This window comes from Bacillus cereus group sp. MYBK30-2 (assembly GCF_051915945.1).
GTDB classification, from domain to species: domain Bacteria; phylum Bacillota; class Bacilli; order Bacillales; family Bacillaceae_G; genus Bacillus_A; species Bacillus_A paramycoides.
In genome coordinates, this window is sequence record NZ_JBQAFR010000005.1 from 57,672 (window position 1) to 115,342 (window position 57,671).

Below are 57,671 nucleotides of genomic sequence, written 5' to 3' on the forward strand. Positions count from 1 at the left end.
AGTTAAAGGGTGCTTTTGTTGAAGAACTTTTTTGAAGTAGATTCCCAAACTTGGAAATCTACTTTTTAGGTATTTGTATAATTGTAAATATTATATATCTTTATGAAAAACTGGTTTACTACGGAGGGTGTTATATGAGTTACAAGAACACACTTATTACCATTTCAGAGGATTCAAAAGCTACTTTTGCCATAGTACCTGTCACCAGAAACGGAAAACCTACTATTGCTTCTATTGAATATGATTTAATTAAGAATAATCCTTATAAATTTACACAAGAAGATGTGCAATTTAAAACTTATTTAATCAAAAATCAAATAGAAGAAGAAAATACAGATGAACTGCGAAAACAATTTTTTTCAAAATCTATGGCTTGCTTCAGAGCTTCTCCTTTAGTGAAAAATTATGGTTGGGGAATACACTATAACGATCAAGGAAAAATTGCCATTTATGATGTTAAGAGTGAAATATATAACCAATTGCTTAATCAAGATAAGATTACTAAATTAAAAGGTATGCGTTTGAAAAGAAAATAAAACAGTATCTTATTATAAATATCCTTTATTAAAGTAAATGGTGCGTTAGTTGAATAAGAATTAAGTGATTTTAGGATTGTGATCATATTTTAGTTATTCCATAAAAGGGCGTTTTAATAGAGGGATAATCACAAAAATTATTAAACTTTTTTATAAAAGGATGATTCAATTGAATATAGAAAAAGCGTGTTTTGAACAATCTTTTTTCGAACCACGCTTTTTTTATTTGTTCTTTTATCAAGGTTTATTAAGTTAATTTGATCAAATTTTATTCCAAGGCTACATCTTTTTCTGCGATTCCTAATGTCCTTCTAAGATCCATGGGAATAACGATACGCCCCAATTCATCTACTTTTCTAGTAATCCCTGTGGATTTCATAAAATCCCACCTTTTATTAGTCTAAACCTTCATATTTATTGTAATAGAATTTTACCACGCGGAATAGTGTGATATACTCATTGGAATATGATTGTAACACATAAGAAAAAGCCTTGCTGTATAAACAAGACCTTGTCACACAATGGTATATCTGGTATCCTCTGAAACACATAAATTTAATTTGTAAGTTCTTTTAGGATTTTCGGCATCCGTTCCTTTTTAAAGACAAACTTGAAAGATTGATTGTCTTTTAAAGTAACTTGAATTGCTCCATTAAGTACACTAGTTAGTTCTTTACATTCCGTTATATCGAAGCGATGAATTCCGATGGCGAGTTGAATGTCCAAATTCATTTGTTGTTTATATACAAGTAATCTTTGGTTTGTTATCACTAAAACAATTGGCATATTCTCTTTAGTGAGCCAAGAAATTTCAGGAAGAAGTTTCATCACCCAATTAGTAGGAGCAGTTCTTCCAGTAAAGACATCGATAATTTGTTCTTTAGGTTCTAAATCATGTTTAACTTTTTCTTGATATTTAACAGAAAGATTCATTTTTATTTCCCTCTCATATTGGAATTTTTAGTTTATTACATAAAGTCTGCCGAATTTAATTTTTTAATCTCTTTTATTAATTCTCTTAACTTCATTTCAAACCCTTCAGATAATCTTTAGGTGAACATCTCCCTTGTACGACAATGATTTATGTATGATTGAACTTTTTTATAAAACTGTATATGTATTCATATGAAAAGAATCAATTTTAATCAATCCTTTTTCAAAATGGATTCCTTTTGTCTTTTATCAAATAAGGAGTTGTAAAGCATTTCTGATTAAACTTTATTCTAAATCTACATGATGACCTCAGGAGAGGGAATCCATACAAGTATCGCTGCTCAAGTTGTAAGTGGAATTGGTTCTGGTGCAAAAAATTCAAGGTAATTACAAATCATCTCTAAAACTTGGACATACTGATACTATTACTCTAAATAGGTGTGTGATCGGTATGGAAAAGAAAAATTGGTTCAAATGGAAGCACTATCGGCCTGATATTATCTTATTAACGGTACAACCTAAGTTTTCATGATTTGGTGGAAATGATGGAGGAACGAGGTTTATCCATTTCTCATACAACGATTATGCGTTGGATTCATCAGTATGGTCCTGAATTGGACAAACGGACGTTACCTCAAATAAATAAATGATTCTTGGAGAGTCGATGAAACATATATCAAAGTAAAAGGTCAATGGATGTACCTGTATCGTGCTGTTGATTCGAACGGAAGCACAATCGATTTTTGTCTAAGCAAAACAAGAGAGCATAAGGCTGCAAGGCGCTTTTTCAAGAAAGCTTTGGGGTAATTAATTAGTATTCATAATAAAGAGCAGCTAGCAAAAGCTAACTGCTCTGCTCCAGAGGAATTGGAGAATGGGTTGTCTACAGTATTGACGGAATATTGAGTTTTATCCCATTTAAATCCAAAAAATGAATTTAATAATTACGATTCGATTAAAGATACTTAAAACACACTATTAATATTAAGTACAAAAGTAAGAACAATGTAAGTGTGATTGTAATTATACTTCTAATCGTTGTTTTCGCAGTAGTTGGCGTATTCATTCCTATAAGGCCACCAATGAAGGTCCAACCTGTTAATATCAGTAAAAAAATTATTGGGTCGGCAGAACTCCAATTCATCGCTGTATTAATAGATTCATTTTCAAAGTATAGGATAAGTAAACCAACACAAATAAACGAAAAAATAAAAGACCATAAGTTTATAGTGTGCTTCATGATTGCTCCTTTATTAACATGATGTTTTTTTACTAAATTTTAGCAAATAGTAAATGGATTTAAAACAAAATAATCCTTTGAATAGAAAGGGAGGAATAACAATGGGACAAGGAAATCGTGGAATGGCTTTTGAAATGTTTATCAATCTAGCGAATGAAATGTATCAAAGAGGGGAGTGGCGCTTATAAACAAGCGTCCGAATCCTGTGAAGGTGTTAAAGAGTAAAGGTGGGCGTGTGCTAAATGGATTCTATGAAGCTAAAAGTACAGTAGAATATGATGTTGTGTATAAGGGATGAGCTATAACATTTGAAGCGAAGTCTACAGAGAATCCTACACGATTTGATTTAAAGAATATTGCACAGCACCAATTGGATTACCTGGAGAAAGCAGAGAAGATGGGAGCGATTTGTTTCTTCCTTATTGAGTTCAGTAAGGATAAGTCAGTATTCGTTATACCGCTATCAGTCATTCAATCTTATGTAAGGATGTCTCGTCAACCGAAGGGTAAGAAGTCGATACCGATAGCAGACTTTGATATTTATGGGTACTTAGTAGATCAGACAGAACGAGCACCAGTTGATTACTTACAATACATTGATGAGCAAGGATTAATTCCAGTAATAGATGGCATGATTCAATTTGATCAAGACCGTAAAAGGGTAGCGAATAATATTGAAGCAGCGAAAGAGAAGATGAAGAGTAAAAAACGTAAAATCTTAATGGCTTAATAGATAGCGGAACAATACACAATAGTGTGGTGGAGGCTATCTTAATGCGCGATGTTCCCTTATTCAACAATGAGATAGTAAAATTTCACGTACCTCATATGAATGTAATTCGTAAATATGCAAGGGTAAGTAGTGATTTATTTTAAAAAAACTGTAAGAGGGTGATTGGTTACCAAATAATTGTAGTTCATCTTGAATCTAAAGATTCATAAAAAAACGTCATCCTGTCTAATATAGCTTGTTTAGAAAATAACGTTTTTTTACACTTGGGGGTATTTCAAGATTTTAAGTTGATGGGCATGTGACGGTGCCCCATGCTCACCAAGCTAGTTAGTGTATGTTAAGTAAACCTTATGGATTTGTATATCTCATCCATCCACTTTCAGATCGTTTCGCTTTATACTTCCCATAAGACAGAAGCTTCATTGCCGAGCGATTGGCCGCATGAAAAACCAAGTTCAGCTTCCATTCTTCCTCCATTTCACTGGGATAGGTGGTGGATTCATAAACATAATAACCCGCCATGATACAGGGGACTACTTGCTCCGGTTCAAATCCATAAGCAGTTGCATCATCGACAACCAAATCAATGAGGCATCGGTTTCCATCTTTAACTTTTTTCTGGAGTAACTTTTTTACCGATCCTGGTACTAATTCTAATATTTTATCCTTCATGTCAGTCACCTCATTTTTTATCATGTCCAGACAGCCTGGGGATATGTGTCAAACAAAATGAAATTTCAACCGTAATTGCACAGGTTTAACAAAATCTTAAGGACTATATCACCCTAAAAGGGAAAATGGCTTTAAATCCAAGAAATCTGGTGATACAGGGAGAAACGTATTCGTTCATTTTGCAGTCGATTGGAACGAAACAATTCAAATGTAGGAAAACGTGTCGTGTCTAAAGTGGACAACCTATGTTTCTATGATTCTCCATATTGGCAGGATAATAATGTTGCAGGTTCTGTAGATGCAGGATAAGGATTTACTATAGATGCAAAAGTAAATGTCAATGGATCTACAATATAAAATACACAACAGCAAAGGCAAAACTAAAAGGCATGAGCCCGGTACAATACCGGACCCATGCCTAAGAAGCTGCCTAATGAAATAGCGTGTCTAACTTTTAGAGGTCACTTTGTGGCCATAAAACAAAGTTTGATAATTTATAAAAAATTATTCACTAGCAACACAATTTAGTAACGATAATGAAAGCTCAAATTCCAATATTATCCTCTTTACGTTTACAAATAACTGAGTTTGAACGGGATATCCCTCAGGTGAAAAACGTAGGGTCATTTGGACTAATTTACCGTGGTCGTATAGCAAGAATGAATGGATTTGATGATGTTCTTTTTTTAGATTCATTAGGACGCATTTCGGAAGGATCAATATGGAATATTGGCTTCTTCGATGGAAATCGAATTATTTGGCCAAAGGCTGAAATTCTCCCTGGTATAGCCATGCAACTTATTCAAGCAGGTTTAGAGAAAAATATCATTAAGACCGTTACATGTGAAATTTATTTTATGGATACAATCTTTTAGCTTGATGGGCGGGCATGGGGCAAGACGCCTATTACATCTAAAGCAATATGTTCATATTGTTTTAGGTACTTTTTTTACAATACAATCATATTATAAAAAGGAGGGGGATATGAATGCCTAAAATAGTTGATCAAATACAAAGGAAGAATCAGATAGCCACCGCTACTTGGCGTGTAATATTAGAAAAAGGTATCGATAAAGCTTCCATACAGCAAATCGCTGATGAAGCAAACATTTCGGTTGGACTTGTTCAGCATCATTTTTCGTCTAAAAATGAATTAATTCATTATGCAATGAATTTAGTATTGAATCGAATGGAAGAACGGGCAAAAACTCGTACAAGTGATTTTAAGGGAACAAAAGAAGAAGCACTTAGAAGATTAATGAAATTTATTATTCCTACTAATAAAGAAGAAATGTTGGAAGGGAAGGTTTGGATTACATTCCTGGGTATATCCTTTAGTTCCCCAGAGCTTCTAGAACTTCGGAAGAAAATGGATGACCATACGAGATATCTTATGGGAATAATTCTAGATTTAATGAAGGATCTAGGATACGTCACACCAGGCTACAATAGAGATTTTGAATTAGAGATACTGTACGGATTTATCGACGGACTAGTAATTCATGTCCTTCAAACACCAGAATCATATTCAGAAGAAAAAGTAAATCAACTTATTGAGTATTATTTAAAAGAAAAAAAGAGGGATTAATCACATGAATAAAGTTTTCATTATTATTCTTGTCGTTGTTATTGTATTGATTATTAGGCAGCTTATTCCTAAGAAAGTAGATAGCTTTGATCTTCTTGGTATACCAATCATGGCTATAATCAGAACTTATATTGGTCTTCCAAATAGACTGGACTTTATAATTACAATTGAATTAATTAGCTTGCTTATCTTAGGAACGATAGTTGGTTATTGGCAAGCTAAGAGGGTGAAAGTCTTTCATCATAACAATCAATTATGTAGTGTTGGAGGCTATACCTATATTATCGGATGGATTATTATGTTTTTGGGGAGAATTGTTATTTTATTGTTATTCGACCTTAACTCTCTCATATCGACATTTCATGCGGGACATGAACAGTTTACGACTGAAATAATTAAAGTTCTTTCTCATGCTGGAGATTGGTTAATATGGTCTACTATCCTTGCGTCTTCCATAATGTATACCGTTACCTTATATAAGGATCACCCTGATATCAAGAAATTTATACATGCTCGTTTTAAAGAAATTAAACAACGGATAAAACATTAATTTAACTAACATGAATGGTGAAAGCATGTATTTGGTGTTATAGGGATGCCACCTATACCCAGCAACTTAAGAAATTAATGGTTCCCCAAAACGAAAAAAATGAGCCGAATTCTATAAACAACTGTAAAAAGGCGAAATTTTCATTTTTTGGTGGTTCCAAATCCTTAGCTTGATGGGCATGTGGCTGTACCCCACATCCATCAACTTAAGGTATATTTTTATACAAAATGCGGTCTTTCCATATAGTTTTTTATTATCTTTTATAGATTTTATAAAAGTAGGCATATCAAATAAACCCTGACGGGCTTCAATTTTTTTACTATGCTACCTGATGAGTAGAAGTGGTATACTCATAAACAACACCCAAAATATCAAAGACTGTCTTTTTCTCATATCGATGAGATTTTCGTCCGTTGTGCTGTAGGAGGTTAAACAGACGAAGGAGAACCTTTGATAATTCTTGGGTGTTTTTGTGTAATGCTTGGTAAAAAAGTAAAAAATAATCCTTAATTATGTACATCGCTTTATATGCACTTAGCTCTTTCTGTTTCTTACGTAACAGGAGTTCTCGCATTTTAAACATAGTAGAAGAACATAATAGAATACTAATGAGTTGCCCATAAAGGTGACATTCTAATCGTTCTTGTTTAATAGATTTACAACGATGAATTTGAAACCAAGATTTCCATATTTTAAATAACAGCTCAATTTGCCAACGCAGTGAATATAGATCATAAATTTTCTCTTTTGGTACCCATTCCGTAGGAATGTTTGTCATATATACCGTAACACCTTGTAAAAGTTTTGTACGCTCTGTATATGTAATTCCTTTTTTCTTTTCGCGAATAGCTCGATCACGTAGACGTTTCTGTTTTTGCTCCTCGGTACATCTATAAACTACAATTCGAGTAGGCAGTTTGTCTTTACTCCCTACATATACATCATGTAATTCATACACTTGGCCAGGCTGCAATTGTTTCATGATGTCTTCCAAATGAATTTGTATATATACCGGTTTTAATTGAGCGGGTTTTGTTTTAAATACCACTGTTTCAAATTCTTTTCTATATATTTTGGTTGGTAACTTTAGACGTGATAAATAATATCCTTGTTTATCTTGAATAGACTTAAAGTCTTGTAGGCGAAAATATCCTAAGTCACGAATATATAGTTCATTCTTTTGTGCCATGCCTGTTCGAGTCGCACTATATGCCTGATCACTTCGTTTTCCTGGTTCAATTTCCACATCAGAAAATTTTCCACTCAACAAGTCATACTCTAGTTGGATTTTCACACCAGCTGTATGACTACACCCTCCGGCACCAGGATAAGTAGTTGCGAATCGATCTGGAACTTGGAAGGTTGTAGAATCAAGGACGAGAATCCGCTCAAAATAAGAAGAAAGAGAATGAGAAATCTTAGATACTCCTCCAATTTTAGCTTGTAGAAGTGTAGTAAATACAGTGCGAAAGAAGGCTACAGAATCCGAATTAAATCGTCGATTAAGTCCCTCCGGACTTAATAAAATTTCTGTTGAAGTTTCTAATTGACTACAAAGTTGAGTAAGAGAGGTAGTAGCGATTTGTTGATTTAACCATACACACAAAGATAAGAAATGGTGCCCGTGGCACTTGCGTTTTCGTTTCATTCCGCCTGCTTCTATAGCTAATTGATTAAGTGTAGCGGGAGACATATATCGATATAGCTCTTCGGCAAATAAAGATAACTCTTGTTTTTGGTGCATATTCATAAAAAGCACGTCACCCTTTCTCATTAACATAAGAAAATAGTAACGTGCTTTTAACTTCAAAAATAGTCTAAATCCTTAAGTTGATGGATGTGTGGCAATACCCCTTTATTGATTTCAAACTTTTTTAGTTGATAGACGTGAGACTATTATTTTAGTAAGGTGGCAAAAAATGTCGAAAAATAGCTGGAATTGTCAAATTTTATTGCAGTACGGCCTGTTCGATGTTAAGTTCGTAGTAGTAAGAAAAAAGGAAATGGGCTCGTTCCATTCCCATATCCTACCTTTCGTAATTATTTAGTATGAATAAGGATGGAGATCTCTTTCTTCGGTTATGTTTTATATTTATCAAACTATAGGAAGATTTACGAGCACTTATTTCTTAATTTTAAAAAAAATGAAACCAACAGGAAATCGAAATTAATTACATTCATTCAGCGAAAGGACTTTAATGGAACTAATTGAAAAGGAAAGGATTATTTATATGCAGAAAAGGAATCATTATATGTTTCAAAAACCGATGAAAGTACTTGCGACATCTGCTATTTTGGCCACTACATTATTTTCACCTGTCATGACAAATGGTTTGATTGTTCATGCTGAAACGATTGCTGCACAGACTACAAACCAATATGAACAGAGGGAGTTTGATCTTCCAGCTACAGGGAGTTATGGGGATGAAGCAAAAAGAGAAAGAAGAAGTAATCAAAAAACCTATATGCCAACAGGAATTTATGTAAAACCGAATGAACAAGTTACAATTGAAGTATCGGGAACACAAAAGATTAGAGCGATTATTGGGACGCATCAATATGATAAAGAATGGGGAAAAGAAGTTAATCTTTCTCCTGGTTCTAATACCATCTCCTCTCCAAACGGTGGTTTAATAGGATTTGATAATCCTCAAGATACAGGAACAGTTAAGGTGAAAGTAACACAAGGCGGAAGCCCTGTTCCATTCTTTGAACTAGGGAAGCATACGAAAGAAGACTGGATTGCGATGATGAACAAGTATCCAGATGCACATGCGGTACAATTGAAATCAGAAAAAGCAGTACTTACTGTTACGCAGGATAGTGCCAAGAAATATATTGTGGATCAAGATCCTGTTCCTCTATTAAAAAAATATGATGAAATGATTCGAGCACAAGATAAGATATCAGGGTTATCTGAAAAAGACCCTAATCCTTTACATCGACCAACCCGCCGCCTTTGGGCTTTTGTAGAAAATCCTCATAACAACACATCGGGCGGGTACATGTATGCAAGTCTGGATGGAGCCGTATTTCCTACTGATAATGGCGCAATTGTAAGTGCTTTAGATGTAAATAAGTTTGGATGGGGACAACTGCATGAAGCAGGACACGCAAGACAACAATACCCATGGACGTGGAATCATGATTTGAGAGGAATGACTGAAGTTACAGTTAACTTATACTCTTTAGCTGCACAAAAGCAATTATTCCCGAATCAACCGACGCGTTTAGAAAAAGAGAAATATTACGATAAAGCTTTTGCATACTTAAAACAAACAGATAAAGATTATAAAAATATTGACGACTTGTTCGTGAAGCTTGTTATGATTTGGCAACTTCAATTAGCATATGGTGATGATTTTTATCCAAATCTTCACAAACTATACCGTGAATTACCAGAAGATCAACTTCCAAAAACGGATGAAGAGAAAATACAAGCATTTATTTATAATACATCAAAAGTAGCAAAACAAAATTTACTACCATTTTTTGATCAATGGGGACTGAAAGCATCGCAAGAAACGCGGCAAAAAATAGAAGCTTTGAACTATCCGATATTAACCGTACCTATTTGGGAAGCCACTGATTCTAAGCCTGTTAAAGCGAATGTGCTCAAATTAGGTGGCCGAGTATGGGAAGATAGTAACCAAAATGGTATTCAAGATCAAAGTGAAAAAGGAATGGAAGGCGTTCGTGTTCAACTGTTAAATAAAGAGGGGAATGGATTAAAAGAAGTAAAAACAGATAAAGAAGGCCACTATTTGTTTGATGGATTAATAGAAAATACATATCGTGTACAAGTAGAGAAGCTTACCGGGTATATATTCATGCCAAAACAAAGTGGGCAAGATGTAACAGTTGACTCTCATGTAAGTGAGACTGGGGTAACAGATGCTATTACTCTTTTACATGATGATTTAACAATTGATGCGGGAGTAAATAGAAATACATTTAAGGATGTCCCACAAGGACACTGGGCATTTAATGCGATTCATGATTTAGCGAATAAAGGAATTATTGCAGGCTATGGGAATGGAATATTTGGTATGGGTGATAATGTAACACGTGAACAAGTGGCTGCATTAATTTATCGTACTTTGCATATAGAAAAACAAGATAAATATGAAAATCCATACGGAGATATCGATGAAAGTTCAACAATGTTTCCTGAGGAAATACTAGCTTTAACTAAGCTAGGGATTTTTCAAGGCGATGATCAAGGAAACTTTAGACCGAAAGCTACATTAACACGTGCAGAAATGGCTCAAGTTATTACGAAAGCTTTTAGATTAAATGTTCAGGCTCCACATAATTTCAACGATGTTCCAGCGAATTCATGGGCAAAAGATGCAATTAGTGCCGTACAATCGAACCATATTGCAGCAGGTATTGGTGAAGGGGAATTTGCTCCGGATATGAAAGTTACACGGGAACAGTATGCACAGTTTTTATATAATGCAATTTTAAATGAGCGATCTCATCAATAATAAGAAAATAAAGTTAAGTGTCATAGTACAAGGTTATATTTTGACAAATAGCTCAAAAAAAGAACCCAATTAATAGGTTCTTTTTTTGATGCTGATTATTTTTGTTCTAAAATACGTTCAACCTCATCTATGCCTAATTTACTGGCTTTAGCAATCGTTTCAAGTGGTACACCAAGTTCATGCATACCTTTAATCATCTGTATTTTCCCTTGCTGAACCCCTTCTTGAATTCCTTCTTTTTTCCCCTCATTACGAGCATGAGCAAACTTTGCAGCCTCATCCATTAAGGCCTTTTCTCTTGCTTCATATGCTTGACGGAAAGAAGAATCTTGACTCATACGTTCCCACTTATTCATTGCTTTTTGTAAAATCGGATCTTGGTTCATGGCAATGTCCTCCAATGTTTGTGTGAGATGTTCATCTTCATTCGCTGGTAATAATAATAACCAACGAACAAACGAATCTTCCCACGGATTGACTTTCTCTTCGCGCCATTGCTGTAGTAACTTTGGAATCTCTACAATATGAACTTCTATATCGTCACTTAATAACTTTTGTTGTTGCTGATTCCAAAGGATTCCTGTTGTATGAAACGCTTCATATTCTGGAAACATCACAAAATTTAACAAATTAATGGTAATCGTTTTATGAAGTGAGCTATAAGGCATTCCTTTTTGCAATTGAGAGGTGTATAACCTTCCCCAATAATACAAGCTTCGTTTGATCATATCGTGATTGTTATTCAATTGTATTTCTACATTTACCTTTGTTCCTGTATTTAATGTAGCCGAAATATCTAAAATCGATAATTTATCTTCTTCATATTCTCGATGCAAATGTGGATCTTCTAATTGCAGGGAAACAATAGGTGATTCTAAAGAATCTTTTAATATGGCATTTAAAAAGGCAACTAAAATATCTTCATTCCCATTTGTGCCAAATAACTGCTTAAATGCAAAATCGATACGTAAATTTACTAATGAATTGGACATGGTTTTCCTCTTCCTGTTTCAGACTATATCTTTATCTTTATTGTACATAAAAACAAAGTCAACATGCAAACAATCCCCTAGGATTTATATAGGGATGCATACAAATATACACAATAGATTATCGAAGACTATTTGGGGTCACCATATCATTTTGAGAAAATTGTACGCTAAGGAATTTATAAACGTAACAAACCTTGATTTCATAGGGATATAATAGAAAAGCCTTCTTTAATTATCTATTCAACACATTGTTTTTTCATCAGAAACAACTCTAATTGATATCTATAAAAGGAGAAATTAGATAAGATATTATTTATATGAAATATTAAAATGTAGATAGGGGAAGTGAATATGGACAAGAAGCTAACGTATTGGCTAGGATCTATTATTGGAGTAATAGTACTTGCGACTGGTATGACTTATGGAATGTTACAGTTTGCTGAAGTACCAATGGGTAGTGAGAAGCATGCTTTTGCAGAGTCTGATTATAAAGAAGCACCACCATCGAATGAAGCAGAAATTGAAGGTTCAAATGCACAACTTCACATCACTAAAAGTTCTACTGAAGAAGAAGTTATTTCAGCAATGCATAGCATGACTCATCAAAAAGTAAAAGTGAATGACGGACGGGGAGCAACTCCTATGTCTAAAAAGAATGCAGAAAAAGTAAGAAGCATTCTAAAGCAAAATGATTTTAAGAACAAAGAAGAACTATTAGCAATCACTGAAAGATGGGTAAATAGAGATTTTAGTAAAATCGTAGAAGAACATAACTATTTCTGGGAGCTTCAAGACGGCAAGATAGGTGAAACTACAGAAATGGATCCGATAGAAGAGCAAACATTCTCTTTAAATAATTTCGGTGATGAAGTAACAGCCGCTTTACATAAATCAGGAGATCTTCAGTTCGTTGGAGAATAATAAATATCTATAAATTATAGTTAGAAGCTGCTCTTTTTGTATTTATCTTTTCTAAATTTCTTCAATACATAGATGTGATTCTCAAGTCGGAGGAAGGCACCTTAGGGTGTCTTTTTTTAACGAATTTACCGAAAGAATTCTCCTTCCTCAAGCGTGTGAAGGGCGATAGCCCAACGGTAGGTGGGAGATGAATTTCGGTTTGGCATAGCCAAAAACTTTTGATAACTTGATATATGAGGTTGCAGGAAGAAAATAGAGTGCGAAAACCAAGCCATTCGGTTCCTACGTAAAATATCAACTCTAATTTTAATCCAAAATACGCACAAATGGCTCTAACGATACTTCGAACCCATTATAACTTTTGTATGCCATTTACCACAAAGGAAGGGAAAAAGAAAACAGTAAAAACACCAGCACAACGATTGGGGATTACTGACAAAGTGTTTGATTTAAAAGATATAATTTACTTTAGATAGTTCACTCAAATAATGGTGGACTATATTTTTTTAAAAGGTAAATGGAAAATTTATGTTAAAATCATTATAGAGATTGTGAAAAAATGTTCTTAAACTAACGGTCAGGTTATTTTAAGAAGGGTTTTTCAAAGGAAATGGTGAGTATCATATTTTGAAGGGGTGATTGCAGTGGAGTAAGTGATTTTTTTAATCTTGGTTAAATACTTTGAAGGAAGGGATTTATAACTATGAATACAAAACTAATAATAGTAGAAGGTTTACCTGGATTTGGAAAATCAACCGCTGCAAAGCTAATAAATGAAATTCTAAGCCAAAATAAAATTGAAGTTGAACTATTTTTAGAGGGAAATTTGAACCACCCAGCCGACTATGATGGTGTATCTTGTTTTAATAAATTTGAATTCGATAGATTATTATCTAACAGTGGAGATTTTAAAGAAGTGCTTCTTAAAAGAGTTCTAAAAAAAGGAAGCAATTATTTATTACCATACAGAAAGATAAAAAATGAGTTTGGTGACCAGTTTTCGGACGAATTATTTAACGCTATTTTTAAAAACGATATATATGAATTACCATTCGATAAAAATGTTGAATTAATTGCTGACAAATGGAATGACTTTGCTGAAAGTGCTCTAGAAGACAATAAGGTTTATATCTTTGAATGTTGTTTCATACAAAATCCATTAACTATTGGGATGATTAAATATGGTGAACAAAAAGAAAAAATAATAAATTATGTAATGAAAGTTGCAAAAATCATAGAGAATTTAAATCCAATGTTATTGTATGTAGAACAAGATAATCTTGAATTTTCATTTAGGAAGGCATTAAAAGAAAGAACTCCAGAATGGTCCACAGGAATTGTCGACTATTACACTAACCAAGGCTATGGGAAAGAACATAACCATTCAGGTGTAGAAGGAGCGATAAAAGTTCTTGAAGCTAGAAGGAATTTAGAGTTAGAAATATTCGATATGTTAAAAATGAAAAAAGAAAAAATCAATAATACAAAATATGAAATTGACTCATATAGGTCAATGTTAAAAGATAAGTTAACAATACAAATGGTGAAATAGCTTTTTACACTAACTGGTGCAATTCTTTAAAAAGGCATCGCTGTTTTTGATACTTAAAGTAACATATTGTGAAATATTGTACTTACGCTAACGGGTGCTTTAGTTGAAGAAGGAAATAAAAACGCTCAGAATATTTTCTGAGCGTTTTAGTTTGCTATTTATAATGCGAAACGGGGTGCGAAATGCATACAAATTATTGTGTTATTTCTAATGGTTATTAGCATTTTTCTCTCCCTAAACTGAACCCGTTACCTTAAATAAACAGATTTTTATTTTTAATCTGTCTACCTAATGAGGAGCAGATCAATCTTTTTCAAAATGGATTCTTTTTATTTGCCTTAACATGTTGGTTCAAACGATATTTTCTATAAAACTTTAACTTATAGCTACACTTATCCCACTCTTTTATCTTTACTTTCTGATTTATGCAATATAGATTCCCCTTCAACATCTATATTTGGAAGAATCTTATCCAGCCATTTTGGCATATACCAAGCTGTTTTCCCCATCAATGTCATAACGGCCGGAACAATAGTCAGCCTAACCACAAAAGCATCAAATAGAACTCCAAATGCTAGACTCATACCTATAGCCTTTACCATTGGGTCTGGCATAAGCATAAAGCCAAAAAATACAGCTATCATGATTAATCCTGCTGCAGCTACAACTTTTCCGCTGTCTCTCATCCCTGCAAGTATAGCTTCCTTTGGATTACCTGTATGCGTGTAAACTTCCCGCATACGACTTGCAAGAAACACTTCATAGTCCATTGCTAATCCAAAAAGGATACCAATTGTAAGGATTGGCAAGAAGGCAAGAATTGCACTAGAAGAAGGGAAACCAAATAAATCAAGAAGATTTCCATCTTGAATAACAAACACGGCAAATCCTAGTGTTGCAGCCAATGAGAGCAGGAAGCCTACTACTGCTTTTAAAGGAAGTAGTAGGGATCTAAATACTAACACTAAAAGAACGTATGCTAGTCCTACTACAAGCACTGCGAATATAGGCAATGCCGTATTTAGCTTTTCTGTTATATCTATATTGACCGCCGTTGTACCAGTAACTAATAACTCAATGTCATTTTCTTTTTTTGTTGTATTTTTAATGTCTTCATTGATTGGATCAAAAGATCGTCAAGGGAGTCTCCTCAATCTTTAGTTGAAAAAATATATGAGATGCTCCCAATAAAAAAAGAAATATAGAAATTTTTTTCTTCTACTAACCTGCCCCTTTTTGCGAGATAAAAATAGCTGCCAAAATGGCAGCTATAATCAAAGAAAGTCCTTCTTAAGGGTGTTGAAAATTTATTTAATGTTATTGGCATTCCCTTTCAAATTGAAAAATATCTTGATTGATCATTTGATGAAAGTATTTATCCATTTCTTCTGCTGAAACACTTTTTCTATTTTGTAACCACCATGCAATTAACGTTCCAGTGACACCAGAATAGAATTCGATAATTAACTCATTTGGTATCGTATGATTTTTACAAAGTCGATTTAGCTCTTGATTTTCCAGTTGCTTCATTTCACGATTTTGATACTGTAAACGGTTAATAAATTGCTGATCATCCATTTGTGACTCTAACATTTTACCAAACTCTTTATGATGCAAGCATTGTTCCATCACTTGAAATGGCCTAGTTAATCGATCTAAAAGCGGTATTTGAAAAACTTCCTCTTGAAATTTGTTAATTCCAACTGCAAGTAAGGCATCTTTATCTTCAAAATGTTTATAAAATGTTGTTCGATGCACCATCGCACGATCACAGATTTGATTTATGGTAATAAAACTATATTTCTGTTTTGATTGCGTCATTAATTCAAATAAAGACTCCCACAATAATTTATGTGTACGTCTAACACGTAAATCCAACTGTTCCTCATTATTTTTCATCTACACTTCTCCTTTTTTGTAGATTAATTATACAACTTGTGAAAATTGATTCTCCCCTTTTAATCTACATGTGTATATCATATTGCATATAATCCTTAGTATACAATTGTATTAAAAACAATCAATGCAGGAAGTAATCTAAGGGGACTATGTTTCTGGGTCAGACGAATTAGGTAGCCAAATTTTGTTCTATTGTACTCTGATTAGGCATGGAGGGATTTATATGGAAAATACAGTAATTTCAACTGCTGAAATTAAGGGTTTAAAAACTAAATCCGAAGAATTTGCTCCATTTTCTTGGTATAAAAAAATGCTGACGGAGCATCCGATTTACTATCATGCAGGCACGGACACTTGGAATGTTTTCAAATATGAAGACGTTAAGCGAGTTCTTACAGACTATGAACTATTTTCAAGTAAGCGCCACCGTTCCATTTCCCAGATTGGAGCAGAAACAGAGGAAGGGAGCGTCCCAGATCGCTTAAAAATTAATGAAACGGATCCACCGGAACATCGTAAGTCACGTTCACTGCTTTCGGCTGCTTTCACCCCTAGAAGTCTCAAAACTTGGGAGCCGCGTATTGAACAGATTATTAACGATTTGATTGCCGAAATAGGGGATAAGTCGGAGATCGACATTGTCAAAGATTTTACAACCCCCCTTCCCATCATAGTAATGGCCGATTTGCTTGGGGTTCCGCATAAAGACAAGCTACTGTTTAAGAAATGGGTCGATATATTGTTCATGCCGTTCAATAGTGAAAATGCCGAGGAAGTGGGTCAACAAAAAGCGAAAGCAGCGATGGAGTACTTTAATTATCTGTATCCGATCGTTGTAGAAAAAAGAAAGCAGCTTTCAGACGACATTCTTTCTGATTTGATTCAAGTTGAAATCGAAGGAGAAAAGTTTACGGATGAAGAAGTTGTTCGTGTGACTATGTTTCTTCTTGCGGCGGGTGTTGAAACAACAAGTCTTTTGTTGGCTAATTCATTCTACGCATTGCTATATGATGCTCCTAAACTTTACGAAGAATTAAGAAGCGATATAAACCTCGTACCTAATTTTGTTGAGGAGATGCTGCGTTACCGTTTCCACGTTATTGCATTGGACCGTGAAGTGAAAGTAGATAACAATGTTCTAGGCGTTGAGTTGAAGAAAGGGGATTTGGTAATCACTTGGAATAGCGCGGCAAACTTTGATGAGGAAGTATTCGAAGATCCATTTACTGTGAATATTCACCGAAAAAATAACAACCGGCATCAAACGTTTGGCAATGGGCCGCATTTCTGTCTAGGTGCGCCACTGGCGAGATTGGAAGCTAACAAAGCGTTCAAAATTTTTATGGAAACATTTTCTCGCATTGAATCGGTTCCAGGCTTCAATTTGGAGGCAAGTTTACAGGTTTCAGCTGCTGGGCAGGCTTTATCCAGCTTACCGCTGAAAATTCATCGTTAGGCCAAGTTGTCCGGTAAATTTGGGTATCCCAAAAGTCATCAAAAATGACGGAGGGACACCCTTTCTTCGTTTTGAAAATGATTTCTAATCTTCTATTTCAAATCCAAAAACATCTTGATTGATTATTTGATGGAAGTATCTATCCATTTCTTCTGCTGAAACACTTTTTCTATTCTGAAACCACCATGCGCTTAACGTTGTAATTACACCCGAATAGAATTCGATAATTAACTCATCTGGTATTGTATGGCTTTTACAAATTCGATTTAATTCTTGATTCTTCTGTTTCTTCATTTCACGAGTGTGAGAATGTACAAAGTTACTAAATTGTTCATCATCCATTTGCGACTCAAATATTTCACTAATCTCCTTATGATGTAAGAATTGTTCCATCACTTGAAATGGCCACAACTTAAAAACGTTTTAAATCTTAATTTGTAGATAATGATACAATGAAAATTTAATTTGCATTAATATCTTCAAATAATACTAAAAAACATTTTTTGACCATAAGTAATAATGGTTTAAAATTAAGGTATGAGACAAAGTTAATAAATAAATCGGAGGATGAAATGTATAAATTATTGATTGTTGAAGATGAAATGAATATTGCAGATACGCTAAAAAACCATCTTGAAAAATATGGCTATCATTGCCTCATTGTAGAAGATTTTCAAAAGGTATTAGAAATTTTTCAAGATTTTCAACCCCACCTTGTCATAATGGACATTACCCTTCCTGCCTTTGATGGTTATTATTGGTCCCGTAAAATAAGACAAATATCGAATTGTCCTATTGTGATTCTCTCTGCTCGTATGAGTGAGGCGGATCAAGTGTATGGCATTGAAAATGGGGCTGATGATTTCATTACTAAACCTTTTTTATTAGGAGTGGTACTTGCAAAAATTAATGGACAAATTCGTCGTATATATGGCGAATATGCAAGAAATGTACAGGAGAAAATTATAAAAATAGGAAATACAACTTTAAACCTGGACACTGTACGATTATGCACACCTAATCTGGAGGAGCTATTAACGATAAAAGAACTCCAGCTATGTACAATGTTCTTTGAAGCGTATCCTAATGTTGTAACACGACAGCAACTACTTACAGCCATTTGGGATGAGGAAGAATTTGTTGAGGAAAATACCTTAACAGTAAATATTGCAAGAGTACGAAAGAAATTAGAAGCCATTCATTCTACTTTAGAAATTACAACTATTCGAGGAATTGGCTATCAATTAACGGAGAAACTCACATGAAGTTATTTTTAAAAGACCATATGAGCTTTATTATTTTGTATATCATTACATTTATTAGCTTACCAATTGTGATTCATCGATTAGATGGTTTTGAAAATCATTATACCTATTTTATATTTCTAGCCTTCTCTCTATTGATCGTACTACTTTTTTGTCGTTATTTACGTCGTAAAAAAATGTATGCACATATTGGGAACAAGAACATCCATACGGACAGTTTTATGATTTATCAGCCAATTGCTCCATACGAGAAAGCATACGCAACTCAGTTGCAATATATTCAATCCTTATTTTTATCAAAAGAAGAGGAATATAAGTGTTCTTTACATAATCAGCAATTAATGATTTCTCATGCAGTTCATCAAATGAAAACACCACTTTCTGTCATTCAACTGCTTATACAATCCAATCAGTTTAAGGAACCAAGTTCTCTTACAGAATGGCAAAAAGTAAAAGTTGAATGTGATAAACTGAACTTTTCTTTAAATCAGTTACTAACGTATAGTCGCTCTACTAAATTATTAGCAGATTTAAAAATAGAACAAATTCCATTAAAACATATCGTACAAGAAGTTATTAACGATTTAAGGGATTATTTTATTGAGGAAGAAATCTTTCCTAAAAGCACTATACCAGAGCATATATTACTTTATTCAGATCGTAAATGGCTAAAGGTTGTGGTTTACCAGTTATTAAGTAACGCTGTTAAATATGGAGAAAAACACTCTTCTATTATAATCCATTATGAAAATAGACAGTTATTCATTAAAAATAAAGGAGAAACGATACCTGAAAGTGAAATAAAACGTGTTTTTGAATTATTTTACACAGGAACGAAAGGACGTACAAAGGGGGAAGCAACTGGTATCGGTCTTTATTTAGTAAAAAGTATCCTTACTACATTAAATCATCCATACCATCTACATTCTAAAGATAATGAAACAACATTTACAATAGATTTCTCAAGAAGTATAGAAACGGCTACCATATAAGGTAGCCGTTTTGAATGTGACAATTTTGTCATCTTGCTGTCACATTGAGAGATGTTAAGAAGTAACAAGCATATTTATACTAAAATACTGAAAGAAACAAAGGAGTGAAATACTAATGTCAAACACAATCTTAAATGTAAAGGATCTTCAAAAGGATTATACAGGTGAAATTATTTATAAAGCATTAAAAGGGATTGATTTTCATTTAGAAAAGAATGAGTTTGTTGCCGTAATGGGTCCTTCCGGTAGCGGAAAAACAACATTCCTTAACTGTATTTCCACAATCGATCCTCCAACTAAGGGATTAGTTACAATTAATTCAAAAAATCCTTATGAATTAAATGATACTGAACTAGCAAAGTTTCGTCGGACAGAATTAGGATTTGTCTTTCAAGATTTTAACCTTGTTCATACCCTAACAGTAGAGGAGAATATTTTATTACCGTTGACACTCGACTCTGTACCAGCTACAGAAATGAGTAAGCGTTTAGAGAAAGTTACAACTTTCTTAGGGATTAAAGGAATTTTAAAGAAGCGTACATTTGAAATTTCAGGAGGTCAAAAACAACGTGTGGCCATTGCGCGGGCTGTTATTCATGAACCTGGACTATTATTGGCCGATGAACCGACTGGAAACCTAGATTCTAAAGCGGTAAATGATGTAATGACGTTATTTGAATCAATTAATCAGACTTTTAATACAGCGATTTTAATGGTGACGCATGATGCCTATGTTGCAAGTTTTGCCCACCGCGTGATCTTCATAAAAGACGGTATTCTTTATAATGAAGTGCATCGAGGCAATAATAAAAAGGAGTTTTATCAGGAGATTATGGACACACTTACATTTTTAGGTGGTGGACAGCATGAGTTTTAATCATATAGTCCTTCAAAACATCTTGCGAGATAAATGGACATACATTTCTTACTTTTTGAGCAGTGTATTTTCTATTTTGATATTCTTCTTATTTTCGATTATAGCCTTCCATCCAATGATGGAAATCGTTGATACATCGAGTACACTTGGTCTTACCATGATGCTTATGAGTTTCATTGTTTACATTTTTTCATTTGCTTTCATCACCTATTCACTGTTTGCGTTTTTAAAAAAGAAAATGAAAAGTCTTGGTATTTTTATGATTACAGGGGCATCCATGAAGCAAGTGCGCAAAATGGTTTTTAGAGAAAATATGCTTATTGCTGGTGCAGCTATTATAACAGCAATCCTATTAGGGCTTATAATTGCCCCTTTATTTTTAATGGTTACTAAAAGAGTGTTACAAACTGATAGCTTCGGTATGTATTTCCCAATACAATCCATTCTATTAACAATTGTCTTATTTACAATTTTGTTTTTTATCGTTTCTAAATTTACCACACGCTTTATTAACAAAGAAGAAGCGATACATTTGCTAAAAGCGGATGTAACACAGGAAAAGTTAATAGCGCCTGCGCCATGGAAGCTGTTACTATCCGTAATTACCAGTGGATTCTTTATACTCTCAACCCTGTTAGAAATGAATTGGATTGAATCATCTGGAATGATCTATTACATTGGATTATTTGTTAGCTCACTATTAGCCATTTACTTTATTATTACGCAAGGAACGTTGTTAGCGTTTCATACATTACAAAAACACCCGTCATACTTGAAAAAAACAAATATGCTTTATGTTTCGAATCTCAAATCCAAAGGTCGTTCACATGCTAATCTTATCTATTTATTAACAGTATTGTTATTAGGTGTATTTGTATGTACAAGCGTATTGTACAGCTCTTATTATAACGTAAAAGGGAATGCAGAAGCGACATATCCTTACAGCTTTCAATATATCTCACTCCCAGAAAATAAAAAAGAAGTTGAAAAAGAGGATATTACATTTATTGAATATACATTATCCAAACAAGGTAGTTATGATGCGTATCATTCCGCATTTAAGACAGATAAACAACGAAATATCGGATTTATGTCAGTTTCAAATTATAATGCACTTGGCTCCCATAAGACAATTTCACTAAAGGGTGATGAATACTATGTTGCTGCAGGTAATCATGATGTCCTTCCAAGTATTGAGGATATTCATGATTACTCGTTTGGAAACCTTAAATATGTGGGGCTTGAGAAAAGAAATATTTTAACTTCAAGTTTCCAAAAGGTATATTATATCGTTTCAGATGAGGTTTATGAAGCAATTGACTATCCCGTATTTAATGTATTTGTTTATGAAGTTGATCATTGGACAGAAAAACTTGGACTGTCCGAAACAATTCTTTCAAAAGTTTCAACAATACCGAATGAGCGATTGATATCTTCTAAAATTAATTTGTACGAGACTGAAAAAACTACAGCAAGTCTTCTGTTCTTTATTGGTTTTATGCTGAGCATTATCTTTTTAAGTGCGGCAATGAGTATACTTTATTTCTATCTCCAAACGTCATTTGAAGAAGAAAAAGAAAAATATGCAGGAATCCGTAAAATTGGCTTTTCTGTAAAAGAATTAATTACTGTCGTGACCAAGGAGTTGGCAACTTTAATTTTTATCCCGTTTGCATTCGCATCCATACTTCTATGTGGAACACTGCTTGGAATGCGTAGCCATTTTTCATCAGCATTTTATGGCGTCACAGCTATAGGTGTAGGGATATTTTTAATACTATTTGTTATAAGCTTTTTCATCATTCGACGAAGTTATTTGAAAAAACTAATGAATTAACAATATATATGTTTAATGGTTTAGCTATTTATCTAAATCTAATATAGTAAGTTTATTCAAGTTTTTACTGTCCAAGAGGTTCTATTTTTTTATAAAAGAACCTCTTAGACAAACAATTAATACTTTTTTATAAGTATATTGAGTATGTAAGAAAACAAAAGAGTGTTTCCATAAGATTAATAGTATTTGAGTAACATGTAAAGTGGAGGTTTTAGATTTTATGAGGTTAAATGCTTTTCAATTAAAGATTTTTGCAATGCTCCTTATGGTCATTGACCACGTGTATACTTACATTCCAGGCATGCCAATGTGGATGCATCATCCAGGACGTATTGTAGCACCAATTTTCTTCTATTTTGTAGTGGAAGGATTCTTCTATACACGAAATCGTACAAAGTATGCTACACGTGTATTTATGTGGGCAGCGATTATGTTTGCAGGTTCAGCGCTAATTCAGTACATGTTCCCAAGGGAAAGTGGACTTCACAATAATATTTTCTTGTCACTTGGAATGAGTATTGTTTTACTTTGTACGATTGATTATACGAAACGTACAAAAAACTATTTACTAGGAATTCCAGCTACAATTATTGTGGCTACATTAGGAATGTTTACAGAAGCAAGTTTTATGGGCGTCATCATGACATTAATTTTCTATTTCTTTAAAGAAAAGAGAATATGGTTAATTATCACATATGTATTACTTTCATTAATGGAAGTCCCAACGTTACTTATGGCGGGAGAAATTTTTACAGACATGGGCTTATTTGGTTTTAATAACCAATGGATGATGGTATTCGCATTACCATTCTTCTTCTTATACAATGGAGAACGTGGTTTAAATAATGTATTTACAAAATATATGTTTTATATTTTCTATCCGGTTCATTTATGGATTATCTATACAGTTGGATATTTTGTGGGTAAATAAAGAAAAAGCTTTGCATAATATGCAAAGCTTTCTCTTTTATTACAGTATCCTTATTTCACCAGTAATTTATCCCCTAGCAAAAACACAACTTTGTATACAAACACTTTTCATCCTATTCGAATATATATCCCCATAATTTATCAAGTTTCTAAATGAAGTTGTAGGAATGAACCTTACGGGAAGTTTTTAGTACATTCAAATTTTGCTTAGCGTACGAAATTCGCGTTTTGTTGGTGCTACCCCATCTCCATCAAGCTAAGAAAAGCAAGTACCCCAAAACGATAAAATTGGCATCTCCAGGTGAAAATGTAATTTAGAATGTACCTAACTTAACCCTTTAGTATATAATAGTATTTAGAAAATAAAGGAAAATATCTTTTTTTAATTATAGCCCTAAATATTTCTCAGTGTTTATGATTATATAAAGAAGGACTAATCAAATTATAGATAGGGAGAAAATTAAATTGAAAGTGTTTAATAAACAAGTACTTCGTTTTATTATAGTGGGGTGCGCGAATACCCTGAATTATTACATATTCTATCTTTTATTAAGCCAATTAATAGGGTTAAATTATTTATCAGCACATATTATTGCTACTGTAATAGGCATAATAGGTTCTTTTTTTCTGAATACGTACTTTACTTACAAAACAAAACCGACTTTAAAGAAATTTTTACAATTCCCATTAACATATGCTGTTAATATTGCAGTTACAACTGTCGGCATTTATATTTTAGTTGACTTAGTAGGGTTAAATGAAATAATTTCACCTTTCCTAGCATCACTGACTGCGATACCTTTTACATATTTATTATCGAAAAAAATATTAGTTACGAAAATCGAAAGAATAGTATAGTGAGAAATTTACATAGGAAGCAACATTTTTATACCTAATGAAACTTGTAATGGATGGAATGGCTGCAGAATTGGAGTGAAATAATAGCGAAGACTGGTCTCTTAGAAACCGGCTTTTAAAATGCTAACTAACAATGTCTTTTACTAAAAATAATAATGCCTATTATCATATAAAGGATGGTGCAATATGTCTGTTGAGGTACCAATTGTAATACCTAAAACCTTGATTATCATTCCCGCTTACAATGAAGAGGAAGCGATTGCAGATACATTAACAAGACTTTTAGAACTAAAAGAACACTTTGTAGGATTAGATATTTGCGTAATTAATGATGGATCCAAAGATAAAACACCTGCAATTGTCACAACATTCCCGGTACATCTTGTAAATCTACCTTATAATTTAGGGATTGGGTCAGCTGTACAGACTGGATACAAATATGCTTATGAACATGGTTATGGTATCGCTATTCAATTTGATGCCGATGGACAACATAACCCAGAAGATTTATATAAAATCATCCAACCTATTGCTGAAGATCAATGCGATATGGTACTGGGGTCTCGATTTACGGAAAAAACCGCATATAAAGGAAGTCTTTCAAGACGAATTGGCATATTTTACTTTACTGCCTTGTTAAAATTACTAACAAAACAAACATTTATGGATCCAACATCTGGATACCGCGCTATTAATCGCGAAGTAATTAAGATTTTCGCACACAATTATCCGAAAGATTATCCAGAACCAGAAGTGCTCATTCACTTAAAAAAGAAGAACCTTCGCATTAAGGAAATATCAGTTAATATGCAAGAAAGACAAGGGGGACAATCTTCTATTACACCTTTAAAATCTGCATATTACATGATTAAAGTAAGTTTAGCCATATTAATGCAAAAAATTGTGAAAGGTTGATAATTCATGCCTATAGTTACCTTTTCATTTATCTTTATCTTATTATTATTTTTCCTAATTATTAATTCTATACGTAGAGGTGCTTTAGACACAAAATATTCTATCCTTTGGATTTTCGTTTGTATCGCAATGGCAATTTTAAGCTCTACAGATAAAATTATAAATTGGATTGGGAAGCTATTACACGTAGAATACCCACCATCTGTTTTATTCTTGTTTGGACTTTTATTTTGCTTTATTTTAATTTTTGATTTAACTCGCAAGGTTTCTAAACAGCATCACCAACTTGTAACATTGACACAAGATTATGCGCTGCTAAAACAAAAATTAAATAATAAAGAACAAAATGATTCTTTACACGATGCATAATTAAAAATGACCTGCTTTCTAATTTTAGAAAGTAGGTCATTTTTTTAAATATATCTCTTAGAGGGGTCCCGCCCCATCGCCATCAAGCTAATATTTTTAATTACCCTCATAACGAAAATTTTATGCATCGTTGCCTACTGATAATGGGTGTTATATAAAGGAAGGTCAGTACATAACAAAGAAAACTTTATCATATTTTACTAGGAATAATTTGTATATTATGTAAAATAGAGATATGCCTGGAATAAGGTATATCTTTATTTTGTTAGTATGTTTGAAAATTTTGTATATGGTAGGTGTAAAGATGTTAGGTAATTTAATCCATTCAATTTTAGTATTTTTAGAAGGCCTTGGTTATTGGGGAGTTATGCTTGGACTAATGATTGAAATTATACCAAGTGAAATTGTGCTAGCGTATGCTGGATATTTAGTGTCATCAGGAAATATATCGTTTTTCGGTGCTGTTGTATTCGGTACAATTGGTGGAGTTATAGCACAGCTATTTATATACTGGATTGGTCGTTATGGAGGAAGACCAGTACTTGAGCGTTATGGAAAATATATTTTCATTCAAAAAAAGCATATTGATCATGCGGAAGCATGGTTCAATCGTTATGGAACTGGTGTAATATTTACAGCACGTTTTATTCCTTTTGTGCGCCATGCTATTTCAATACCTGCAGGTATTGCTAAAATGTCACATGTTAGATTTATTACGCTTACTACGCTTGCAATTATTCCTTGGTCGGCATTATTTGTATATTTAGGTTGGAAACTGGGTGAAAAGTGGGAGAATATAAATGAAGTAGCAGGGCCCTATATTAAATATTTTGCTATTATTGCAGTGGCTCTTGCTGTTTTCTATTTTGTTGTAAAAAAATTAATGAGAAGACGTGGCTAGTAATTTATTATTAGGAATCACCATACATTACTATTAATCTAAGATGAATTTATATCCATAATTCATAGAAAGCGTTATTCTTTTTGGAGAAATATACAGTGGTCTGACCCCCATCGCTATCAAGCTAAGAAAATACAACTCCCCCAGAACCCTAACTTGTAATAAAAAAGCTCATTTTTTCGTTTTGGGATGGATTTGTTTTCTTAAGTTGATGGGCATGGGGTTCAGCCGAGATACATGTAATTTCAGGTTATAGGCTGTAATTTATTTCCATTATTAGATTACGGTGTAACAAAAAGGTGTTTTACTAATAATGTTACGAATTATTTTTGATACAGTATTTTGTTACAGCTAGTTTAACGGTTAGGATATTCATATTTTCAAATACAAAACGTAACAAAAACGAACGTTTATGTTACAAATCTCATCGAAAGTTGCTTATTGGTAAATAATGTATCCTAGTGACCTATTTTTACATGTATCTCGGCTGAACCCCTATAGAAAATCGACTTTTTTATTTTTTCTTGTTCAAGTAAAGCACCCGTTAGTTAAACAACAGAAGGTTTCTTAGTCAAGAACCGCTCCAATCGTATTACGGTATTAAATTACCTATCATAAGGTTCGAGCTTCAAAATAAATTCTTCAACATCCTTGCCTCTTGCGTTGGAAAAACCCTTATCTTCAGAGATGATTTTAAACCTGCATTTTTCCAATACCCTAATGGAGGCGAGGTTATCTTTAGCGGCACGAGCATAGAGCGGGCGTACCTTAATATACTCCAGAAACTCTGACAACGCTTTAGTTGCAATACCATGACCCCAATATTCCTTCCCAATCCAGTAGCTTACTTCGGGTTCGCCGAACTGTTCAAAGTTCGAGACGTGTCCAGTGACAATGCCATTGAATAATATAGTCTTAATTGTGATAGTCTCGTCAGCGATATTTTTTTTCCAATGGTCAAAAAATGCGTCCTTATCAGTGGGGTCTTTAGCTGTAAAGGCAGCCATATAGTTCGCCGTTGAATCTAGTTGTTGTTCGAAAAAGATAGGAAGATCTTCCTCTGTGATATCTCGTAGCTTCACTTCGCTTTTGCTAATGGATTCCATATAATTCACAAGCTCCTTAACATATTTTTGAATATAAATTCTTCCAAATTTAGAGAAATTCCTTCTTCAACTAACCTGCCCCTTTAGTTTAAGTACAGTTCTTCACAATCTCAATAGTGTAGAGCCCATTGAGACACAATCCAATCACCTACAAAAATAGACTTCATAATGTCTCATATGGCTTGTATCAGAATGCTTATCGTTGTAAATCCGCATTTTCCAGATGCTACCCCATCGCTATCAAGCTAAGATTTTGCACTATCTATAAAGCAAAAAAGACGTTATCCTTTCTGTAGAATCATAGGAAAGGATGGCGTTTTTTATGGATCTTTCGATTCTTGACGAACTTCAACCGATTGCTGAAGAATTACAACGACATATGTCTCCTCATGTTCTAGAACACTTAGCTAAAGAAAAAGGATTCGTTCATCGAAAGAGTAAATATCAAGCAAAGGAATTAGTTGCTTTATGTGTATGGCTTAGCCAACAGGTTGCAAGTACATCACTCATACAATTATGTAGCTGTCTTGAAGTATCTACAGGTGTTCTTATCAGCCCTGAAGGGCTTAACCAACGATTTAATGCTTCCGCAGTACAGTTTCTTGAACAAGTTCTAGCTAACCTTCTAACTCAAAGAATTCATTCAACACAAGAAGTAATTCATCAATACACCACGACCTTTAAGCACATTCGGATTCTAGATTCTACAACATTTCAGCTTCCAGATAAGTTTTCTTCACATTATCAAGGTTCGGGTGGAAGTAGCCATACGGCAGGAGTCAAAATTCAATTAGAGTATGACTTATTGAGTGGGAAGTTCCTGCACGTTTATGTAGGAGAAGGAAGAGAAAATGATAAAACCTTTGGTTTAACAAGCCTACAAACCATTCGACCAAAAAACTTGTATATAAGAGATTTAGGCTATTTTGACTTACATGACTTACAGAATATCCATGATAAAGGAGCTTACTATATCTCACGTTTGAAATTAAATTCTCGAATCTATCGTAAGAATGATAAGCCAGAGTATTTTCGAAATGGGACCCTGAAGAAAGGGTCACTCTATATTCAGTTAGATATGGAAGAACTCATGAATCAATTGTCCCCTGGTCAAACAATGGAGATTTCAGAGGCATACATTGGACAGTATCAAAAATTACCAGCTCGTGTTATTATTCATCGATTAACAAAAGAACAAACAGAGAAAAGGTTGAAGGAACAAGCCAAAAAAGAAAAGAAGAAAGGTATTACCTACAAAGAACGAAGTAAACGGTTGAGTGGGATCAACGTGTATATTACGAATCTTTCTACAGAAAATGTTCCAACGGAACATATCCATGACTTGTATTCATTACGCTGGCAAATTGAAATTTTGTTCAAAACATGGAAATCTTTTTTTCAAATTGACAGGTGCAAAGAAATTAAGAAAGAACGCTTAGAATGCCATTTATATGGGCAACTCATTAGTATTTTACTCTGTTCATCGACGATGTTTAAAATGCGTCAGTTACTCTTAGATAAGAAAAAGAAAGAGCTAAGTGAATACAAATCCATCTATATGATAAAGAATTATTATCTATTGTTTTATGAGGGACTACAGAAGGGTATCCATGAATTATTAAAAATTTTATTGCGTTTGTTTTACCTGTTAGAAAAAAACGGACGAAAATCTCACCGTTACGAAAAGAAAACAGTCTTTGATATCTTAGGTGTTGTGTATGATTGTACGTTGTCACAAAGTTTCCAAGTTGCATAATATTTTTAAAAACACCTATTTAATAGGTTTATTTGTTATGCACATCTTTAGTGTAGTCGTAGAAAATTCAAAAACCACATTCACATATACCCTCTTGTCCCCCTTAGCTTGATGGGTATGTGGTGCTACCCCATCGCTATCAAGCTAACAAACAAAATTCCTATAAAATGAAAAAATATGCTATTCTTTTGTAGAATCATAGAAAGGGATGGCGTTTTTAAAGAAAATAAAAAACGCTTTTTGAAATTGACCAGAGAAAAGGTTAATGACAAATCTAGGAAGAGTGATGTAAAACAAAGCTAAAAGGCGTGAGGCCGCTACAATATCGAAGTCATACCCAAAATGTAGCTTTTAATGGAATAACTGTTTTAACTTTATGGGAGAACTTCAAACTTGTTTTTTAAGTTGATAGACATGTATAGTGACCCCTATTACCATACTTACTACTCAATAGGAAAAAATGCCTGTCACTCCCTGAGAAATGTCGAAGCTGCAAAATTCATTCGACATTTCCAAGATGATGACAATGGATTATTTTTTATAATTCTATTTTCTGGTTACCACGTTTTTCTAGATTTTTAGCAGTTTTACTTTGGGCAACATCCTTTTGGTCTTTAAAGGTGCCCATGAGAAAATCATAGGCTGGGTTCGTAACACCATACCAGTAATTTTCATTTTTGAAGTGATGCCATAAATGAACCTTTTTCATCCAGCGCCCCCATGGTGATATTGGTTGAAGGGGACGATGCGCGATATAATGCTTCCACTCATAAAATAATAAAAAGAGCATAATACCTGCAATAAATGCGTTTGTCATGACAAAGCTGGATGAAAGAAAATAACAAATTACTCCTGCAATTACAATGTTTGGAACACTATACCATAAGGGTAAAAATAATAAATGTAATTCATTCGGATTTGTATGGTGGTCATAATGTAGGCGCTTAAGCATTTTTAATAAAAATACATTCTTTGGTGGCTTTAGATGAAAAATAAACCTGTGAGTAGCGTACTCAGCTAAGGAATACATAATCATTCCCAAAATAAAAGCACCCAAAATTCTGATAGAGTTTAAATGTAGAATCATAAATCCAAAGCTAATGAGGAAAAGACAGCTCATGATCAATATATCAGGGTAGGAAAAATATTCTTTAAAATTTTTTAGTTTCATTTATCACGCCTCCAGCTTTCTTTATTTTTTTCTATCTTTCCAGAGAGCCAAGCTTTTCTCCATTGTTGTCTTACTCAATCTTTCCGCTTCAATTGCATCTCCCTTTAATGCAGCTTTTAATAAGTCGTGATAATAGTTGAAGGACAACCCACGATGATCTTTTACAGAAAAATATCTTTTCGCCATATCTACATAAATGGAATCGAAGCTATTTAAAATGAGTAGAAAGATCGGATTGGCAGCAAGCCCAGCACACCTTTTTTGCAAATCCCAATCAAATGCAGCATAGCTTTCTGCACTATCTTCAAGCTGCTCAAGATTGGCAAGGAGAGCAACCACTTTAGGTTGATTAAACGTAACAGCATCACGAATATAAGTCGGAGTCAACGAACTTCTAAATTCTAATAAGTACATAATAAATTCATCTGTAATGGTATGATGATTCTCAACAATATTAATAAGTGTCGTTAGATTCCCATTGCTCCAATAATCATTAATAATCGCTGGCATTCCTTTTCTCCCTGTTATCCATCCACTCCTTCCTAAACGTTGAAGCGCCTCCCGAATAGTTGGGCGACCAACACAAAATTCTTTCGCAAGCTCTCTTTCCGGAGGTAAAGTACTTCCTACAGAATAAACACCAGCCAATATGGATCTAATCAATTCATTCTCAATTTTATCTGAGGAGCGTTCCTTTTCTTTCAAGCCATCGTCCCCTTTATTTTGTGGTAATACAGGTTAAAGACATTGGTAATACCAAAAATTATATAATGAGTTTGAATTTTCTGTCAATGGAAAGGAGCGAATTTTTATAAATAGAATTATCGAACAAGCCGGTAAACTACTTAGTAGGATGGAAAACGATTGCTTAAATACGTTGTTAGGATATTTATAAAAGAGAAAAAACTCATTTAGATATACAATGGAGAACCGTATCATAAAGTAAATGAGATTTTTATTCAACCTTATGAAAATTATTAGTTTTAGCAACTACATAATTTTTAATATTAAATCCTTCAGTTTTTTACAGATAAAATCATCTGCAATGATAGGAAATCGTCAACCTTACAAAAGTGTAATCTAATTTTGTTAGTTATTTTTTTGTAGGCTATTTATAATAACTTTAGTAAGAGGAATTATCATATATCCTATCTTTATTGAGAAAAATAGCTGCATTAAGTTAATAAGGAGATTACATATTATGAATGTTATACATATTACCTTTGGAGATTCTGCATATGGAAATTTAAAGAATGCTTTTCAACAAAGAAATGAGCACAAAAATGAAAAAGTGATTTGTATTAATGAGGATTTTTAATAGGTCCTATTTATAAATTAGATTCTATTGAAGGAATGCAAGAAAGAAAAAAATGGCTAAAAGAGGTATTAACAACAGTTGGCCCCACTTCAGATTTAGATTACTTAGATTGGATTGAAACTACGCATAAACAGAATTCGCAAATTGTAGAACAGGTTCCAAGTGGGGGTAAAGTAATCTTATGGTATGGCGAAAATGTATCTGATGTCATTGGTGTAAGGTTTGTGTTATCACTGCTTCATGAGAAAAATATGCAGATTGAAGAAGTGAATGTTACAGATTTTAGCCATCGTATTGAATTCACAGTGCGTGATTTACAAGACAAAGAAATTCCACATGTACTAAAGAGTGTAGGTGAAATGCCTTCTGAACTGGTTTTAAAAGCCTATCAAACAAAAAAAGAATTGTCTCATAAACAAGTTCAAAGTTTAATACAAGATTGGAAAAAATACTCTGAAACTAATGGGGTCTTAAGAATATTAGTAAACGGACAACTAACCACTGTATCTGAAGATTATTATGATGTATACATCTTGGGACACACGTCAAATGAATATCAACGTACGATCCGTATTGTTGGAAAAGTAATGGGGGAGAATGAACAACGTATAGGTGATACTTATTTAACTTTCCGTGTACACCAATTAATTAAACAGGGGAAATTAAATTCCCAAGGTAATGTAATGAAAATGGAAATTCGATTCCCATAGATAATTGCATATTTAGAACAAAAACGCTATTTCTTGTAGAAAATTTTAATCAGAGAAATAGCATTTTTTATCTAGAAATAACACAATTTCTTTTTTAAGGAACTATCTTGTTTTATATTATTGGGCATTGGAAGAAAGTAAAATAGTATTTCGAAGATTTAAGAAGAAAAAATTTTGTATAAAAATATGCCTTAAGTTGATGGATGTGTGGTGCTACCCCATCTTCAACGGAATAATATATGATAATCGGCTAACTAAGAGGAAAAGGAAGTAGCCAAGGAAAAAGCCTCAAAAAAGGGTATAAAAGCTATAAGAAAATTATAGAAGATGTGCTATATGAAGAGGTAAAGGAAGAGATTAAATAACTAACTTTTTTAAGGTTAAAATACCAGATTATTTTTAATTGCCTTTAATTGGGTATATAGACATTTATAATGTTTTACATACAAATGCATTATAAGTACTTTAAAAGTTTTATACAAGGGAATTTGAGAGGTCGTTTTTTAGGAGAGAGAGTAAACACCCCCCTTTTTTATCCATATCAGCCGATATTTTAGTAGCTGTATAAAAGTATAAAAGACAAGATTATTTCAATCATCACTACATAAGCGTCGGATATTTCACATGTTTTTCAACTGTTCAATTACTATGGGATAAGCCAGATCATGATGTTGTTCATTTTTACAGTACTGCTTACTGGTTGTTGGAGTGGAAAAGAGCTAAATGAAATTGCTATTAATTTGGCTGTAGGGATTGATAAAGTGGGAAATCAATATTTAGTTTCTTGTCAAGTTGTTAATCCTGGAGAAGTAGCTAATCTGAAAGGCGGAAGTGGAAGAACGCCAGTGGTATTGTTTCAAGAAAAAGCAAGTACTATATCTGAGGCAATACGAAAAATCACAACGATTGCTCCAAGAAAGATATATTGGGCTCATATTCGGATGCTTATCATTGATGAAAAAGTGGCTAAAGAAGGGATTCATAAAATATTGGATCTCTTTTTAAGGAGTCACGAAATCCGTTCAGATTTTTATATTGCGATAAGCAAGAACGTAAAAGCGGAAAATGTATTAAAAGCTTTAACGTCTCTTGATAAAATACCTGCGAATAAAATGTTTGCGTCTTTAAATGTATCTCAAAAATTTTGGGCCCCCACTGTAACTGTCACGATAGATCAATTGGTATCCAATTTAATGAGTGATGGAATTCACCCTGTAGTCACTGGAATAACGATAAAAGGTGATGTGGCATCGGGTGAAAAAACAGAGAATACACAACAAATCAAACCGAATACTAGTATACAATATTCTGAAAGTGGGGTTTTTAAAAAAGATAAGTTAATTGGGTGGTTAAACAAAAATCAAAGTAAAGGTTATAATTATATTATGAATCGCGTAGAAAATACTATTGCTCCTATACCATGCTCGGCAGAAGAAAATGTTGTCTTTGAGGTTATAAAAAGTAAAACAAAAGTAAAGGAAATAGTAAAAAATAAAAAGCATATGATTGAAATTGAGTTACATCTGAAAGGTAATATTACAGAAGTACAATGTAAAAATCTTGATTTAACGAACCCAAAAACTATTCATCAATTAGAAAGAGTAGGTGAAAAAAGAGTAGCACAAGTCATAAAAGAAGCATTAAAAGCCGCACAAAAGAAATATGAAGTCGATATATTTGGATTTGGGGAAGTCATCCATAGTGAAAATCCTCAATATTGGAATAAAATCAAGAGTTCCTGGGATCAAAAATTTGTGAACTTTCCAGTAAGTATAAAGGCACACGTTCAGCTTAAACATACGGGAAACTATAAAAATTCTTTTTTAAAAGAGTTCAAAAAATAACAACTTATATTCGGATAAACCAAAGATCTTCAGCACGGTTTGAACTTTGTGATTATTTATGTGTATGTTCCTAAAATTTTAAGGGTTATTAAATAGTATTGTAATATATGGGTATTGCCAGGGGAATGGGAATTTACAACGCTAAGCCCATTTTCAAGAAGATGCCCACAATTTTGAAAACGATAAGAAAGGTTCAGTTATCTTATTGTTGATTTGAAATTCAGAGATGAAAAAACACGTTTTATCGAGCGTGTTTTTTTGTTTTTAAGTGGATAGGAAGTTTATTCGTCTGGAACGAGGGTCTGATAAATACTAGAGTTTACAAAGAGGTAAAGGTAGTTTGTTGATAACTTAAAATAAAGTTTGATAAAAAGGTCTATTTTGTAGAGTAATTGCTTATGCATAAAATAACACTAATTTTTAGTATACTGTTGCTATAAACTCTCACGAGATTTGGAAAATAGATTCGCGAATCAACCGCGTTTCCAACCTGATGTGGTAATGAGATTCACAGCTATTATGAGTGCAGTGAAATAACAAGGAGGTTTCCACTATGACAGCTTTATTTGAACCTATGGCGTTTCAGCTGAAAACCGAGCGACTCGACCTGAGTATGTGGGAGGAATCCGATTCAGCCTGGATGAGAAAATTAATTGGCGAACGTGGTGTGGACATGCCAGCCCTTGACTCCGTTCGTAGCAAGCTTATCGAGATGCGCAAGAGAGCAGTCGAAGATGGCATTTCCCTTCTCACTATTCGCCGACGAGACGAAGGCGATTTCATCGGATACTGTGGCTTGATTATCGGTCGTTCTACACTTGAAGAGCCGGAGATCGCATACGAGTTGTTCCGCAGTGTTCACCGTAAAGGATATGCGACTGAGGCAGCATCCGTAGTCCTAGACGCTGCGATTGCTACCGGACGTCACAGACTTTGGTCGACTGTAGGCGCTTGGAATGTTGCGTCCCTTCGGGTGCTAGAAAAGATAGGATTTGAGCGACATCACAGCACGTGGGACGAGCGCGGTGAGATAGTTTGGAACGTACGCGATCTTTAGAGATTCCGACTTCATCCGAAACTATGGAAAAGGTCATTAGTTTAGGGGAGAATCCAGATACAGATAAAAGGGCTGATTTATAACCTAAATAGTGACAAACTATAACCGAGGCTGTTTCTTTTAAATAAAGTCACGGTGCTATAAAAAATACGCGATGTTTTGCCCCTTTGGATTTGTTTATCTAAAGGGGTGTTCTTTTAGTGAGCTCGCAACATCGCCATTAAGAAGTTTGGGAGAAACCTTAGAAGGTCAATATCTCACGGCGGAGGAATTTAAAGAGAGAACGAGGAAGAGTCATAATAGGGAAAACAAACTATTTGTGTGAACATTATAAATATAGGAAGAAAGTCGTATAGAAAGCATGAAGCATATTTAATTACATTGTTTTGAAAGTGCAATTTAATTAAATATGCAATATTGCATATTTGCTATTCGTAATCTTATGTTATCCTAAAAAATGTTATATATGGTATTTGTTTTTTCTCCACGATGCCAGTTGAATAATAATAAATAAAAATCATATTTTAGATGTTAGTCAAGAAGATATTAGATTTTTATTTTCAATGTCTGATAAAAGCGATGCAATTAGACGCCAAAATATCGTGGTTGACTATGGATTTACAATTGAATAAAGAAATCATCTTGTGGATTAAGGGTGTGGATAATGAGTTTAATAATTAAAGATTTAACAAAGAAATTTGACGAGCACACTGCAGTTAATAATTTGAATATTGAAATACCTAAAGGCGAAATATTTGGATTCCTTGGCGGGAATGGAGCTGGTAAAACTACTACATTTCGAATGATACTTGGACTTTTATCAAAATCAAGCGGATCTATTTCATGGAATGGTAAGCCTATAAATTATGATGTTACTGATAAGATTGGCTATTTACCAGAAGAACGTGGGCTTTATGCGAAAATGACTGTAAAAGAACAAGTTAACTTTTTTGCAAAACTAAAGAACATGAAAAGTAAAGATGCAGAAAAAGAACTTCAATATTGGCTGGAGCGTTTTAATATATCGGAGTATCTGAACAAAAAAGTAGGAGAACTTTCAAAAGGGAATCAACAAAAAATTCAGTTGATCACTGCGATTATACATAAGCCCGAACTTTTAATTTTAGATGAACCATTTAGTGGTTTAGACCCAGTAAATGTTGAAATGTTAAAAGAAGCTGTTCTTGATATGCAAAAACAAGGTTCGTCCATTCTTTTTAGTTCACATCGTATGGAACATGTGGAAGAGTTATGCCAACACATTTGTATCATGCATAAAGGAGTACCTGTTGTTCAGGGTGACATTGCTAAAATTAAAAGTGATTTTGGTAAAAAGAATGTTGTAATCGTTGGCGATCATGACTTTGACCATTTGAAAGAAATAAAAGGTGTAGAAAGTATGAAGAAACGTAAGAATGCAGTTACTCTTAAAATTTCATATGAAGAAGTTTCTCATGTTTTATTTAAAGAAATAACGAAGTTAGGGTATGTTAAAAAGTTTGCAGTAGAAGAGCCTACACTAAATGATATCTTTATTGCGAAAGTAGGTGCACAACATGAGTAGTTTCTGGACAATTTTTTTACAAAACTATAAATCTAAGGTGAAATCAAAATCATATTTTGCTATTACAATAATAATTTCTATGTTAATTATAGGGTTGATGAATGTTGACAAGATTTATGACTTTTTTGCGGGGAATGAGGAAGAACAAGTTGTTGTTGTTACAGAAAAAGAAGAATTATATACAACAATTCATCAAGTATTTAAAAATGTCGATAGTAAATTACATGTAAAGCGTAGTACGGATAAACAAAAAGCAGAATCGGGCGTTAAAAAGGGTGAATATACATATGCAATCGTTGTAGAGGAATTGGATAATAAACAACTGAATGCCACGTATATAACTGAGACAGATGTAAATCAGCAAGATGTTATCAAGGTTCAAACTATTTTATCTCAAATACAATCTTCTAATTTCGCCCAGCAATTGAATCTATCGCAAGATGAATTAAAGGTGTTAACAACACCAGTAGAAATACATACCAAAACTGTTTCAGATAAGGTTAAAGATGGAGAAAATAAAGAGAGTGTAGGAATTTTAATTAATATCTTTATCATACTAAATTATTTTATGATATTATTGTATGCTGCACAATTAGCTACAGATGTTGCAATAGAGAAATCTTCTCGTGTAATGGAGTTAGTTGTTTCAAGTATATCACCTACAAAACATTTATATGCGAAGCTCTTTTCAACATTATTGGCGGGTATTACTCAAATAATAATTTGGGGCTTGGTCGCAACTGTAGGGTATAAAACAGCAATTAAGGGATCGAAAAATGATATTTTAAATGGAATTGATTTAAATTCAGTTGCTCCAACCCTAGTGGTGTATGGGATTATATTCTTCACATTAGGATTCTTATTATATGGCTCATTATCTTGTCTATTCGGCTCTATTATTAGTCGTATAGAGGAATCTTCTCAAGCTATTATGCCACTGACATTTATGTTAATTGCTGCTTTGTATATCGCAATTTATGGTATTTCAAATCCAAGCAGCTCTTTTGTTACCATTACTAGTTATATACCTTTCTTCACTCCTATTGTTATGCTCGTACGAATTGGATTTCTCAATATCCCAGTATGGGAGATTGCGCTTGCATTAGCGATTCTATTAGCAACAATATGTATGATGATTGGTTTAACGAGCCGCGTTTACCGTGGTGGCGTATTATTATACGGTAAAGGTGCATTCAGTAATATAAAAAAGGCAATCAAGTTAGGAAAGTAATTGTTTGAAAAATATATTCAAAAAGATCTACATAGTTAATCTATGTAGATCTTTTTGTTCCAGTATGTATACAAATCCGTAAAGTCGGATGAAGGAGAAGGAAGAGGAACAATTTCGTAGAAAATTAATTGCCGATCTATCTCATGATTTGCGAACACCTTTAACGACAATGCGTGCACAAATGGATTCTTTGAAAGAAGAGGTTATCTCGGAAAAGGGATACATAACAATTACGTTAATGGATGAAAAAATTAATTACCTAGCTGAATTAATTGAGAACTTACTATCCTATTCATTAATAACAGCAAAAAAATATCCGTATCACCCAGAACGAAAGGATATGACACGCTTAATGAGAAAACTTGTTGCATCCTGGTATGACATATTAGATGAGCAAGGTTTTGAAATTGATATTGTGATTCCAGAAAAGCAGTTATTTTGGAATATTGATGAAAATTGGTTTCAAAGGATCATAGATAATGTAATTCAAAATGTAGTTCGGCATGCGAGTGACGGGAATTTTATAGGAGTATGTATGAACTATGAAGAAGGAACGATTACAATTGTTGACCATGGGCCAGGTTTTCAGAATGCACATTCGCCAAATAAGGGAGCGGGAATTGGATTATCTATCATTGCAGTTATGGCGAAAGAAATGGATATCGAATGGCGTATAGAATCTGATGATACAGGAGCGATGTTTCTATTTGAAAAGTTAGTGTAGAAGGGAGAATAATAGATGGAAGAGTTTTAATTCACAAAGCGTGCAAATAGAATCTTTCAAATTGCAAGTAAAGAGGCTGAATGTAACGAATACATCATTCAGCATTTAGACTTATTTATAGGAGCTTGCAAGGAAGGAAATGGAGTTTGTGCTGAGTTACATATGTATTTGTTTCACTATGTTGGTATAGATTTTTTAACAAGGTTATCGCATTTACAACATACATATTTTAAAGATACAAGATATATGGAAATAGAAGGATATAGGGTTTCTTATAAGACAATGGAAATCTTTCAGCTAGCTAAGTGTAAGATGGAACGGTTTAATCAAGTATATGTGAATGAAGGGCATATTGATGAAAAAGGGGCAACTTGTTTTACCGGACAAGTCTGTCCAAAACCAGAAACAATTTATTCATAAATTGTTTGGCTTAGCTTCATAAGATAGAAATGAAGGGAAAATTGCTACTCTATGTTTCTAACTAATATTTTTGCACCAGAACCATGATATGTCTAACTATGCAAAAGATATGTTTATAAAGTTTTCAGAAAGCTATAACATTACTTTAGTAGAGTGGAATGCTTATATTTTAGTTAAATACTGTAAAGCTATTTTGCGTCATGGAATATAATACCCAATCCATATCTTATCCCAGATTGAATTGTACTTACACCATGACGAAGTGTAGTTTTATAATAACCACGCGTTCCTAGAATAGGTCGATGATTTGTTGGGAAAATTAAAGCTTCTCCTTGTTCAAGGGTAATAACATGCCCTCTGCTCTGCGCCCGTGGTCTTTGCTCTACTAAGATTGATTCACCTCCAGTATAATCAATTCCACGTTGATTTAATGTAAGTAATATTTGGAATGGAAAATAAACATCTCCATATAAATCTTGATGTAAACAGTTATAACCGCCTGCTTCATATTTTAGGATTAAAGGAGTAGAGCGTACTTGATCATGCTTATGACATTGTTCAAGAAACTCCGTAAGAGTTGGTGGATAAATCAGCTCTTTTCCTAATTGTTGTAACCATCGATTTGCTGCTTTAGCGAGTTCAGGATAAAAGCTTGTACGTAACTCCTGTACAATGGATGGAAGAGGGGCTTGGAAATATCGATATTGTCCACTCCCAAAACGATATCTTTCCATGTGTATTGTACTTCTATAGTAAGAATCATCTTCGTACATATTAATAATTTCTTCACATTGTTTTGCATCTAACAATGATGGTACTATTGCATAACCCACATCATCTAAGGTTCGTTGTAGTGCATCCCAATCGAGGGATGCAACACGCTCTTGTACATATTATTTTCCTCCTTAAAAATTGCCATCTATCTTTTCAAGTGATAGTAATTCACGCTTCATCTCTAAGCCACCTCGAAAACCCGTTAATTTACCGTTTTTTCCAATTACACGATGACAAGGAATTGTAATTAATACTGGATTTGCCCCGATTGCAGTACCCACAGCTCGAACTGATTTAGGTTTTTGAATTGCTTCTGCAATATCAGAATATGAGCAAGCTTCTCCATATGGAATTTTGTTTAAAGCGTTCCAAACAGTCATTTGAAAAGTAGTACCAATTGCATCGACGGAAAAAGTAAATACTTTACGTGTTCCTTCAAAGTATTCAATTAACTCTGTGATATATGGTTGTAATTTTTGAGCATCTTCTACTAAATCATGCTTTGGAAGTCGCACGCTTGACCAGGCAGATAATTCTGTGAATGAGTGGTTTTGTGAACCAACAAAACATAGTCCCTTATCAGTTGCTGCAATAAACATCTTCCATTGTTGATGAATGAATGGGGTCCAATATACTTTTTGATTAAATGTTGTTTCCATGTTTCAAACCTCCATCTTTTTTTGATTTATTTTTCTATATTTACTGGGTGTATAGCCTGTTCGCTTTTTAAATAGTGTCGCAAAGTGTGACGTATTCGGTATCCCAACAGCAAAACCTATTTTCATAATGGATTTATTTGTATACGTAAGGTAATAAATAGCTTTAGAAATTCGAGTTTGTTGTATATATTCAATTGGAGTTACCCCTTTAATTCGTTTAAATGTTCTTTGTAAATGAAAAAGGCTTCCATGACACATGTCAGCTAGTATTTCTAGATTTAAGGCCTCATTATAGTGATTATCAATGTATTCTGTAATTTGCGTTACCCAATCCTCATTAGGCAACGTTATTCCATTTGGTTTACAACGTTTGCATGGACGAAACTTTTCAGATAATGCTTGCTGTGCATTTTGGAAAATCTTTACATTGTCTATATTAGGCACCCTAGATTTGCATGATGGTCGACAAAAAATACCAGTTGTTTTTACACCATAATAAAACTTGCCATCATAGGAAGAATCATTGTGTACAATTGCGTGCCAACGTTCATTAGTCATCTCACTAAAGTCTGCATTAATAAATTGGAGAGATTCTTTTTGAATTTTGCTATCATTTTGCATATAATCACCTCCGAAAGTAGTATAACCTGACTGTAGCTTCCATGTCCGTATTTTAGAATGTAAGAGCAAGATTGCGAAGAAAAATGCAGGGAAAAGATTTTAATTCTTATATCTGAAGTCGTTACCATAATCCTAATAAGTCGAAATGATATAGAAATCATAGAAGTAAAGGATTTCATTAAGTCACATAACCAAATAGTATCAAAGTTTTCATTTCAAGAACGACAATCAGCCTAGCCGATTGTCGTTTGTACTGATCTCCCAAGACAAGCCATTACCTCAATGACTGGTACAATTCTTGGACAAATAAAGAAAGCCTTGTTCTTCAGTAAGTTTTTCGAAGCTGTTAATTTACAGATGAGATCCGCCACTTGCATCAATCAATTGACCGGTTACCCAACGGCTGTCCGATGAAGCAAGAAAGGCTGCAACGTCCGCTACATCTTCTGGCTCCCCCCACCTGTTGAAGGTTGAAAGGCCAGCGGCATATTTCTGACCATTGGGATCTTGCAACGTATTGGCATTCATCTCTGTATTAATAATTCCTGGAAGGATAGCATTCACCGTAATATTACGGTTTCCAAGCTGCTGAGCCAAGCCGTGCGTAAGTGTGTTGACCGCCCCCTTCGATATGCTGTAAGCGAAAACATTAGGAGAGGCCACTCGTGTAACAAACGATGAGATATTGATAATACGCCCTCCATCTTTTAGACGTGATAAACCTTGCTGGATAACAAAAAGCGGTGCTTTGACGTTAATATTCATGACTTCGTCAAAAGATTCTTCCGTCGTCTCCTCAATGTTTATAATTTGCCCGATTCCAGCATTATTCACAAGAATGTCAAACTGATTATCACCTGTCCGTTTCCGAATGGCTTCATCCAATTTCTCATATAAATCACAAATGCCCTTAACGGTACTTAAATCCGCACTAACTGTGAATGCAGAACCTCCACTTTGTTGAATCTTATGAACCACTTCCTCTGCTTCATTTTGTCTTTTTCCATAATGCACTGCGACTAACGCGCCATCCTGAGCCAGTCGTAACGCAATTCCACTACCGATTCCCCGGCTTGCACCAGTTACTACAGCGATTTTACCTTTTAACTTACTCATGCTCTCATCTCCTTGATTAAAATTCATGTTTAGTTATATCACAAGGTGATGTTTGAAATGTTGCTCTCTTATTCGGTATTCATGTTTGTCGCCAATGAGAAACTAAATTAATGAATGCAAGTGATAATTAAACTACAATGTGAAGTAGCTAGGAGATTGAAGTATGGCTTTTGTTGATTTTATAGACTCTTAATGGACAATATCATGATCGTACGTGAAACGTTTAAATATACTGAAACTGGATCAGTGGGATTACTTAAAGATGGAAGAAGAATGCTTGTCATACAAGCGAGTGGGGCCATCTATACAAATGACGATTGGTATACGGAAGTTGAATACTCTCATAAATATCTGAAGGCGATGTTTAATTTCCTTGGTATTGAAGATTATCAAATCATTCGCGCGCAAGGGACGGATTTATTAGATTCAAATGAAGTATTACAAAAAGCATATAAAGAAGTTGAAGAAGCAGCTTCAAGATAGTCTACTAAATAAAATTTTACACTGGAAGAAAGAGAGGCTATTAATATATTAGAGAAAATTTATTAATAGCCTCTCTTTATGTTCTATTTTGTAAAAAACGGTTCCATAAATCAAAAAAGAAATATCTGGTACATTTTAAACATAATATACTAAATTATGAATGTGTAGTTAACAATTATATACTGTGGGAAAGGAGTGAGCCAGATTCCCATATTAAACATAATATACGGTTTTTTATGTAGTATATTTAACCGTTTGTTAACAAGACCCTTATTTTTTATTAAAAACTGCCCTTGTTGAAGGGGCAACAAGGGCAGGACAGACATATGGATTTGCAAGGGGTAATCTGCAAAATCTTATAAATTGTAATATGCATATATACCTAGAGTGGTTACGAAAAAGTAACAAAAACGCTATTTGAGTAGGAAACAGGTGATTCCATTGAGTGAAGCAAAAGGTTGGTACACATTGGCCGAGGCCCTCGAAATATTAGAGTTAGATATTAATGAAATTATGAGACTTGTAGATGAAATTGAAGAGGAATAATTTTTTAATAGCAAAGGGGAGCTGAATAGTGAACTTAAGGGAGTACGCCGTTTATAAGCTACACACTTAAAAAAATAAATATGCCCTAGTATGGTGCAGGGCTAGGGCATAAAAGTTAGTTAGTAAATATCTTCATAACAATACTAACATATTATTTGTTTTTAATGTTAGGAATTATAGATATTCCAATTGGATTTCGAAAAATCTTAATAAAAAATTCATTTTGTAGAAAAGAGGAATAGATATGTGTACTTATTGGGAAAACACAGTTAAAGAATTCTTCAAGAAACAAGAACGGGAACGAAATAAAAGAGCAGATAGCAAAAGCTAACTGCTCGGTTCTCTCCAAGGGGGAACAAGGAGAAAATCTAATGTCATATACATTATTGACGGAATATTGAGTTTTATTCAGTTATCTATAAGAATCGAAATAAAATATCTTTGATTAATCCTATGGCTCCAATTAGGAGTATCGATAGAAAAACTATTGAGAATATGCTTTTTTTAGGTTTTTTAAACTTCAGGTATAAGTTAATGATTGCGCCAATTGCAATAACAATAAAGATAACGAGTCTTAATATATCTGACATAAAAAACACTCCTATTAATCACTTAATTGTATTATGCAGGAAGTTATCTTGTGGTTAGGTTGGCGGAATACGATTTTAGCTAAATTTAAACAAAATAATCATTTTAGTAGAAAGAGAGGTTAATGAAGTAAATAATTAAATTTACAGTACTAGGGGAGCCCGTGGCACAGGGCAGACCAAGAGCAGGAATCCGTAACGAAAAGATAAAATAGCCATGATTTAGCAGGATTTATAGCGGTGTTAGAAAAAAATAAAAAAGTAAAAATAGGACATGAACGTTATGAAGTTGCCGAAGTAAGTTTAGAAATCAATAAGTACACAAATAGTGATGATTTAGCAGAGGTTATAGTAACAGTGAAAGGGGCTTAAAGTTCAAATAAGTCAGAAATAGCATCCAAGATGGGTGCTTTTTTCTTTGTTATATAGAAATTAGACATTAAACACCCTTAAAGGATCTTTTAGGTATAGTTGGAATGAATCCATATAATGATACATAACGGTTTCCGGCAAGGTCCCCATTTTTTTACGAGAGAGCACTTACTGGAGTAGTGCTCTCTTTTGTTTGCACATAAGGAGGTTCTCGGCATACAATATCAGGTCAACATAAATAGGCCATTACTCACTTAAAGAGCTCTATAAATAGGCATGGAGCTCTTTTATTGCACATAAAGTACCGTTAAACATACTATATTGAGTCGGGGCTATTCCACAAACTCCTTTTCAGAGGGACACATGTATTCCGCGATAGAGCTGCGCCATGTGAAAAGGAAAATCATCACTATTTATTCCATACTCATAATATTTCAAGGGCACTTAAGGTGCTCTTTTTTAATTGATTGAACTACCCCCATCGCTATCAAGATAAGATTTTAAAGAGCCCCCATAACGAAAATCTTATCTTGAAAGGAAGAATGCTTAAATCAAGTGCTGGAGTATTATATGATTCAAAATGGTATATATACTCTAGAGATAGATTAAAAAAGATAGAATACAACGTTTTGAATACAAGATAAGATTGGTAGTATGACGACAAAAGGAAATCCTTCAGAACTGGGTTTTCTTTTGCATTTCTCAAAAATCAACATTATGGTTTAACAAAGCCTTAATAAAAAAAGTCTATATCTTTTATTACTTAGTAATTTAAGATATAGGCTTTTCTTATCAAGCCCTTACGGGCTTAATGTATATTTAATTCAGAGTGTTTTCTTAATCTCGCATTGCTCCCGCCTCTCGGGAAGTCATTGCACCTTGTCCTTCTCTTACATCTTTTTGAATTTCTTGTTTTACTTTTAGTGCATCAGTTTCAGCAAAATCTGGTTTCATAATAGAGCCCAATTTCTCTATAGCTTTTTTATGATGTTGCATACAAGCCCTCCTCAATTTATTGTTTAACAATCTTATTATTTACAAAAATACACTCGGTTTATCCCGAGTAATTGAGTGAATTTCACGTAAAGTAAAAGGGGGTTAAATTGAATAAGTGGTTTCTGATTTTAGGAATATCCATTAGAAATTATTCAACAATCGGACGCTTTAATGAAGGAAATATCATAGAAATGATCAAACCTTTTTATTAAAGATTGATCATTTAAAACAAAGTTCGATCATTTAAAATAAAGATTGATTAAAATCCTCTTTTTACAGGATTTTTTTCTTTAACTATAGGAACAGGATAGTTTAAATAACTTAACGAAAAATTAAGAGAACATATATAGTAGAGGAATAAAAATGCATAATGAAGCTAGTGTTAAAATGGAGAAGAAACTGCCTTTCCTTATGAACATCTATCCTTTAAAAATGCCGGACATAATATATTGCCTCCTTATTTCCCTACAACAGCGTGTCAAAGTGGACGTATTGCCTATGGTGGGGAAACAGATGCAGAGGCAATTGCATCAGAGGAGTTTTGGACACACCTACTTAAATTTTTAGAGTTCATAAAAATTAACTGATAATAGAGCTTCATATCAACCAATTGCATGAAAACCAACTGTCCCTAATATGAAAAACTAATATATATAGATTTAAAACGCACAAAAATTCTTCTTGTATGGAAAATACAGAATTTTCGTTTTGGGGGTGTTTTTCTTTTTTAGCTTGATAGCCATGGGGTGCCACCAACAAATCAGAAAAAACCAAGGCTAAGCAAAAAAAATACAATAAGCTGCCCATATGGACAGCTTATTTACATAATTATCGAAAGCGGAAGTTAAAAGTTTTTAGTTTCTTGCTCAATTAAAGCGCCCGTTAGTTAAAGATTATGGATAATTAATTTGAAAGTGTTTTTATCTAAATACACCTTTTCTTTTGGAAAGCCAATCTTCTAAGGCATCTTCGTGTAGTTTTGTGAATAATTTCGGTATTTGGTCTATTGGGAAGTATTTTAAATCTAAAGTTTCAATACCATCTGCAGTAAGTTCCCCATCAATTGGCTTGCATTGAAAACAATGAACGATAGTCTGAGCTTTATCTCCGTTCGGAAACTCACCAAAATATTTAGAGTAGACACCTATAAGATGTTCAACCTCAACATTTAATCCTGTTTCCTCAAGTATTTCTCGTTTAGCGGTTTCTTCAAGAGATTCTCCAAGTTCCATAGCACCACCTGGAAGACCCCACTCGTTTCTATCTCCCCGTTTTTGTAAAAGGATTTCATTTCGTTCGTTATAAACAATACCTCCAGCAAAATTAAGAAAGATTAAATCGTGCCCTACTTTTTCCCGAATATAGCGAATGTAGTCCTTATTTGCAGTCATAAATTTCCTCCTATTTATATTTAAAATACAAATTAATTATATATGAAAATAGAAGGAAATGGTAATTAAAATGATACTGTTCCTTATTCAACTAACCTGTCATTTAGTTGAATAAGGAACAGTGTATATCGTATACATGTGTGGTTAACATAACGTCTCATTATCGATAGCAAAGAAAAAGCGAAATCCATTGATATAACTAGGATTTCGCTTTTTCTATTTCCAAAATTGCCACCACTTTTTTTGTTGGGTAGCTGCAATCAATTTTTTAGTTTCCTGTGTTTCACGGATCATAGCCATTAGGTTTTGATCACGTTCATTCATTCTTTGAACCATTGCTTTTTGAAAATCTTGTTGTTGTTTTTGCTGTTCAGTTAACCATTCTTTTAAACTTTTTTCATGTTTTTTAAGTTATTCAGATACTCTTTCAGTAACAATTCTATCTAACTCCTGAACAGCTACAACTTCTCGTCTTACTTGGATTTGTTCAGTTTGTTGTTTAGTTGTTTGTATCGGTTCAATGTTTATATATTCAGGGAATCCTTCTTTACTGAGGAGTTCAATAATTTGTTTTGTTTGGAGGTTTCTTTTATTTCTCATTTTAGCTATAAATTGAAAAACAGGTATAGATTCTTGATGAATTAAATATTTGTTCTTTTCCCTTTGTTGAAATTTTAAAAAACTACCGTATGTTTGACAGTTTCGTTTTATAGTCATAGCGGATACTTTTATTTCTTTGGCTACTTCTTCAGCTGATAGTCAGTTTTTTTGTTGCATTGTTCAGATCACCATCTTTCTAAACATCTAAACTAAACACTATTCAAACAACTAAACAATTCTATAGTTGACAAGGGTTCCCTTGTTTTTCTGTTTAGATGGCTGTTTAGATAATATACAAATAGTTTAACACCTGAACATCTAAACAGTCATCTGAACAAGCTGAAAATAGATAAAGAAGATAGACTAGTAAACAAGCTGTTTTCTACTTTTAAACATACAATATAATGAATCCTATTTTAATATAAGGGGGGGATATATTCATGAGAGATGATTGTGATAGATTTTGGGATGATTTAATGTTCTGTAGACGTGACCGTGACTGCGATTGTGATGAATGTCGTCGCAGACGTAACCATGATCGTGATTTCGATTGTGATGATCGTCGCAGACGTAACCATGATCGTGATTTCGATCGTGATGATCGTCGTAGACGTAACCGTGATCGTGATTTTGATCGTGATGATCGTCGGGATTGGTAAATCCCTTTGGAAAAGTGCTTTGAGGAAAAGCACTTTTTTTGTTCAAGAAAGTTGGCTATTTTTCGATTGAAGAAGCGTTGCGGATGGTAACCTGGAAAAATTTCAAAGAGCGCATTTTACATTGCTTAGATGAAGAGAATCATCCATTTATGGTGACTTTCTAAGAGGTGTTAGTAAAAATACTTGAGGGAATATAAAGTAATTAGTTCTAAAGTCGAATCCTTAACATAGAGGAATTCGACTTTTTTATAGGTTAAACTTCACTTAGCATACAAAATTTACGTTTTATTGGTGCTACCCTATGCCCATCAAACTAAAATTTTATAGTACCCCCAGAACAAAAATTTGTACTAACTTGTAAAAAAGTTTATTTTTTCATTTCGAGGTATTTACTTTTCTTAGCTTGATAGCGATGGGTATCGCCAGTATTTTGGAAAAACCCACGCTAAGCAAAAAATACAATAAGCCGCTCATATGGACAGCTCATTTACATAATTCCCGATCGCGGAAGTTGAAATTTGTCCTATTTTTCTTTTTATCATATTCTTTTGTTAACCACGACTTATTCACTTTTATTTTAATTAGCTTTCAGCAATACCGTAAGCAAGTAATGAAATATACCCGATTATACAAATTGCAATAATGTTAAGTATTATTAGTAGCCATTTTATTAACCCTTTTTTTGCTTTTAGTCCCAACAAAGTTCCTAATAATGGGGACAGAAACATTGAAATAATAAATGGTTTACCTAATGTTCCTAACGACACACCACTCAACATCGTATAAAAAAAAACAATGAAGATTACTAAAGTAGCAAGTGAAAAAACACTATATTTATTCATATGGGTTCACCTCCGGAAAGTTAGTTGTTATTTCCAATGTATAATATTCAAATCTTTATACAATGTAGTGTAGTGCTATCCTAAGGGGAAGTAAAAAATTCCTCTTGGTAATAGCACTATTTTTATACCGTAAACAGTTGTTTTTTATCTTTTAAAACACTTACAGGAAATTAGTGTTTCATTAAAAAATGTTTTAGACTGAAAAATTATTTTCTGTACATAAAAGCACCTTTTGTTAAGCTAAAACAAATGTCGGTTTGAAACAAAGATGTACCGTTTGTAAGAAAGTCGCACCGTTTTGAAAAAAGTTCAATCGTTTATAAAAAAGATGAACTGGAATAACTTATTCTAGGTAGAAGGGATTTCAGTTTCTTATTAAACAAGTGAGGTCATGTTAGTTTAAAAGAAGCATGCAATTCAATTGCTGTGAAATTAATATTTAGTTTTGTTTTGAAAGGAGAGGTATTAATGGATTCCATTCAAGGGAAATTGGATTTGCTACATAATGAAATAAAGGAAATGGGTGACATAATCAACTTAGATTGGTGTGGCAAATTGTTGTACACCTATTATGAACACTTTAATGATAATAACTTGAGATATAGAGCGGGTTCACTTATTGCTTTTTTAGGACTTCTCCTTGAGTGGGAAGATGAAAGTGGATTCCCATTCTATACAGGTACTGAAGAATACGATTGTCACCATTTTGATAAATACTTAGAAGAGTTTCTGAAGTATTCTTCTGATATTAAGAAGCAATACCCAAATATTTATCTTGTTACTGTTGAATCGCTAATTCAGTTGGATAAAAGAGAGAATTGGGAAAGTGAATTTCCTAACATCCCAAGTGGTCTATTCGATACCGTTAGAAAAAAATTGTTTCGAAATGATGTTAAAAAGTTAAATGATGAGACTTATCAAAAGGCATTGAAAGAAGCAGGCATGCTTTATTAAACTAATTAGAATGGCTTGAACAAACAGTTGATTTATTAAAAAAAGCATTGAAAAATACAATGTAAACAAAAAAGCCGTCTCCACCTAAGGAAACGGCTTTTTACTTTTACTTCACATACACATAGGCTTCATTTACAGTAACGTAGTATGTTTTACCTTTACTATTGTGTACTTTATACTCTCGTACACCACTAACCGTTATCCTTCATCCACTTTTCAAATTCGGACAATTGTGGCTCATATAGTCCCCCAATAATGTAGTAAACTTCAGATATACGAAAAGCACCAAATAAGTAATTGAAATGAAAATGGGGGTATATAAATACTAATGCATAATCAAAATATTACCGAATTAAAAAAACAAATGAACAATATTATTAAAAATCTTGAAAAAGAAAATGAAGTTAAAGGAAAAAAAATGATTGATGATATAATTAAACGTTACAAAGTAGCTGTAACCGTTTTAGAAACTAAAGAACTTTCTTCACTATCTAGATTAGATTTCAAGATTTTTGGTGGAGTTAGAGCATATCTCGACTCTTGCAGTGATTATGATAATCCTATATTAGGTAAAATGTATAAGGTAGAACAATTCCTTTCAAAGTATATTAAACGGAAATAAATAATATTAGAACGTCCTCGAAAAATGATCAAGATATGTAGGAGGACAAACTGATAGAACCTTAAAGGTGTGAAAAATTTTGAGTAATATGAATAAAAGCCGAATCGAAATTCTAAAAATGAAAGTAAAAAGAAACGCTAATAGAAAAGAACTTTTAGACGAACTTTCTAATATTGTTACGATTTCTATGGACTCATTTATGGATGCAGAATCTAATGATTTATTTTGTAAAGAATTATTTAATACGCTAGAACAAAATTCAAACATAAAAAATTTTGGTAGCACTGATTATGAAGAAAATAGAAGACTATCAATAGCACTGTTAAAAGAAACAGCTAAAACTATTAAATTTCCAGTTAATCAAGGGAGACTCTTTTTCTCTAAGGGTGGTAAAATTGAAGCAGTTAAGCTGAACATTGCTGAAGTATTTGATAATTTAGAAGAGTTATCAACCATATCAAGATTTCTAACTGGGTATGCGGATTTTGTATTAGTTGGTGATGATTTAGAATTCGGCGTATGTATTGAGAGAACGGAATATCATTATGAATTCAGTATGTGGGGTTTAACGAAAATCTAAATTATGAAAATAATCAAAACCACCTTTTTGATAGGTGGTTTTGTCTACTATTTCACATATACACCGGCTTCATTTGTAGTAACATAGTATGTTTTGCCTTTGCTATTGTGTACTTTATACTGCGGCGAATCACTGACACTTACTTTCTTATCAACGTAAATCCTAATTAATCATACATCTAGAGTGTTAAGCAATACATGAAGAAACATGGACTTATGACCCAGTAAATAATGTTATGAATGTTGACAATACACTTGTTAGAATACCATATAAATAAAAAGGAATAATAAACAATGAATGTTAAAATAGTAGATATATCAGAAAAATTATTAGATGGATATAAAGTATTAGTTCAAGTAGATAGCAATCAATTTATCACTGAGTGGGATGGTGATAAGGCAGCAAAAAATGAAAGCTACAATGTAGAAATAGATATAGATGATGAATTTATATGGAATACAAATATAGCCTTTTCAGATGAAAATGCAAATGCAATAATTCAGAATGATGAAGGCATTAAAGTAATCGCTAAGCTAGATTATAACAGTGAGGATAACTTAGCAACACTTAATATGTATGATAGTGTAGTACTAATTGATATAGAAGGAATTGAGCAAGATATATCAAATGAATGGGTAGAAATACAGTGTACTTCAGTTAAGATATTTAATACCAATTTTTAATAGAAACTAAGTGCATAACTACGGCATAGTTGTTATAGTGAGATGTAACAAAAGTAAACAAGTATATAAAAAAACTGCTCAAATAAAGAGCCGGTTTCTTTTGTTATTTCACATATACAGAGGCTACATTTATCTCTATATTAGATATTTACATTTTTCCTTCCTGCCCCATAATTTAATTTTTGAAGGAGAAAATAATATGGATTACAAATTTGAATTACTTAGTACAGGTAGTTTAGTTATTAGACTACCAAAGGAATTCGATATTTTAGAAGCTTTTTTAAATGTAGAGGTATCTGAATTCGGTGATTGGATAGCAGAAACTGTAGATAAAGTTTTAAATGAAAAAAGTGATCATGAAAAAATAAGTGCGAATATTTTTGGAGCAGATGTTCAAAAAGATAAAACTTTTATATTTAATAAGTATGATGAAGATGAAATTGAAATCCCTCTTGAAATAGAAACTATTACATTACGAAATCTAATAGATATTTGGTTAAATGAACACACAAAATTGACAACCGAAAAAAATAACAAGTAAATAATGTTAAAATATCCTCTTTTTTAAAAAAACTTATAATGAACTATTACAAATGAAATCAAAGAGGTCAGCTGTGCTTTTTAAACCATCTTTCGCAAGAACTGTACTTGATTCATGGGACTATTCGTTACCTCTAGCTGATTTATTAATTAAAATAGATTATGAATATAACAAATTAAAATAATAATTGACCGCCTATTACAGGCGGTCTTTTTCTATTTCACATACCCATAGTCTTCATTTGCTGTTATACAAGTTTTATCCTTCATAAAAGTCCCTTGATATAATCCGAAATTTCTGCGTTTACATTTTTTTCTTTTTGTCTCATAATTTTAATTGGGAAAGGAAGGAAAAAAATGGTTCAAATCAAAGTAACACCTGAAATGCTAGAAGAAGTTGCTAATCGTGCAAGTTCCAAAAAAGTAAGAGGTAAATAATATGAACTTAAAAGATTTAAAAAATAAACATATTAAGTATGACTGGAAAACTATTTTTGTAGGCGTCCAAGAAAATTATTTTAGTAAAGACGTTATTTCTGATTATGCGGTAGAATTGATGGATATTGGTGATGAAAGTGGGTTTGTTAGTGAACTTGCATGGGGAGTATCTAGTGAAGATTTAGATAAGGTGATGTTAGAAATAAAAACTAATTATTTTCCTCAATTAGATGAAGAAAGCACAATGTTAGTAGAGGAGAATAGAAAACTAAGATTTGTTTGTTTATCTGAAATAAAAGAAAGATGTAAAGAAGATAATGAATTATTAAATGAAATTGCAGAGTTTTATGGAAATCATCACTACTCAGAAGATATGGTGAGTTTTGTTAATTATATGCCTCAAGAAGTCCCAACTACGAAAGAAGATATGATAAATAGGTTTGAAAAATTTTTAAAATTAGAGAGTGAGATTTAAATACTAATGTATGTAATAAGGGTGAGAATAGGTGATATGACATTTTACTTACAAGGACCACCAAGGCCTTTCAATTGGAGATCACGGTGGTTGATACACTAATTTAATATATAATAAAAAGGACTAGACGGATTTACCATCTAGTCCTTTTTATTATTGTTTCAATGGTTTAATTATTCTTCATCTCCACAATTTGTTTCTTTGTAATATATAATTTCTGTTCACCACCTATTGGATAAGGAAATTTTAGGTAATACGAATGCAATAGAAAAATGAGGAATTGATACACCAACATTACATAAAGGAGAAGCAATAATAATCATTCGAAACGAAATTGTAACATCTTCACTCCTATTCTATATCGGAATTATATAGAATAGGAGTGAAGGGATGGATGATAGAGAAAAAATGATTACATATTTTGGTGAATTCTGGAAAGGGGATTCGGTTAAAATGCTGGCTGAATTGTATCCAGAAAACATTAAAAATCATTCGAATGTTTAGAGTTAAATATAATCCTTTTAATGTTTTTTAGAGAAACTTGTATACCTCGAACCTCGCGTAATATCAGAGGAAGGAGTCTTCTGTCGGAAAAAGATAATACAGCTTTTCCAGAAGCTACGGTAAAAAATAAAATTTTTACTTAGTTTGCTTTACTATATATTAAATGTAAACGGTTTCTATTCTCGGCGAAGATACTTAGAATGGGACCTTAATGAATTTAGAAAACTGAAGGGGGAATCATAAGTGGTTGAAAAATTCTTTACAATATTAGAAGATGGGGGACTTCATGCGCGTCCTTCAACAACATTAGTTAATGCAGTTAGCTCATTTAAATCAGAAGTGATGCTTGAGTATAAAGAAAAACAAGTGAATTTAAAATCTATTATGGGTATTATGGCACTTGGTGTTCCAAAAGGCGCACAAATTAAAGTGATGGCAAAAGGGGAAGATGAAGAACAAGTGCTTCAAAGTGTAAGTAAAGTAATGCAAGCACAAAGTATTGGCGCATGATAATAAGTACCGTTTTGAATGGTTTATATAATAAAAGGAATTTCCAACGCGAGAACGTTTTATCTAGAAACTCCTGAGTCAATAACATATAACGGTATATCATATATTAATAAGTATTGAAAGAACATCAAGATTCCCAATAGATTTAACTTCTTGGGAATTTTGATGCTTACTAGTAAGGGCAATTTAGTGTCATGTTATTACATATAGATATATAACACAGTTGGAATTTTAAAATCAGCACATATAATCTAAAGTGTTAGTTATAAGGGAAAATAAAAATATCCTGTGAAGTAATGCATATAACATAGAAGGATATAAGAGATAGGTGAAATTCATGAATACAAGACAAAAAGAAATTTTGTTTCTGTTATTATCTGAATCTAATGATTATTTATTAGTGCAAGACCTTGCGGATCAAGTAAATTGCTCGGAAAAAACAATTCGTAATGATTTTAAAGCAATTGAGGATCACCTTACGAATTATTCGAGTGCAATTCTTGTTAGGAAGCCGGGCTTAGGAGTTTACTTAGAGATTGAGGAATATGAAAAGGTAGATTTGTTTAATAAACTTTACTGTATAAATAATCGTACAAAGTATGAATCGGATGAAGAAAGAATCCTGCAAATTGCTTATAACTTGTTAATGAATGTAAAGGCAGTCACTGCACAGGATATGGCTTCTCAACATTTTGTAAATCGTACTACTATAAAGAAAGATTTAGATAGAATTGAAAAGTGGTTATATCATTTTGATTTAACTGTTGTTTCAAAGCAGCGGATAGGACTGATTGTTAAGGGAACTGAAAAGAATAAAAGAAAAGCCTTGGCTAGATTATCAGATTTAATTCGTAATTCAGAGCTCACGAATCAATTTATTAAGGAACAATTTTTATATCATGAGGTTGAATTTGTTACGAATGAATTGAAAGCGCTACAAAAACGACATGCATTATTTTTTACAGATGATGCATTTGAAAGTTTATTAGTTCATACGTTGCTGATGGTACGGAGAATGAAGCTTAAGCAATCGATTTTAACTTCTAAAAGGGAAATTAAAATAATACAAGAAACAAAAGAATATAAATGGACATTGGAGTTTTTAAAACGATTAGAGTGTGTTTTCGCTGTTCATTTTACAGAAGAAGAAGCGACGTATTTAACAGCTCATATTTTGGGCGGGAAATTCCGTTATCAAGACAAGCCAGGGGAAAGTAATAAACTTACTGAAAGTAATCCAATCCTTTCTAGGGTTGTACATCAATTAATAAAACGAATGTCACAGTTGTATGAAATTGATTTCAGTAGAGACCAAGTTTTAATTGAGGGATTAACAATTCATCTATACACAACGTTGAATCGTTTGAACTATGATCTCTCTGTATCCAATCCAATGCTACACGATATAAAAAGAATGTATCCTTATATGTTTAATATGTTGATTCAGGTATTAGAAGAAATAAATGAATCTCTAATTCTATATATTCCGGAAGAAGAAGCTGCGTATCTTACTCTACACTTTGAAGCATCTGTTGAACGGTTAGATCATCAGGAAAAATCAAAAAATGTAATCATAGTGTGTCATATGGGAATTGGGATGTCACAGTTGTTACGGACAAAAATTGAGCGGAAATTTCGTCATATCCATGTGATGGACTGCATTGCAAAAGCTGATTTACAAGATTATATAATGAAACATCATGATGTGGAACTCGTTATTTCTACCATTGCTCTTTCAAAATTACTTATTCCTCATATTGTAGTATCCCCATTATTAGAGGGAGCGGAAGAAAAGAAGTTAGGGGACTTTATAAAAGAATGCGATGAACCGAGTTATAAAGAACAAAAAGGCTTTGTTATGCTCAATTATACATCTCCATTTTTAGTATTTTTACAACAGGACGTGCAGCACCCATATGAGCTAATTGAAAAGCTAGCGCATGCTTTGCATAGCAAAGGCTATGTAGATAAAGAGTATGCAGAAAATGCAATTATAAGAGAAAAGATGTCAGCAACAACGATTGGAGCAGGGATTGCGATTCCACATGGCAATCCGAAATTTATTCAAGAGTCGGTAATTGCAATAGCTACATTAAAGGAGCCAATTGATTGGGGATCAGAGAAGGTATCACTTGTATTTATGCTAGCAGTTAAAAGTGATGGGAAAGAGGTAACGAAACAGTTATTTCATGAGCTATCCTTCATAAGTCAGCAACCATCCTTTATTCAAAAGCTTACCAAAGAAACAAACGTAATGAAATTTTTATCGTATTTACATAATTAAACGAAAAGTGAAGGCCTAAATACTTCGCTTTTTTGTTTGTTTCGGTAAAAGGTTTATTTTTCCGGAAGTTACGGTAAAAAATGAAACTTTTGTCATTACGATATTGATTTATATTATGTGTAGGCGCTTACAACGATAGTGTGAGGAGGATTAGAAATGAAACTGTTAGCGATTACATCGTGTCCGAATGGAATTGCCCATACTTATATGGCTGCAGAAAATTTGCAAAAAGCAGCGGATAAATTAGGTATTCAGATGAAAATTGAAACCCAAGGTGGTATAGGGGTAGAAAATGAGCTGACTGAAAAAGATATTCGAGAAGCAGACGGTATCATTATAGCTGCTGATAGAGCGGTAAATAAAGATAGATTCATAGGCAAAAAATTGTTGGTTGTCGGAGTTCAAGATGGTATCCGTAAACCAGAAGAATTAATTCAGAAAGTAGCAAGTGGCGATGTACCTGTCTATCATTCACAGGCCAAAACAGTTGAAAGTAATCAACAGGGGAGAAAGCAAAACCCGATATATCGTCATTTAATGAATGGTGTATCTTTTATGGTCCCATTTATTGTAGTTGGTGGATTGTTAATTGCAATTGCATTGACGCTCGGTGGAGAAAAAACACCTGGAGGTCTAGTGATTCCAGATGGATCTTTCTGGAAAACAATTGAACAAATTGGTGGTGCATCATTTACGTTTATGGTTCCAATTTTAGCTGGATATATAGCGTATAGTATAGCCGATAAACCTGGTCTTGTTCCTGGTATGATTGGTGGGTATATTGCAGCAACAGGAAGTTTTTATGGAAGTGAAAGTGGTGCTGGTTTTCTTGGCGGAATTATCGCTGGTTTCCTAGCAGGTTATGTAGCATTAGGAATTAAAAAAATAAAAGTTCCAAAAGCGATTCAACCAATTATGCCGATTATTATTATTCCGGTGTTCGCTTCGCTTGTAGTTGGTTTAGCATTTATATTTATTATTGGTGCTCCTGTCGCACAAGCTTTCGAGTCATTAACTGCTTGGTTGGC

Annotated in this window: 49 protein-coding genes and 17 pseudogenes (1 of these 66 only partly in view); 45 read left to right on the forward strand and 21 right to left on the reverse strand. The window is 33.3% G+C overall.

Going from position 1 to position 57,671, the window contains the following annotated elements; genetic code table 11:
- Positions 1–134: 134 nt before the first annotated feature.
- Entirely contained in the window at positions 135–536 is a 402-nt protein-coding gene (locus ACTFQM_RS22665; protein WP_098473811.1) for a DUF6157 family protein, read from the forward strand.
- A 271-nt stretch (positions 537–807) separates the two neighbouring features.
- On the opposite strand, the pseudogene ACTFQM_RS22670 reads toward ACTFQM_RS22665, so the two are convergent.
- Positions 808–915, reverse strand: a pseudogene (locus ACTFQM_RS22670) (AbrB/MazE/SpoVT family DNA-binding domain-containing protein); the annotation flags it as partial.
- A 176-nt stretch (positions 916–1,091) separates the two neighbouring features.
- Entirely contained in the window at positions 1,092–1,469 is a 378-nt protein-coding gene (locus tag ACTFQM_RS22675; protein ID WP_071718212.1) for a hypothetical protein, read from the reverse strand.
- Positions 1,470–1,920: 451 nt separating this feature from the next.
- Here ACTFQM_RS22675 and ACTFQM_RS22680 point away from each other — a divergent pair.
- Together ACTFQM_RS22680 and ACTFQM_RS22685 are read left to right on the forward strand one after the other, a co-directional pair.
- Positions 1,921–2,270 (forward strand): annotated as a pseudogene (locus tag ACTFQM_RS22680) (IS6 family transposase); the annotation flags it as partial.
- 540 nt (positions 2,271–2,810) lie between these two features.
- Positions 2,811–3,439 (forward strand): annotated as a pseudogene (locus ACTFQM_RS22685) (Holliday junction resolvase RecU).
- Positions 3,440–3,790: 351 nt separating this feature from the next.
- Here the strand turns inward: ACTFQM_RS22685 and ACTFQM_RS22690 are convergent.
- A complete protein-coding gene (locus ACTFQM_RS22690) occupies positions 3,791–4,114 on the reverse strand; it encodes a hypothetical protein (protein ID WP_048372032.1) in 324 nt (107 codons plus the stop codon).
- 201 nt (positions 4,115–4,315) lie between these two features.
- On the opposite strand from ACTFQM_RS22690, the pseudogene ACTFQM_RS22695 reads away from it, so the two are divergent.
- From ACTFQM_RS22695 to ACTFQM_RS22710, 4 genes and pseudogenes are all read left to right on the forward strand, one after another.
- Positions 4,316–4,556: pseudogene (locus ACTFQM_RS22695) on the forward strand (hypothetical protein); the annotation flags it as partial.
- Between the two features lie 94 nt (positions 4,557–4,650).
- Positions 4,651–4,989 carry an aminotransferase class IV gene (locus ACTFQM_RS22700; RefSeq protein ID WP_427356551.1) on the forward strand — a complete coding sequence of 113 codons (339 nt, stop codon included), beginning with the start codon at positions 4,651–4,653 and terminating at the stop codon, positions 4,987–4,989.
- 113 nt (positions 4,990–5,102) lie between these two features.
- Entirely contained in the window at positions 5,103–5,702 is a 600-nt protein-coding gene (locus ACTFQM_RS22705) for a TetR/AcrR family transcriptional regulator (RefSeq protein ID WP_071718217.1), read from the forward strand.
- Between the two features lie 4 nt (positions 5,703–5,706).
- A complete protein-coding gene (locus ACTFQM_RS22710; RefSeq protein WP_071718218.1) occupies positions 5,707–6,252 on the forward strand; it encodes a hypothetical protein in 546 nt (181 codons plus the stop codon).
- Positions 6,253–6,571: 319 nt separating this feature from the next.
- On the opposite strand, the gene ACTFQM_RS22715 is transcribed toward ACTFQM_RS22710, so the two are convergent.
- The gene (locus tag ACTFQM_RS22715; RefSeq protein ID WP_440036362.1) at positions 6,572–8,002 is read right to left on the reverse strand and encodes an IS4 family transposase; all 1,431 of its coding nucleotides are present in this window, start codon (positions 8,000–8,002) and stop codon (positions 6,572–6,574) included.
- Between the two features lie 448 nt (positions 8,003–8,450).
- On the opposite strand from ACTFQM_RS22715, the gene ACTFQM_RS22720 reads away from it, so the two are divergent.
- Positions 8,451–10,742 (forward strand): M60 family metallopeptidase, encoded by a 2,292-nt coding sequence (locus tag ACTFQM_RS22720; RefSeq protein ID WP_440036364.1) that lies wholly within the window; start codon positions 8,451–8,453, stop codon positions 10,740–10,742.
- A gap of 95 nt (positions 10,743–10,837) precedes the next feature.
- Here ACTFQM_RS22720 and ACTFQM_RS22725 read toward each other — a convergent pair whose 3' ends face one another.
- Positions 10,838–11,734, reverse strand: coding sequence for an Rpn family recombination-promoting nuclease/putative transposase (locus ACTFQM_RS22725; RefSeq protein WP_327909374.1), 897 nt, complete (start codon positions 11,732–11,734; stop codon positions 10,838–10,840).
- A 351-nt stretch (positions 11,735–12,085) separates the two neighbouring features.
- Here ACTFQM_RS22725 and ACTFQM_RS22730 point away from each other — a divergent pair, with 351 nt between their 5' ends.
- The 3 genes and pseudogenes from ACTFQM_RS22730 to ACTFQM_RS22740 all read left to right on the forward strand — a co-directional run bounded on the left by ACTFQM_RS22730 (position 12,086) and on the right by ACTFQM_RS22740 (position 14,207).
- Positions 12,086–12,655: a PRK06770 family protein gene (locus ACTFQM_RS22730; RefSeq protein ID WP_440036366.1), complete on the forward strand. Its 570-nt coding sequence runs from the start codon at positions 12,086–12,088 to the stop codon at positions 12,653–12,655.
- A 293-nt stretch (positions 12,656–12,948) separates the two neighbouring features.
- A pseudogene (locus tag ACTFQM_RS22735) lies at positions 12,949–13,131 on the forward strand (hypothetical protein); the annotation flags it as partial.
- A gap of 227 nt (positions 13,132–13,358) precedes the next feature.
- Positions 13,359–14,207, forward strand: coding sequence for a hypothetical protein (locus tag ACTFQM_RS22740; protein WP_440036368.1), 849 nt, complete (start codon positions 13,359–13,361; stop codon positions 14,205–14,207).
- Between the two features lie 392 nt (positions 14,208–14,599).
- Here ACTFQM_RS22740 and ACTFQM_RS22745 read toward each other — a convergent pair.
- Positions 14,600–15,316 (reverse strand): annotated as a pseudogene (locus ACTFQM_RS22745) (MMPL family transporter); the annotation flags it as partial.
- Here ACTFQM_RS22745 and ACTFQM_RS22750 point away from each other — a divergent pair.
- Positions 15,302–15,412 (forward strand): annotated as a pseudogene (locus ACTFQM_RS22750) (TetR/AcrR family transcriptional regulator); the annotation flags it as partial. The pseudogenes ACTFQM_RS22745 and ACTFQM_RS22750 overlap by 15 nt on opposite strands.
- Before the next feature lie 112 nt (positions 15,413–15,524).
- Here ACTFQM_RS22750 and ACTFQM_RS22755 read toward each other — a convergent pair.
- Positions 15,525–16,106: a TetR/AcrR family transcriptional regulator gene (locus ACTFQM_RS22755; protein WP_440036370.1), complete on the reverse strand. Its 582-nt coding sequence runs from the start codon at positions 16,104–16,106 to the stop codon at positions 15,525–15,527.
- Between the two features lie 223 nt (positions 16,107–16,329).
- Between ACTFQM_RS22755 and ACTFQM_RS22760 the strand changes: the two genes are divergently transcribed.
- A complete protein-coding gene (locus ACTFQM_RS22760) occupies positions 16,330–17,562 on the forward strand; it encodes a cytochrome P450 (RefSeq protein WP_427289061.1) in 1,233 nt (410 codons plus the stop codon).
- An 84-nt stretch (positions 17,563–17,646) separates the two neighbouring features.
- Here the strand turns inward: ACTFQM_RS22760 and ACTFQM_RS22765 are convergent.
- Positions 17,647–17,967 (reverse strand): annotated as a pseudogene (locus ACTFQM_RS22765) (TetR-like C-terminal domain-containing protein); the annotation flags it as partial.
- Between the two features lie 167 nt (positions 17,968–18,134).
- Between ACTFQM_RS22765 and ACTFQM_RS22770 the strand changes: the two are divergent.
- From ACTFQM_RS22770 to ACTFQM_RS22810, 9 genes are all read left to right on the forward strand, one after another.
- Positions 18,135–18,827, forward strand: a complete 693-nt coding sequence (locus ACTFQM_RS22770; protein ID WP_440036373.1) for a response regulator transcription factor — start codon at positions 18,135–18,137, stop codon at positions 18,825–18,827.
- Positions 18,824–19,819 carry a sensor histidine kinase gene (locus ACTFQM_RS22775; RefSeq protein WP_440036374.1) on the forward strand — a complete coding sequence of 332 codons (996 nt, stop codon included), beginning with the start codon at positions 18,824–18,826 and terminating at the stop codon, positions 19,817–19,819. The genes ACTFQM_RS22770 and ACTFQM_RS22775 overlap by 4 nt, the downstream gene beginning before the upstream one ends.
- A 115-nt stretch (positions 19,820–19,934) precedes the next feature.
- Entirely contained in the window at positions 19,935–20,696 is a 762-nt protein-coding gene (locus ACTFQM_RS22780) for an ABC transporter ATP-binding protein (protein WP_440036376.1), read from the forward strand.
- Positions 20,686–22,533, forward strand: a complete 1,848-nt coding sequence (locus ACTFQM_RS22785; protein WP_440036377.1) for an ABC transporter permease — start codon at positions 20,686–20,688, stop codon at positions 22,531–22,533. Before ACTFQM_RS22780 ends, ACTFQM_RS22785 begins: the two co-directional genes overlap by 11 nt.
- 220 nt (positions 22,534–22,753) lie before the next feature.
- Positions 22,754–23,464: a TraX family protein gene (locus tag ACTFQM_RS22790; protein WP_400487549.1), complete on the forward strand. Its 711-nt coding sequence runs from the start codon at positions 22,754–22,756 to the stop codon at positions 23,462–23,464.
- A 464-nt stretch (positions 23,465–23,928) separates the two neighbouring features.
- Positions 23,929–24,321: a GtrA family protein gene (locus ACTFQM_RS22795; protein ID WP_265624148.1), complete on the forward strand. Its 393-nt coding sequence runs from the start codon at positions 23,929–23,931 to the stop codon at positions 24,319–24,321.
- 186 nt (positions 24,322–24,507) lie between these two features.
- On the forward strand, positions 24,508–25,236 hold the full coding sequence (locus ACTFQM_RS22800) for a glycosyltransferase family 2 protein (protein ID WP_440036378.1): 729 nt from the start codon (positions 24,508–24,510) through the stop codon (positions 25,234–25,236).
- A 6-nt stretch (positions 25,237–25,242) separates the two neighbouring features.
- On the forward strand, positions 25,243–25,605 hold the full coding sequence (locus ACTFQM_RS22805) for a DUF2304 domain-containing protein (protein ID WP_044441254.1): 363 nt from the start codon (positions 25,243–25,245) through the stop codon (positions 25,603–25,605).
- A gap of 304 nt (positions 25,606–25,909) precedes the next feature.
- A complete protein-coding gene (locus tag ACTFQM_RS22810) occupies positions 25,910–26,506 on the forward strand; it encodes a DedA family protein (RefSeq protein WP_440036380.1) in 597 nt (198 codons plus the stop codon).
- Between the two features lie 605 nt (positions 26,507–27,111).
- Here ACTFQM_RS22810 and ACTFQM_RS22815 read toward each other — a convergent pair.
- Positions 27,112–27,612 carry a GNAT family N-acetyltransferase gene (locus tag ACTFQM_RS22815; protein WP_242215712.1) on the reverse strand — a complete coding sequence of 167 codons (501 nt, stop codon included), beginning with the start codon at positions 27,610–27,612 and terminating at the stop codon, positions 27,112–27,114.
- Positions 27,613–27,934: 322 nt separating this feature from the next.
- Here ACTFQM_RS22815 and ACTFQM_RS22820 point away from each other — a divergent pair, with 322 nt between their 5' ends.
- The gene (locus ACTFQM_RS22820; protein WP_440036381.1) at positions 27,935–29,368 is read left to right on the forward strand and encodes an IS4 family transposase; all 1,434 of its coding nucleotides are present in this window, start codon (positions 27,935–27,937) and stop codon (positions 29,366–29,368) included.
- Between the two features lie 538 nt (positions 29,369–29,906).
- Here ACTFQM_RS22820 and ACTFQM_RS22825 read toward each other — a convergent pair.
- The gene (locus tag ACTFQM_RS22825; protein WP_440036382.1) at positions 29,907–30,539 is read right to left on the reverse strand and encodes a sterol desaturase family protein; all 633 of its coding nucleotides are present in this window, start codon (positions 30,537–30,539) and stop codon (positions 29,907–29,909) included.
- Positions 30,540–30,560: 21 nt separating this feature from the next.
- The gene (locus tag ACTFQM_RS22830; RefSeq protein WP_400487542.1) at positions 30,561–31,244 is read right to left on the reverse strand and encodes a GntR family transcriptional regulator; all 684 of its coding nucleotides are present in this window, start codon (positions 31,242–31,244) and stop codon (positions 30,561–30,563) included.
- Between the two features lie 496 nt (positions 31,245–31,740).
- Between ACTFQM_RS22830 and ACTFQM_RS22835 the strand changes: the two are divergent.
- The 9 genes and pseudogenes from ACTFQM_RS22835 to ACTFQM_RS22875 form a co-directional block, all read left to right on the forward strand.
- Positions 31,741–32,072, forward strand: a pseudogene (locus tag ACTFQM_RS22835) (DUF1835 domain-containing protein); the annotation flags it as partial.
- Between the two features lie 144 nt (positions 32,073–32,216).
- On the forward strand, positions 32,217–32,567 hold the full coding sequence (locus tag ACTFQM_RS22840; protein ID WP_440036430.1) for a DUF3658 domain-containing protein: 351 nt from the start codon (positions 32,217–32,219) through the stop codon (positions 32,565–32,567).
- 665 nt (positions 32,568–33,232) lie between these two features.
- Positions 33,233–34,411 (forward strand): Ger(x)C family spore germination protein, encoded by a 1,179-nt coding sequence (locus ACTFQM_RS22845; RefSeq protein WP_440036384.1) that lies wholly within the window; start codon positions 33,233–33,235, stop codon positions 34,409–34,411.
- A 553-nt stretch (positions 34,412–34,964) separates the two neighbouring features.
- Positions 34,965–35,468, forward strand: a complete 504-nt coding sequence (locus ACTFQM_RS22850) for a GNAT family N-acetyltransferase (RefSeq protein ID WP_328061074.1) — start codon at positions 34,965–34,967, stop codon at positions 35,466–35,468.
- A gap of 664 nt (positions 35,469–36,132) precedes the next feature.
- Entirely contained in the window at positions 36,133–37,032 is a 900-nt protein-coding gene (locus ACTFQM_RS22855) for an ABC transporter ATP-binding protein (protein WP_327921922.1), read from the forward strand.
- The gene (locus ACTFQM_RS22860; RefSeq protein ID WP_440036385.1) at positions 37,025–38,263 is read left to right on the forward strand and encodes an ABC transporter permease; all 1,239 of its coding nucleotides are present in this window, start codon (positions 37,025–37,027) and stop codon (positions 38,261–38,263) included. The genes ACTFQM_RS22855 and ACTFQM_RS22860 overlap by 8 nt, the downstream gene beginning before the upstream one ends.
- 88 nt (positions 38,264–38,351) lie before the next feature.
- Complete coding sequence (locus ACTFQM_RS22865) at positions 38,352–38,987, forward strand: sensor histidine kinase (protein WP_440036387.1); 636 nt, start codon at positions 38,352–38,354, stop codon at positions 38,985–38,987.
- A gap of 352 nt (positions 38,988–39,339) precedes the next feature.
- A pseudogene (locus ACTFQM_RS22870) lies at positions 39,340–39,429 on the forward strand (IS6 family transposase); the annotation flags it as partial.
- A gap of 63 nt (positions 39,430–39,492) precedes the next feature.
- A pseudogene (locus ACTFQM_RS22875) lies at positions 39,493–39,567 on the forward strand (IS200/IS605 family transposase); the annotation flags it as partial.
- A 28-nt stretch (positions 39,568–39,595) separates the two neighbouring features.
- Here ACTFQM_RS22875 and ACTFQM_RS22880 read toward each other — a convergent pair.
- From ACTFQM_RS22880 to ACTFQM_RS22895, 4 genes and pseudogenes are all read right to left on the reverse strand, one after another.
- A pseudogene (locus ACTFQM_RS22880) lies at positions 39,596–40,291 on the reverse strand (2OG-Fe(II) oxygenase); the annotation flags it as partial.
- Between the two features lie 21 nt (positions 40,292–40,312).
- A complete protein-coding gene (locus ACTFQM_RS22885) occupies positions 40,313–40,840 on the reverse strand; it encodes a methylated-DNA--[protein]-cysteine S-methyltransferase (protein ID WP_440036388.1) in 528 nt (175 codons plus the stop codon).
- 3 nt (positions 40,841–40,843) lie between these two features.
- The gene (locus ACTFQM_RS22890; protein ID WP_440036389.1) at positions 40,844–41,461 is read right to left on the reverse strand and encodes a bifunctional transcriptional activator/DNA repair enzyme AdaA; all 618 of its coding nucleotides are present in this window, start codon (positions 41,459–41,461) and stop codon (positions 40,844–40,846) included.
- 351 nt (positions 41,462–41,812) lie between these two features.
- Positions 41,813–42,577 (reverse strand): SDR family oxidoreductase, encoded by a 765-nt coding sequence (locus ACTFQM_RS22895; RefSeq protein WP_440036391.1) that lies wholly within the window; start codon positions 42,575–42,577, stop codon positions 41,813–41,815.
- Positions 42,578–42,769: 192 nt separating this feature from the next.
- On the opposite strand from ACTFQM_RS22895, the pseudogene ACTFQM_RS22900 reads away from it, so the two are divergent.
- A pseudogene (locus tag ACTFQM_RS22900) lies at positions 42,770–43,060 on the forward strand (NAD(P)H-dependent oxidoreductase); the annotation flags it as partial.
- A gap of 1,373 nt (positions 43,061–44,433) precedes the next feature.
- Positions 44,434–44,565: a hypothetical protein gene (locus ACTFQM_RS22905; protein ID WP_440036392.1), complete on the forward strand. Its 132-nt coding sequence runs from the start codon at positions 44,434–44,436 to the stop codon at positions 44,563–44,565.
- Positions 44,566–45,402: 837 nt separating this feature from the next.
- Here the strand turns inward: ACTFQM_RS22905 and ACTFQM_RS22910 are convergent.
- Positions 45,403–45,561, reverse strand: a complete 159-nt coding sequence (locus ACTFQM_RS22910) for a hypothetical protein (protein ID WP_440036394.1) — start codon at positions 45,559–45,561, stop codon at positions 45,403–45,405.
- Positions 45,562–45,983: 422 nt separating this feature from the next.
- Here ACTFQM_RS22910 and ACTFQM_RS22915 point away from each other — a divergent pair.
- Positions 45,984–46,148: pseudogene (locus tag ACTFQM_RS22915) on the forward strand (acyl-CoA thioester hydrolase/BAAT C-terminal domain-containing protein); the annotation flags it as partial.
- Positions 46,149–46,481: 333 nt separating this feature from the next.
- Here ACTFQM_RS22915 and ACTFQM_RS22920 read toward each other — a convergent pair.
- Both ACTFQM_RS22920 and ACTFQM_RS22925 read right to left on the reverse strand, forming a co-directional pair.
- The gene (locus ACTFQM_RS22920; protein WP_431089110.1) at positions 46,482–46,952 is read right to left on the reverse strand and encodes an NUDIX hydrolase; all 471 of its coding nucleotides are present in this window, start codon (positions 46,950–46,952) and stop codon (positions 46,482–46,484) included.
- Between the two features lie 216 nt (positions 46,953–47,168).
- Positions 47,169–47,669 (reverse strand): annotated as a pseudogene (locus ACTFQM_RS22925) (DUF3967 domain-containing protein).
- Between the two features lie 323 nt (positions 47,670–47,992).
- Here ACTFQM_RS22925 and ACTFQM_RS22930 point away from each other — a divergent pair.
- Positions 47,993–48,211 (forward strand): hypothetical protein, encoded by a 219-nt coding sequence (locus ACTFQM_RS22930; RefSeq protein ID WP_327902389.1) that lies wholly within the window; start codon positions 47,993–47,995, stop codon positions 48,209–48,211.
- Positions 48,212–48,792: 581 nt separating this feature from the next.
- Here the strand turns inward: ACTFQM_RS22930 and ACTFQM_RS22935 are convergent.
- Positions 48,793–49,053 (reverse strand): hypothetical protein, encoded by a 261-nt coding sequence (locus ACTFQM_RS22935; RefSeq protein WP_440036395.1) that lies wholly within the window; start codon positions 49,051–49,053, stop codon positions 48,793–48,795.
- Between the two features lie 468 nt (positions 49,054–49,521).
- On the opposite strand from ACTFQM_RS22935, the gene ACTFQM_RS22940 reads away from it, so the two are divergent.
- Positions 49,522–50,007, forward strand: coding sequence for a hypothetical protein (locus ACTFQM_RS22940; protein WP_440036397.1), 486 nt, complete (start codon positions 49,522–49,524; stop codon positions 50,005–50,007).
- Positions 50,008–50,113: 106 nt separating this feature from the next.
- On the opposite strand, the pseudogene ACTFQM_RS22945 reads toward ACTFQM_RS22940, so the two are convergent.
- Positions 50,114–50,212 (reverse strand): annotated as a pseudogene (locus ACTFQM_RS22945) (N-acetylmuramoyl-L-alanine amidase); the annotation flags it as partial.
- A gap of 123 nt (positions 50,213–50,335) precedes the next feature.
- On the opposite strand from ACTFQM_RS22945, the gene ACTFQM_RS22950 reads away from it, so the two are divergent.
- Both ACTFQM_RS22950 and ACTFQM_RS22955 read left to right on the forward strand, forming a co-directional pair.
- A complete protein-coding gene (locus ACTFQM_RS22950; protein ID WP_440036398.1) occupies positions 50,336–50,629 on the forward strand; it encodes a hypothetical protein in 294 nt (97 codons plus the stop codon).
- Positions 50,630–50,708: 79 nt separating this feature from the next.
- Positions 50,709–51,209, forward strand: coding sequence for a YxiF family protein (locus ACTFQM_RS22955; RefSeq protein ID WP_440036399.1), 501 nt, complete (start codon positions 50,709–50,711; stop codon positions 51,207–51,209).
- Between the two features lie 47 nt (positions 51,210–51,256).
- Here ACTFQM_RS22955 and ACTFQM_RS22960 read toward each other — a convergent pair.
- Positions 51,257–51,364 (reverse strand): annotated as a pseudogene (locus ACTFQM_RS22960) (N-acetylmuramoyl-L-alanine amidase); the annotation flags it as partial.
- A gap of 138 nt (positions 51,365–51,502) precedes the next feature.
- On the opposite strand from ACTFQM_RS22960, the gene ACTFQM_RS22965 reads away from it, so the two are divergent.
- The 6 genes from ACTFQM_RS22965 to ACTFQM_RS22990 all read left to right on the forward strand — a co-directional run.
- Positions 51,503–51,892, forward strand: coding sequence for a hypothetical protein (locus ACTFQM_RS22965; protein ID WP_440036400.1), 390 nt, complete (start codon positions 51,503–51,505; stop codon positions 51,890–51,892).
- Positions 51,893–52,091: 199 nt separating this feature from the next.
- Entirely contained in the window at positions 52,092–52,433 is a 342-nt protein-coding gene (locus ACTFQM_RS22970; RefSeq protein WP_440036402.1) for a hypothetical protein, read from the forward strand.
- A gap of 438 nt (positions 52,434–52,871) precedes the next feature.
- Entirely contained in the window at positions 52,872–53,345 is a 474-nt protein-coding gene (locus tag ACTFQM_RS22975; RefSeq protein WP_440036403.1) for a DUF2247 family protein, read from the forward strand.
- A gap of 747 nt (positions 53,346–54,092) precedes the next feature.
- Positions 54,093–54,359, forward strand: coding sequence for a phosphocarrier protein HPr (locus tag ACTFQM_RS22980; protein WP_440036404.1), 267 nt, complete (start codon positions 54,093–54,095; stop codon positions 54,357–54,359).
- 337 nt (positions 54,360–54,696) lie between these two features.
- Positions 54,697–56,643, forward strand: a complete 1,947-nt coding sequence (locus tag ACTFQM_RS22985; RefSeq protein WP_440036405.1) for a BglG family transcription antiterminator — start codon at positions 54,697–54,699, stop codon at positions 56,641–56,643.
- A 156-nt stretch (positions 56,644–56,799) separates the two neighbouring features.
- Positions 56,800–57,671: the 5' end (the start) of a fructose-specific PTS transporter subunit EIIC gene (locus ACTFQM_RS22990; RefSeq protein ID WP_440036406.1), read on the forward strand. 1,084 nt of this gene lie beyond the right edge of the window; only the first 872 of its 1,956 coding nucleotides appear in the window; the start codon lies at positions 56,800–56,802; its stop codon lies beyond the right edge, outside the window.

What these genes read in the sequence shown, in the direction of transcription:
- ACTFQM_RS22665 (WP_098473811.1), top strand. Translation starts at nt 135, where the DNA reads ATGAGTTACAAGAACACACTTATTACCATTTCAGAGGATTCAAAAGCT.
- ACTFQM_RS22675 (WP_071718212.1), bottom strand. Translation starts at nt 1,469, where the DNA reads ATGAATCTTTCTGTTAAATATCAAGAAAAAGTTAAACATGATTTAGAA.
- ACTFQM_RS22690 (WP_048372032.1), bottom strand. Translation starts at nt 4,114, where the DNA reads ATGAAGGATAAAATATTAGAATTAGTACCAGGATCGGTAAAAAAGTTA.
- ACTFQM_RS22700 (WP_427356551.1), top strand. Translation starts at nt 4,651, where the DNA reads ATGAAAGCTCAAATTCCAATATTATCCTCTTTACGTTTACAAATAACT.
- ACTFQM_RS22705 (WP_071718217.1), top strand. Translation starts at nt 5,103, where the DNA reads ATGCCTAAAATAGTTGATCAAATACAAAGGAAGAATCAGATAGCCACC.
- ACTFQM_RS22710 (WP_071718218.1), top strand. Translation starts at nt 5,707, where the DNA reads ATGAATAAAGTTTTCATTATTATTCTTGTCGTTGTTATTGTATTGATT.
- ACTFQM_RS22715 (WP_440036362.1), bottom strand. Translation starts at nt 8,002, where the DNA reads ATGAATATGCACCAAAAACAAGAGTTATCTTTATTTGCCGAAGAGCTA.
- ACTFQM_RS22720 (WP_440036364.1), top strand. Translation starts at nt 8,451, where the DNA reads ATGGAACTAATTGAAAAGGAAAGGATTATTTATATGCAGAAAAGGAAT.
- ACTFQM_RS22725 (WP_327909374.1), bottom strand. Translation starts at nt 11,734, where the DNA reads ATGTCCAATTCATTAGTAAATTTACGTATCGATTTTGCATTTAAGCAG.
- ACTFQM_RS22730 (WP_440036366.1), top strand. Translation starts at nt 12,086, where the DNA reads ATGGACAAGAAGCTAACGTATTGGCTAGGATCTATTATTGGAGTAATA.
- ACTFQM_RS22740 (WP_440036368.1), top strand. Translation starts at nt 13,359, where the DNA reads ATGAATACAAAACTAATAATAGTAGAAGGTTTACCTGGATTTGGAAAA.
- ACTFQM_RS22755 (WP_440036370.1), bottom strand. Translation starts at nt 16,106, where the DNA reads ATGAAAAATAATGAGGAACAGTTGGATTTACGTGTTAGACGTACACAT.
- ACTFQM_RS22760 (WP_427289061.1), top strand. Translation starts at nt 16,330, where the DNA reads ATGGAAAATACAGTAATTTCAACTGCTGAAATTAAGGGTTTAAAAACT.
- ACTFQM_RS22770 (WP_440036373.1), top strand. Translation starts at nt 18,135, where the DNA reads ATGTATAAATTATTGATTGTTGAAGATGAAATGAATATTGCAGATACG.
- ACTFQM_RS22775 (WP_440036374.1), top strand. Translation starts at nt 18,824, where the DNA reads ATGAAGTTATTTTTAAAAGACCATATGAGCTTTATTATTTTGTATATC.
- ACTFQM_RS22780 (WP_440036376.1), top strand. Translation starts at nt 19,935, where the DNA reads ATGTCAAACACAATCTTAAATGTAAAGGATCTTCAAAAGGATTATACA.
- ACTFQM_RS22785 (WP_440036377.1), top strand. Translation starts at nt 20,686, where the DNA reads ATGAGTTTTAATCATATAGTCCTTCAAAACATCTTGCGAGATAAATGG.
- ACTFQM_RS22790 (WP_400487549.1), top strand. Translation starts at nt 22,754, where the DNA reads ATGAGGTTAAATGCTTTTCAATTAAAGATTTTTGCAATGCTCCTTATG.
- ACTFQM_RS22800 (WP_440036378.1), top strand. Translation starts at nt 24,508, where the DNA reads ATGTCTGTTGAGGTACCAATTGTAATACCTAAAACCTTGATTATCATT.
- ACTFQM_RS22805 (WP_044441254.1), top strand. Translation starts at nt 25,243, where the DNA reads ATGCCTATAGTTACCTTTTCATTTATCTTTATCTTATTATTATTTTTC.
- ACTFQM_RS22810 (WP_440036380.1), top strand. Translation starts at nt 25,910, where the DNA reads ATGTTAGGTAATTTAATCCATTCAATTTTAGTATTTTTAGAAGGCCTT.
- ACTFQM_RS22815 (WP_242215712.1), bottom strand. Translation starts at nt 27,612, where the DNA reads ATGGAATCCATTAGCAAAAGCGAAGTGAAGCTACGAGATATCACAGAG.
- ACTFQM_RS22820 (WP_440036381.1), top strand. Translation starts at nt 27,935, where the DNA reads ATGGATCTTTCGATTCTTGACGAACTTCAACCGATTGCTGAAGAATTA.
- ACTFQM_RS22825 (WP_440036382.1), bottom strand. Translation starts at nt 30,539, where the DNA reads ATGAAACTAAAAAATTTTAAAGAATATTTTTCCTACCCTGATATATTG.
- ACTFQM_RS22840 (WP_440036430.1), top strand. Translation starts at nt 32,217, where the DNA reads ATGCCTTCTGAACTGGTTTTAAAAGCCTATCAAACAAAAAAAGAATTG.
- ACTFQM_RS22845 (WP_440036384.1), top strand. Translation starts at nt 33,233, where the DNA reads ATGATGTTGTTCATTTTTACAGTACTGCTTACTGGTTGTTGGAGTGGA.
- ACTFQM_RS22850 (WP_328061074.1), top strand. Translation starts at nt 34,965, where the DNA reads ATGACAGCTTTATTTGAACCTATGGCGTTTCAGCTGAAAACCGAGCGA.
- ACTFQM_RS22855 (WP_327921922.1), top strand. Translation starts at nt 36,133, where the DNA reads ATGAGTTTAATAATTAAAGATTTAACAAAGAAATTTGACGAGCACACT.
- ACTFQM_RS22860 (WP_440036385.1), top strand. Translation starts at nt 37,025, where the DNA reads ATGAGTAGTTTCTGGACAATTTTTTTACAAAACTATAAATCTAAGGTG.
- ACTFQM_RS22865 (WP_440036387.1), top strand. Translation starts at nt 38,352, where the DNA reads ATGAAGGAGAAGGAAGAGGAACAATTTCGTAGAAAATTAATTGCCGAT.
- ACTFQM_RS22885 (WP_440036388.1), bottom strand. Translation starts at nt 40,840, where the DNA reads ATGGAAACAACATTTAATCAAAAAGTATATTGGACCCCATTCATTCAT.
- ACTFQM_RS22890 (WP_440036389.1), bottom strand. Translation starts at nt 41,461, where the DNA reads ATGCAAAATGATAGCAAAATTCAAAAAGAATCTCTCCAATTTATTAAT.
- ACTFQM_RS22895 (WP_440036391.1), bottom strand. Translation starts at nt 42,577, where the DNA reads ATGAGTAAGTTAAAAGGTAAAATCGCTGTAGTAACTGGTGCAAGCCGG.
- ACTFQM_RS22910 (WP_440036394.1), bottom strand. Translation starts at nt 45,561, where the DNA reads ATGCAACATCATAAAAAAGCTATAGAGAAATTGGGCTCTATTATGAAA.
- ACTFQM_RS22920 (WP_431089110.1), bottom strand. Translation starts at nt 46,952, where the DNA reads ATGACTGCAAATAAGGACTACATTCGCTATATTCGGGAAAAAGTAGGG.
- ACTFQM_RS22930 (WP_327902389.1), top strand. Translation starts at nt 47,993, where the DNA reads ATGAGAGATGATTGTGATAGATTTTGGGATGATTTAATGTTCTGTAGA.
- ACTFQM_RS22935 (WP_440036395.1), bottom strand. Translation starts at nt 49,053, where the DNA reads ATGAATAAATATAGTGTTTTTTCACTTGCTACTTTAGTAATCTTCATT.
- ACTFQM_RS22940 (WP_440036397.1), top strand. Translation starts at nt 49,522, where the DNA reads ATGGATTCCATTCAAGGGAAATTGGATTTGCTACATAATGAAATAAAG.
- ACTFQM_RS22950 (WP_440036398.1), top strand. Translation starts at nt 50,336, where the DNA reads ATGCATAATCAAAATATTACCGAATTAAAAAAACAAATGAACAATATT.
- ACTFQM_RS22965 (WP_440036400.1), top strand. Translation starts at nt 51,503, where the DNA reads ATGAATGTTAAAATAGTAGATATATCAGAAAAATTATTAGATGGATAT.
- ACTFQM_RS22970 (WP_440036402.1), top strand. Translation starts at nt 52,092, where the DNA reads ATGGATTACAAATTTGAATTACTTAGTACAGGTAGTTTAGTTATTAGA.
- ACTFQM_RS22975 (WP_440036403.1), top strand. Translation starts at nt 52,872, where the DNA reads ATGAACTTAAAAGATTTAAAAAATAAACATATTAAGTATGACTGGAAA.
- ACTFQM_RS22985 (WP_440036405.1), top strand. Translation starts at nt 54,697, where the DNA reads ATGAATACAAGACAAAAAGAAATTTTGTTTCTGTTATTATCTGAATCT.